The 57,054-nt window shown below is 63.0% G+C and carries 55 protein-coding genes and 1 pseudogene (1 of these 56 only partly in view); 39 read left to right on the top strand and 17 right to left on the bottom strand.

From position 1 onward, the window contains the following. The first annotated feature begins 420 nt into the window (after positions 1-420). Together fabI and NKJ94_RS18465 are read left to right on the top strand one after the other, a co-directional pair. On the top strand, positions 421-1,239 hold the full coding sequence (gene fabI, locus NKJ94_RS18460) for an enoyl-ACP reductase FabI (RefSeq protein ID WP_352526954.1): 819 nt from the start codon (positions 421-423) through the stop codon (positions 1,237-1,239). Between the two features lie 31 nt (positions 1,240-1,270). Continuing rightward, entirely contained in the window at positions 1,271-1,858 is a 588-nt protein-coding gene (locus NKJ94_RS18465; protein WP_254818433.1) for a histidine phosphatase family protein, read from the top strand. Between the two features lie 58 nt (positions 1,859-1,916). Here the strand turns inward: NKJ94_RS18465 and NKJ94_RS18470 are convergent, their stop codons facing one another. Further along, positions 1,917-2,180: a DUF1344 domain-containing protein gene (locus tag NKJ94_RS18470; RefSeq protein ID WP_023716902.1), complete on the bottom strand. Its 264-nt coding sequence runs from the start codon at positions 2,178-2,180 to the stop codon at positions 1,917-1,919. Positions 2,181-2,455: 275 nt separating this feature from the next. Here NKJ94_RS18470 and aroC point away from each other — a divergent pair, with 275 nt between their 5' ends. The 6 genes from aroC (at position 2,456) to NKJ94_RS18500 (ending at position 10,236) form a co-directional block, all read left to right on the top strand. Continuing rightward, positions 2,456-3,556, top strand: coding sequence for a chorismate synthase (gene aroC / locus NKJ94_RS18475; RefSeq protein WP_352526955.1), 1,101 nt, complete (start codon positions 2,456-2,458; stop codon positions 3,554-3,556). Between the two features lie 105 nt (positions 3,557-3,661). After that, the gene (ribB, locus tag NKJ94_RS18480) at positions 3,662-4,762 is read left to right on the top strand and encodes a 3,4-dihydroxy-2-butanone-4-phosphate synthase (protein ID WP_352526956.1); all 1,101 of its coding nucleotides are present in this window, start codon (positions 3,662-3,664) and stop codon (positions 4,760-4,762) included. 372 nt (positions 4,763-5,134) lie between these two features. After that, complete coding sequence (paoA, locus tag NKJ94_RS18485) at positions 5,135-5,791, top strand: aldehyde dehydrogenase iron-sulfur subunit PaoA (protein ID WP_502896142.1); 657 nt, start codon at positions 5,135-5,137, stop codon at positions 5,789-5,791. Next, positions 5,788-6,735, top strand: coding sequence for an FAD binding domain-containing protein (locus tag NKJ94_RS18490; RefSeq protein ID WP_352526958.1), 948 nt, complete (start codon positions 5,788-5,790; stop codon positions 6,733-6,735). The genes paoA and NKJ94_RS18490 overlap by 4 nt, the downstream gene beginning before the upstream one ends. Positions 6,736-6,738: 3 nt before the next feature. Beyond that, entirely contained in the window at positions 6,739-8,934 is a 2,196-nt protein-coding gene (gene paoC, locus NKJ94_RS18495) for an aldehyde oxidoreductase molybdenum-binding subunit PaoC (RefSeq protein WP_352526959.1), read from the top strand. A gap of 96 nt (positions 8,935-9,030) precedes the next feature. Then, on the top strand, positions 9,031-10,236 hold the full coding sequence (locus NKJ94_RS18500; RefSeq protein WP_352526960.1) for a (R)-mandelonitrile lyase: 1,206 nt from the start codon (positions 9,031-9,033) through the stop codon (positions 10,234-10,236). 184 nt (positions 10,237-10,420) lie between these two features. Here NKJ94_RS18500 and NKJ94_RS18505 read toward each other — a convergent pair whose 3' ends face one another. Then, positions 10,421-11,644 carry an MFS transporter gene (locus NKJ94_RS18505; protein WP_352526961.1) on the bottom strand — a complete coding sequence of 408 codons (1,224 nt, stop codon included), beginning with the start codon at positions 11,642-11,644 and terminating at the stop codon, positions 10,421-10,423. Positions 11,645-11,762: 118 nt separating this feature from the next. Here NKJ94_RS18505 and NKJ94_RS18510 point away from each other — a divergent pair, with 118 nt between their 5' ends. The 7 genes from NKJ94_RS18510 (at position 11,763) to NKJ94_RS18540 (ending at position 17,538) form a co-directional block, all read left to right on the top strand. Further along, positions 11,763-12,416, top strand: coding sequence for a TetR/AcrR family transcriptional regulator (locus NKJ94_RS18510; RefSeq protein WP_352526962.1), 654 nt, complete (start codon positions 11,763-11,765; stop codon positions 12,414-12,416). A 133-nt stretch (positions 12,417-12,549) separates the two neighbouring features. Beyond that, positions 12,550-13,476, top strand: coding sequence for a histone deacetylase family protein (locus NKJ94_RS18515; RefSeq protein WP_352526963.1), 927 nt, complete (start codon positions 12,550-12,552; stop codon positions 13,474-13,476). A 3-nt stretch (positions 13,477-13,479) separates the two neighbouring features. Beyond that, complete coding sequence (locus NKJ94_RS18520; protein WP_352526964.1) at positions 13,480-13,731, top strand: exodeoxyribonuclease VII small subunit; 252 nt, start codon at positions 13,480-13,482, stop codon at positions 13,729-13,731. Positions 13,732-13,841: 110 nt separating this feature from the next. Continuing rightward, on the top strand, positions 13,842-14,108 hold the full coding sequence (locus tag NKJ94_RS18525; protein WP_352526965.1) for a DUF2277 domain-containing protein: 267 nt from the start codon (positions 13,842-13,844) through the stop codon (positions 14,106-14,108). Positions 14,109-14,117: 9 nt separating this feature from the next. Beyond that, entirely contained in the window at positions 14,118-15,038 is a 921-nt protein-coding gene (locus NKJ94_RS18530) for a pirin family protein (protein ID WP_352526966.1), read from the top strand. 81 nt (positions 15,039-15,119) lie between these two features. Beyond that, positions 15,120-17,033 (top strand): 1-deoxy-D-xylulose-5-phosphate synthase, encoded by a 1,914-nt coding sequence (dxs, locus tag NKJ94_RS18535; protein ID WP_352526967.1) that lies wholly within the window; start codon positions 15,120-15,122, stop codon positions 17,031-17,033. Positions 17,034-17,244: 211 nt separating this feature from the next. Continuing rightward, positions 17,245-17,538: a hypothetical protein gene (locus NKJ94_RS18540; protein WP_352526968.1), complete on the top strand. Its 294-nt coding sequence runs from the start codon at positions 17,245-17,247 to the stop codon at positions 17,536-17,538. Between the two features lie 26 nt (positions 17,539-17,564). Here the strand turns inward: NKJ94_RS18540 and NKJ94_RS18545 are convergent, their stop codons facing one another. Continuing rightward, positions 17,565-17,966 (bottom strand): GFA family protein, encoded by a 402-nt coding sequence (locus NKJ94_RS18545; RefSeq protein WP_352526969.1) that lies wholly within the window; start codon positions 17,964-17,966, stop codon positions 17,565-17,567. Positions 17,967-18,142: 176 nt separating this feature from the next. Between NKJ94_RS18545 and NKJ94_RS18550 the strand changes: the two genes are divergently transcribed. Both NKJ94_RS18550 and NKJ94_RS18555 read left to right on the top strand, forming a co-directional pair. Further along, a complete protein-coding gene (locus NKJ94_RS18550) occupies positions 18,143-18,952 on the top strand; it encodes a TlyA family RNA methyltransferase (protein ID WP_352526970.1) in 810 nt (269 codons plus the stop codon). Continuing rightward, positions 18,949-20,190 carry a class I SAM-dependent RNA methyltransferase gene (locus NKJ94_RS18555; RefSeq protein ID WP_352526971.1) on the top strand — a complete coding sequence of 414 codons (1,242 nt, stop codon included), beginning with the start codon at positions 18,949-18,951 and terminating at the stop codon, positions 20,188-20,190. The genes NKJ94_RS18550 and NKJ94_RS18555 overlap by 4 nt, the downstream gene beginning before the upstream one ends. A gap of 262 nt (positions 20,191-20,452) precedes the next feature. Here NKJ94_RS18555 and NKJ94_RS18565 read toward each other — a convergent pair whose 3' ends face one another. From NKJ94_RS18565 to NKJ94_RS18580, 4 genes and pseudogenes are all read right to left on the bottom strand, one after another. After that, the gene (locus tag NKJ94_RS18565; protein ID WP_352526972.1) at positions 20,453-21,160 is read right to left on the bottom strand and encodes an NAD-dependent deacylase; all 708 of its coding nucleotides are present in this window, start codon (positions 21,158-21,160) and stop codon (positions 20,453-20,455) included. Positions 21,161-21,226: 66 nt separating this feature from the next. After that, complete coding sequence (gene tldD, locus NKJ94_RS18570) at positions 21,227-22,639, bottom strand: metalloprotease TldD (RefSeq protein ID WP_352526973.1); 1,413 nt, start codon at positions 22,637-22,639, stop codon at positions 21,227-21,229. Between the two features lie 80 nt (positions 22,640-22,719). Beyond that, a pseudogene (locus NKJ94_RS18575) lies at positions 22,720-23,205 on the bottom strand (GNAT family N-acetyltransferase). Positions 23,206-23,215: 10 nt separating this feature from the next. Next, positions 23,216-23,740, bottom strand: coding sequence for an invasion associated locus B family protein (locus NKJ94_RS18580; RefSeq protein ID WP_352526974.1), 525 nt, complete (start codon positions 23,738-23,740; stop codon positions 23,216-23,218). 371 nt (positions 23,741-24,111) lie between these two features. Here NKJ94_RS18580 and coxB point away from each other — a divergent pair, with 371 nt between their 5' ends. The 12 genes from coxB (at position 24,112) to NKJ94_RS18640 (ending at position 33,900) form a co-directional block, all read left to right on the top strand. After that, positions 24,112-24,987 carry a cytochrome c oxidase subunit II gene (gene coxB, locus NKJ94_RS18585; RefSeq protein WP_352527064.1) on the top strand — a complete coding sequence of 292 codons (876 nt, stop codon included), beginning with the start codon at positions 24,112-24,114 and terminating at the stop codon, positions 24,985-24,987. A 39-nt stretch (positions 24,988-25,026) separates the two neighbouring features. Beyond that, positions 25,027-26,679 carry a cytochrome c oxidase subunit I gene (ctaD, locus tag NKJ94_RS18590; RefSeq protein WP_023716920.1) on the top strand — a complete coding sequence of 551 codons (1,653 nt, stop codon included), beginning with the start codon at positions 25,027-25,029 and terminating at the stop codon, positions 26,677-26,679. A 76-nt stretch (positions 26,680-26,755) separates the two neighbouring features. Further along, entirely contained in the window at positions 26,756-27,700 is a 945-nt protein-coding gene (locus NKJ94_RS18595; protein WP_352526975.1) for a heme o synthase, read from the top strand. Continuing rightward, positions 27,697-27,864, top strand: a complete 168-nt coding sequence (locus NKJ94_RS18600; protein WP_502896141.1) for a cytochrome c oxidase system small membrane protein — start codon at positions 27,697-27,699, stop codon at positions 27,862-27,864. Before NKJ94_RS18595 ends, NKJ94_RS18600 begins: the two co-directional genes overlap by 4 nt. Positions 27,865-27,871: 7 nt before the next feature. Beyond that, entirely contained in the window at positions 27,872-28,504 is a 633-nt protein-coding gene (locus NKJ94_RS18605; RefSeq protein ID WP_352526976.1) for a cytochrome c oxidase assembly protein, read from the top strand. Between the two features lies 1 nt (position 28,505). Next, positions 28,506-29,387, top strand: a complete 882-nt coding sequence (locus tag NKJ94_RS18610) for a cytochrome c oxidase subunit 3 (protein WP_352526977.1) — start codon at positions 28,506-28,508, stop codon at positions 29,385-29,387. A gap of 160 nt (positions 29,388-29,547) precedes the next feature. Further along, positions 29,548-29,934: a DUF983 domain-containing protein gene (locus tag NKJ94_RS18615; RefSeq protein WP_352526978.1), complete on the top strand. Its 387-nt coding sequence runs from the start codon at positions 29,548-29,550 to the stop codon at positions 29,932-29,934. Further along, positions 29,931-30,686, top strand: a complete 756-nt coding sequence (locus tag NKJ94_RS18620; RefSeq protein WP_352526979.1) for an SURF1 family protein — start codon at positions 29,931-29,933, stop codon at positions 30,684-30,686. The genes NKJ94_RS18615 and NKJ94_RS18620 overlap by 4 nt, the downstream gene beginning before the upstream one ends. 88 nt (positions 30,687-30,774) lie before the next feature. After that, a complete protein-coding gene (gene ispH, locus NKJ94_RS18625) occupies positions 30,775-31,779 on the top strand; it encodes a 4-hydroxy-3-methylbut-2-enyl diphosphate reductase (protein ID WP_352526980.1) in 1,005 nt (334 codons plus the stop codon). A gap of 5 nt (positions 31,780-31,784) precedes the next feature. Then, positions 31,785-32,747 (top strand): homoserine kinase, encoded by a 963-nt coding sequence (locus NKJ94_RS18630; RefSeq protein ID WP_352526981.1) that lies wholly within the window; start codon positions 31,785-31,787, stop codon positions 32,745-32,747. Continuing rightward, positions 32,744-33,274: a ribonuclease HI gene (gene rnhA / locus NKJ94_RS18635; protein ID WP_352526982.1), complete on the top strand. Its 531-nt coding sequence runs from the start codon at positions 32,744-32,746 to the stop codon at positions 33,272-33,274. The genes NKJ94_RS18630 and rnhA overlap by 4 nt, the downstream gene beginning before the upstream one ends. A gap of 41 nt (positions 33,275-33,315) precedes the next feature. Beyond that, positions 33,316-33,900, top strand: a complete 585-nt coding sequence (locus NKJ94_RS18640; protein ID WP_502896140.1) for a histidine phosphatase family protein — start codon at positions 33,316-33,318, stop codon at positions 33,898-33,900. 4 nt (positions 33,901-33,904) lie between these two features. Here NKJ94_RS18640 and NKJ94_RS18645 read toward each other — a convergent pair whose 3' ends face one another. The 3 genes from NKJ94_RS18645 to NKJ94_RS18655 form a co-directional block, all read right to left on the bottom strand. Further along, entirely contained in the window at positions 33,905-34,384 is a 480-nt protein-coding gene (locus NKJ94_RS18645; protein ID WP_352526983.1) for a DUF2938 domain-containing protein, read from the bottom strand. 146 nt (positions 34,385-34,530) lie between these two features. After that, on the bottom strand, positions 34,531-35,031 hold the full coding sequence (locus NKJ94_RS18650; protein ID WP_352526984.1) for a peroxiredoxin: 501 nt from the start codon (positions 35,029-35,031) through the stop codon (positions 34,531-34,533). A gap of 83 nt (positions 35,032-35,114) precedes the next feature. Beyond that, positions 35,115-35,921 carry a protein-disulfide reductase DsbD domain-containing protein gene (locus tag NKJ94_RS18655; RefSeq protein ID WP_352526985.1) on the bottom strand — a complete coding sequence of 269 codons (807 nt, stop codon included), beginning with the start codon at positions 35,919-35,921 and terminating at the stop codon, positions 35,115-35,117. 147 nt (positions 35,922-36,068) lie between these two features. Between NKJ94_RS18655 and NKJ94_RS18660 the strand changes: the two genes are divergently transcribed. Then, positions 36,069-36,677: a YqgE/AlgH family protein gene (locus NKJ94_RS18660; RefSeq protein ID WP_352527066.1), complete on the top strand. Its 609-nt coding sequence runs from the start codon at positions 36,069-36,071 to the stop codon at positions 36,675-36,677. Positions 36,678-36,700: 23 nt separating this feature from the next. Here the strand turns inward: NKJ94_RS18660 and NKJ94_RS18665 are convergent, their stop codons facing one another. Genes NKJ94_RS18665 through thrC form a run of 4 tightly spaced genes read right to left on the bottom strand, consistent with a single transcriptional unit; the run spans position 36,701 to position 42,908 of the window. Continuing rightward, positions 36,701-39,589 (bottom strand): EAL domain-containing protein, encoded by a 2,889-nt coding sequence (locus tag NKJ94_RS18665; RefSeq protein ID WP_352526986.1) that lies wholly within the window; start codon positions 39,587-39,589, stop codon positions 36,701-36,703. Positions 39,590-39,591: 2 nt separating this feature from the next. Beyond that, positions 39,592-40,188, bottom strand: a complete 597-nt coding sequence (locus tag NKJ94_RS18670) for a GNAT family N-acetyltransferase (RefSeq protein ID WP_352526987.1) — start codon at positions 40,186-40,188, stop codon at positions 39,592-39,594. A 15-nt stretch (positions 40,189-40,203) separates the two neighbouring features. Then, on the bottom strand, positions 40,204-41,496 hold the full coding sequence (locus NKJ94_RS18675) for a M16 family metallopeptidase (protein WP_352526988.1): 1,293 nt from the start codon (positions 41,494-41,496) through the stop codon (positions 40,204-40,206). A 14-nt stretch (positions 41,497-41,510) separates the two neighbouring features. After that, entirely contained in the window at positions 41,511-42,908 is a 1,398-nt protein-coding gene (thrC, locus tag NKJ94_RS18680; RefSeq protein ID WP_352526989.1) for a threonine synthase, read from the bottom strand. A gap of 128 nt (positions 42,909-43,036) precedes the next feature. On the opposite strand from thrC, the gene NKJ94_RS18685 reads away from it, so the two are divergent. Next, positions 43,037-43,741, top strand: a complete 705-nt coding sequence (locus NKJ94_RS18685) for a hypothetical protein (protein ID WP_352526990.1) — start codon at positions 43,037-43,039, stop codon at positions 43,739-43,741. 38 nt (positions 43,742-43,779) lie between these two features. Here the strand turns inward: NKJ94_RS18685 and NKJ94_RS18690 are convergent, their stop codons facing one another. Continuing rightward, positions 43,780-44,469, bottom strand: coding sequence for an HAD family hydrolase (locus tag NKJ94_RS18690; RefSeq protein WP_352526991.1), 690 nt, complete (start codon positions 44,467-44,469; stop codon positions 43,780-43,782). A 180-nt stretch (positions 44,470-44,649) separates the two neighbouring features. On the opposite strand from NKJ94_RS18690, the gene NKJ94_RS18695 reads away from it, so the two are divergent. Further along, on the top strand, positions 44,650-45,783 hold the full coding sequence (locus NKJ94_RS18695; RefSeq protein WP_352526992.1) for a site-specific DNA-methyltransferase: 1,134 nt from the start codon (positions 44,650-44,652) through the stop codon (positions 45,781-45,783). A gap of 59 nt (positions 45,784-45,842) precedes the next feature. On the opposite strand, the gene NKJ94_RS18700 is transcribed toward NKJ94_RS18695, so the two are convergent. Both NKJ94_RS18700 and mutY read right to left on the bottom strand, forming a co-directional pair. Continuing rightward, the gene (locus NKJ94_RS18700) at positions 45,843-46,460 is read right to left on the bottom strand and encodes an HAD family hydrolase (RefSeq protein ID WP_352526993.1); all 618 of its coding nucleotides are present in this window, start codon (positions 46,458-46,460) and stop codon (positions 45,843-45,845) included. An 11-nt stretch (positions 46,461-46,471) separates the two neighbouring features. Further along, positions 46,472-47,584 carry an A/G-specific adenine glycosylase gene (mutY, locus tag NKJ94_RS18705; protein ID WP_352526994.1) on the bottom strand — a complete coding sequence of 371 codons (1,113 nt, stop codon included), beginning with the start codon at positions 47,582-47,584 and terminating at the stop codon, positions 46,472-46,474. 56 nt (positions 47,585-47,640) lie between these two features. Here mutY and NKJ94_RS18710 point away from each other — a divergent pair, with 56 nt between their 5' ends. From NKJ94_RS18710 to NKJ94_RS18740, 7 genes are all read left to right on the top strand, one after another. Further along, positions 47,641-48,141, top strand: coding sequence for a DUF721 domain-containing protein (locus tag NKJ94_RS18710; protein WP_352526995.1), 501 nt, complete (start codon positions 47,641-47,643; stop codon positions 48,139-48,141). 129 nt (positions 48,142-48,270) lie between these two features. Beyond that, positions 48,271-49,017, top strand: coding sequence for a DsbA family protein (locus NKJ94_RS18715; protein WP_352526996.1), 747 nt, complete (start codon positions 48,271-48,273; stop codon positions 49,015-49,017). 117 nt (positions 49,018-49,134) lie between these two features. Continuing rightward, positions 49,135-52,593: a chromosome segregation protein SMC gene (smc, locus tag NKJ94_RS18720; protein WP_352526997.1), complete on the top strand. Its 3,459-nt coding sequence runs from the start codon at positions 49,135-49,137 to the stop codon at positions 52,591-52,593. A 108-nt stretch (positions 52,594-52,701) separates the two neighbouring features. Further along, a complete protein-coding gene (locus NKJ94_RS18725) occupies positions 52,702-53,673 on the top strand; it encodes an NAD-dependent epimerase/dehydratase family protein (protein ID WP_352526998.1) in 972 nt (323 codons plus the stop codon). 293 nt (positions 53,674-53,966) lie between these two features. After that, entirely contained in the window at positions 53,967-55,904 is a 1,938-nt protein-coding gene (gene asnB / locus NKJ94_RS18730) for an asparagine synthase (glutamine-hydrolyzing) (RefSeq protein ID WP_352526999.1), read from the top strand. Positions 55,905-55,923: 19 nt separating this feature from the next. Then, on the top strand, positions 55,924-56,187 hold the full coding sequence (locus NKJ94_RS18735) for an acyl carrier protein (RefSeq protein WP_352527067.1): 264 nt from the start codon (positions 55,924-55,926) through the stop codon (positions 56,185-56,187). Between the two features lie 22 nt (positions 56,188-56,209). After that, a protein-coding gene (locus NKJ94_RS18740) for a class I adenylate-forming enzyme family protein (protein ID WP_352527000.1) crosses the window boundary here: on the top strand, positions 56,210-57,054 show its 5' portion. 703 nt of this gene lie beyond the right edge of the window; 845 of the gene's 1,548 nt are visible here — the first part of the coding sequence; the start codon lies at positions 56,210-56,212; its stop codon lies off the right edge, out of view.

Consider the following 57,054-nt stretch of genomic DNA (forward strand, 5'->3'; position numbering starts at 1 on the left):
AAGGGAACTCCATGGTCGGATCGCAGGCTTTACCTGCTCAAGGCCTATGAATACGCGTCATCTCAGAACCAGGCGACCCTCCCGCGAAGCGGGTTCGTGCATTAGGCGCAAAGCGGTCGCCCACGGCCCAAAGTATGGAAGTCGGCTTGGGGTCATGAGAGTGACTTCGGCCACTGGCCAAAGAACTTCCGCCAAAGGGTCATCTTCCCCCGTGCCACACCGATACCAGTGTCGGATTTTTCCACTGGCCACGACCGCAAGGTCAAAGCGCTACAGCGTCCTTTGCACGTCCAAAAGGACGCGCGGCTCTGTTGAGCAACCGCTTTGTCCCCCGAACTGTCCGCTTTGAACGCTTGAAGGGGCACTGTGGCTGTGCGATAGGCACTCCACAAAGCAGACAACCTTGCGGAGAGCGCTGACATGGCGGGTGGACGGGGCCTTATGGCCGGCAAGCGCGGCCTTATCCTTGGCATCGCCAACAATCGCTCGATTGCTTACGGCATCGCCAAGGCCTGTGTCGATCACGGCGCCGAGATCGCGCTGACCTATCAGGGCGAGGCGTTCAAGAAACGCGTCGAGCCGCTCGCGGCGGAACTGGGCGCGCATGTCGCGGGCCATTGCGACGTGACCGATCCGACCAGCCTCGATGCGGTGTTCGCCGACATCGCCAGCCATTGGGGCAAGCTCGATTTCCTGGTCCACGCCATCGCCTTTTCCGACAAGGACGAACTGACCGGCCGCTATGTAGAAACGACGCGCGACAATTTCCTGCGCACCATGGATATTTCGGTCTATTCCTTCACCACCATCGCCAAACGTGCCGAGGCGCTGATGACCGATGGTGGCTCGCTGCTGACGCTTACCTATTACGGCGCGGAAAAGGTGATGCCGCACTACAACGTCATGGGTGTCGCCAAGGCGGCACTCGAGGCCAGCGTGCGCTATCTGGCCGTCGATCTCGGCGCCAAGAAGATCCGCGTCAACGCCATCTCCGCCGGCCCGATCAAGACGCTTGCCGCATCCGGCATCGGCGATTTCCGCTATATCCTGAAGTGGAACGAATACAATTCGCCGTTGAAGCAGACGGTCACGCAGGAGGAGGTCGGCGATTCCGGCGTCTATTTCCTGTCCGACCTTTCGCGCGGCGTCACCGGCGAGATCCATCATGTCGATTCCGGCTATCATGTCGTCGGTATGAAGGCGGTCGACGCGCCGGATATTTCGACCGTCAAAGACTGACGCCACCGCCTGACCTCTTCCGGAAGACCTGATGTACCCGCTCGTCTATATCGTGCGCCACGGCCAGACGGCGTGGAACGCCGAGGCCCGGCTGCAGGGGCAGGCCGATACCGACCTCAACGAGCTTGGCCGCGAGCAGGCTAGCCGCAACGGGCGCAGGCTGGCCGAACTCATCGACAAGCCCGAAGATTTCGACTTTGTCGCCAGCCCGATGCGGCGCACGCGCGAGACGATGGAGCGCCTGCGCGCGGCGATGAAGCTCGATCCGCACGCCTATCGTACCGAGCCGCTGCTCGTGGAATTGAGCTTTGGCGACTGGCAGGGTTTCACCTTTGCCGAACTCGAGGCGAACAATCCCGGTTCGACCAGGCGCCGCCGGCTCGATAAATGGAATTTCCAGCCGCCCGGCGAGGGCGCCGAAAGCTATCAGATGCTGCTCGAACGGGTGAAGCCGTGGTTCGACGCGCTCGATCGCCAGACGGTCTGCGTGACCCATGGTGGCGTCATGCGCGTAATGTTCCGCTTGGTGCTGAGGATGTCCGAACAAGATGCGGTCAGCATGGACGTGCCGCAGGACCGCGTGCTCAGACTGGACGGCCGGCGCCTGGAGTGGCTTTGAGACCGGTGACGTATGTTGAGATCAGGTCAGGCCGGCATCAGCTGAATATCGACGCGCCCTATTCGGTCGATCCGGTGTCCGGCAGTTCCATGTCGGTGACGACGTTCTCGCCATTGGTCACGTCATAGGCGAGGACGATGTCCATGCCTGGCTTCAGCGCATCGAGGTCGGTTTCGGCGTTCAGCTTGTAGGACTTGCCGTCGTCCAGCGTCAGCGTCAGCGCATCCTTGTCGACCTTCTTGATCAGGCCTTCGGTCTGGCCGGCGAAGGCGGCGGTGGAAATCAACAGCGTGGCGGCAACAGCGCCAATCAGGATACGCATCATCGTCCTCTTTAATCATTGCCGGTACAGCGGCTCGGTCCAACGGAACGGAACTGAGCAGAAACCAATCGAATGTGTCAAAACTAAATCCGCCGGATCACAGTTTGACCACTGTGGAAAACGCCAATAGAAGGCAGGTTACAGCGCCGCGCGTCCTCCTGGACGCGCAAAGGACGCTGTAGCACTTTTGATTTTGTGCATGATCCTTTCCGAAAATCGCTCCGATTTTCGGGGTCATGCGCTGGGCCGGCTCCGACGCCGGCAGGGCTGGTTCCATGTCGCACAACACGTACGGCCATCTTTTCCGCGTCACCACCTGGGGGGAAAGCCACGGGCCGGCGCTGGGCTGCGTCGTCGACGGCTGTCCGCCCGGCATCCGCTTCAGCCGCGACGAGATCCAGGCCGAGCTCGACAAGCGCCGCCCCGGCCAGTCACGTTTTGTGACGCAACGTCGCGAACCGGATGAGGTCAAGGTCCTGTCCGGCTTCATCCTCGATGAGGACGGCGAGACGATGATCACCACCGGCACGCCGGTGTCGATGCTGATCGAGAATGTCGACCAGCGCTCGAAAGACTATGGCGACATCGCCCGCCAGTTCCGGCCGGGCCATGCCGACTACACTTACGAGGTCAAATACGGCCTGCGCGATTACCGCGGCGGCGGCCGCTCCTCGGCGCGTGAGACGGCGGCGCGGGTGGCCGCCGGGGCGCTTGCCCGCAAGGTCGTGCCAGGAATGGTGGTGCGCGGCGCGCTGGTCTCGATGGGCGAAAAATCGATCGATCGCGCCAATTGGAACTGGAATTTCGTCGGCGACGCCGAAAACCCGTTCTTCACTCCCGACCCGGCGTCGGTCGCCGTCTTCACCAAATATCTGGACGGCATCCGCAAGGCGGGCTCCTCGGTCGGTGCGGTCATCGAGATCGTCGCCGACGGCGTGCCGGCGGGGCTTGGTGCGCCGATCTATGCCAAGCTCGACCAGGACATCGCCTCGGGCCTGATGTCTATCAACGCCGTCAAGGGCGTCGAGATCGGCAACGGTTTCGAGGCCGCCCGCGTCACCGGCGAGGAGAATGCCGATGAGATGCGCATGGGCAATGACGGCAAGCCGGTCTTCCTGTCCAACAATGCCGGCGGCATCCTCGGCGGCATCTCGACCGGCCAGGCGATCGTCGCGCGTTTCGCGGTCAAGCCGACCTCGTCGATCCTGACGCCGCGAAAGTCGATCGACAAGGACGGCAACGACGTTGAGATCATGACCAAAGGCCGGCACGATCCATGCGTCGGCATCCGCGCCGTGCCGATCGGCGAGGCGATGGTTGCCTGCGCGATTGCCGATCATTATCTGCGTCATCGGGGACAGACAGGGAGGGAGTAGGGGAGTAGGGGAATATGTTACGCAGCTCTCGCGACAGCAATTTCGCTTTTCCCTACTCCCTTACTGCCTTACTGCCCTATTCCCCTACGAGTGAAACGAGCGCCTATGCCTTACGACCAGAAGAAGATCGTTGAAGCCCTGCGCGCCTTCGAGCGCGGCGAGATCGTCGTCGTCATGGACGATGACGGCCGCGAGAACGAGGGCGACCTGATCGTCGCCGCGGTCCATTGCACGCCGGAAAAAATGGCGTTCATCGTTCGCAACACGTCAGGTATCGTCTGCACGCCGATGCCGCGCGAGGAAGCAAAGCGGCTCAACCTGTCGCCGATGGTCGCCGACAATGATTCGGCCCACACCACCGCCTTCACCGTCAGTGTCGACTTCAAGCACGGCACCACGACCGGCATTTCGGCGGACGACCGCACGCTGACGGTGCGCAATCTCGCCAATGGCAATGTTGGCGCTTCCGATTTCGTCCGCCCCGGCCACATCTTTCCGCTGATCGCGCGTGAAGGCGGCGTGCTGATGCGTTCGGGCCATACCGAAGCCGCGGTCGACCTCTGCAAGCTCGCCGGCCTGCCGCCGGTCGGCGTCATTTCCGAGCTGGTCAATGATGACGGCACCGTCATGCGCGGCCCGCAGGTGCAAGCCTTCGCCGAAAGGAACGGCCTGAAGCAGATCTCGGTCGCCGACCTCATCGCCTACCGGCAACGCAAGGAAACGCTGGTCGAGCGCGTCGCCTGTTCCGATATCGAGACGCCCGGCGGCAAGGCACAGGTCTTCACCTACACGCTGCCCTGGGACTCCATGCATCATGTGGCGGTCGTCTTCGGCGATATCCGCGACGGCGTCGAGGTGCCGGTGCGCCTTCATTCCGAGGACGTGGTCAGTGACGTCTTCGGCACCAGCCACGGTCTGGACGCCATCATGAAGGCGATGGGCGAGCGCAAGCGCGGCGTTATCGTCTATCTGCGCGAAGGCTCGGTCGGCGTCGCCCATCAGGAGCGCAAGCGGCCGGCTGCCGGCGACCGCGAGGACCATGAAGAGGCGCGCCGCCGCGAAAACGAATGGCGCGAGATCGGCCTCGGCGCGCAAATCCTCAAGGATCTCGGCATTTCCTCGATCAATCTGATCGCCTCGCGCGAGCGCCATTATGTCGGCCTCGAAGGCTTTGGCATCCACATCGCCAAGACCGAGATTCTCTGAGACGGAGCTCCGGCACGCCGCGGTCTCTTGATGAACTGTGACCAGTCCTCAGCCCGATATCGCAGTCGCTCAACCAGTAAATTGAAGGCCGGCCAGTAAGGCGGCGTCAAAGCGCATGCCGAGACGCGCCTCGAGCCTGGCCGCAGCGCGCGTAACCGTGCTCCCCCGAATGGCCGCCCCGCGGCATTTATGAAATTTGTGCATAGGGGCATGCGGAATCAAACCCCTAATCGCGAGCGCTGCCCCACCTAGGTATTTCCGGGGACATCTTCGTCCCGATCGTGGCGACCAGCAAAAAAATGTTGCCGTCAAATCTCACGAGCAGGCCCTCCCGGGGCCTCTATCGATGTGCTCGCTCTGACAGAGAAGAGGATCGAAAGCGACATGACGACCTTCGGAGACTTCAATATCACCAGACGGAACCTGATGATCGCGGGAGCCGTGGCGGCGGCGAAGCCTGCGTTCGCTCAAGATGGGAAAACGCAATCGGCGGAGCCGTCGCCCGGCAATCTTCCGGTTGTTTCGCGAGTGTCGTTCACAGTGAACGGCGAGGCCCGCGAATTGGATCTCGATACGCGGACAACGCTGCTCGACGCATTGCGTGAACATCTGCACCTCACCGGAACCAAGAAAGGCTGCGATCACGGCCAGTGCGGCGCCTGCACGGTGATGGTCGACGGGCAACGGATCAACTCATGCCTGACGCTTGCCGTGATGCACGAAGGCGACAGCATCACCACCATCGAGGGGCTGGGCGCGCCCGGAAATTTACACGCCATGCAAGCCGCCTTCGTCAAGCATGACGGCTATCAGTGCGGCTATTGCACGCCCGGGCAGATCTGCTCGGCCGTGGCGGTATTGGCCGAGATCGAGGCCGGCATTCCGAGCCATGTGAGCGAGGATCTGACCGCGACACCGCAGACCACAGCCGTCGAGCTGCGCGAGCGGATGAGCGGCAACATCTGCCGTTGCGGTGCCTATTCCAACATCGTCGAGGCGATCACCGAAGTCGCGGGGAGGCCGGCATGAGATCCTTCACCTATGAGCGTGCGAGTTCTCCTGCGCAAGCAGCTGCCGCGGCGCGAGCCCAAGGCGCCAGGCTGATAGCCGGCGGCACCAACCTGCTCGATCTGATGAAGCTCGAAATCGAAACGCCGACGCACCTGATCGATGTCAACGGCCTGGCGCTCGACAACGTCGAGACGACGCCGGACGGCGGGCTGCGGATCGGTGCGCTGGTGCGCAACACCGATCTCGCCGCGAATGAGCGGGTGCGGCGCGACTATGGCCTGCTCTCTCGCGCGCTGCTCGCCGGCGCGTCGGGCCAGCTGCGCAACAAGGCGACAACCGCCGGCAACCTGCTGCAACGCACCCGCTGCCCTTATTTCTACGATACCAACCAGCCGTGCAACAAACGCCAGCCCGGCAGCGGCTGCGCCGCGATCGGCGGCTTCAGCCGCCAGCATGCGGTCGTCGGTACGAGCGACGCATGTATCGCCACTCATCCGAGCGACATGGCGGTGGCGATGCGGGCTCTCGATGCGGTGGTGAAAACAGTACAATCCGACGGCAAGGCGCGCAGCATCCCGATCGCCGAGTTCCACCGGCTGCCCGGTGACACACCGCAAATCGAGACGACGTTGCAGCCCGGCGAACTGATCACGTCGGTGACACTGCCCAAACCGGCCGGCGGCACGCACATCTATCGCAAGGTACGCGACCGCGCCTCCTATGCCTTCGCGCTGGTCTCCGTCGGCGCCATCGTGCAGCCCGACGGCACCGGACGTGTCGCTCTTGGCGGCGTGGCGCACAAGCCGTGGCGCGACGAGGCGGCGGAGGTCGAGATGCCACGCGGCGCCAAGGCCGTGACGGCGCAGCTGCTCGCCGATGCCAAGCCGACGCATGAGAATGCATTCAAGCTGCCGCTGGTCGAGCGCACGCTCGCCGCGGTGCTGGCGGAAGCAAGGAGCTGAGCCATGAGATTCGACACTCCCGCCACGACCAACCCGATCGACCAGCTCAAGGTCGTCGGCAAGTCTACCGACCGGATCGACGGTCCGCTCAAGACCACTGGCGCCGCGCCCTATGCTTATGAATGGCACGATACCGTACCCAACCAGGCCTATGGCTATGTGGTCGGCTCGGCCATCGCCAAGGGCCGTATCGCCTCGATCGATTTGACCAAAGCCAAGGCCGCGCCAGGTGTGCTGGCTATCGTCACGGCTGAAAATGCCGGCAAACTTGGCAAGGGTGACTGGAACACGGCCAAGCTGCTCGGCGGTCCCGATATCCAGCATTACCATCAGGCGATCGCGGTCGTCGTCGCCGAGACGTTCGAACAGGCGCGCGCCGCGGCGCAACTGGTCCGCGTCGACTATGTCCGAGCCCAGGGCGCCTTCGATCTCGCGAGCGCCAAGGGTTCCGCGGTCGTGCCGGATGAGGCCGCTCCTGATACCGCGGTCGGCGACTTCGCCGGCGCGTTCGCTGCGTCGCCAATCCGGCTTGATGCGACCTACACCACGCCTGATCAAGGGCACGCCATGATGGAGCCGCATGCCTCGATCGCCGTCTGGGACGCGGACAGGCTCACGCTGTGGACCTCGAACCAGATGATCGCCTGGAGCACGGGGGACATGGCGAAGACGCTGGGCATCCCCAAGGAGAATATCCGCCTTATCTCGCCGTTCATCGGCGGCGGCTTTGGCGGCAAGCTGTTCGTACGATCCGATGCGGTGCTTGCAGCCCTTGGTGCTCGTGCCGCTCGACGGCCGGTGAAGGTGGCGCTTGCGCGTCCCTTCATGTTCAACAACACCACGCACCGGCCGGCAACGATCCAGCGTATCCGCATCGGCGCGACCCGGGACGGCAAGATCACCGCGATCGGTCATGAAAGCTGGTCCGGCGACCTGCCCGGTGGTGGGCCCGAAAATGCAGTCCAGCAGACTCGCTTGCTCTATGCCGGGGCCAACCGCGTGACCGCCACGCGGCTCGCTGTGCTCGATCTGCCCGAAGGCAATGCGATGCGTGCGCCAGGTGAAGCGCCGGGCTTGATGGCGCTGGAGATCGCGATGGACGAGATGGCGGAAAGACTAGACCTGGATCCGGTCGAATTCCGCATCCTCAACGACACCCAGGTCGATCCTGAGAACCCGGATCGCCGGTTCTCGCAGCGCCAGTTGGTCGAGTGCCTGCGTATCGGCGCCGAACGCTTCGGCTGGAAGGTGCGCGACACCCAGACCGGCCCGGTCCGCGAGGGGCGCTGGCTGATTGGTGCGGGTGTCGCCGCGGGTTTCCGCAACAACCTCTTGACGACGTCTGCCGCACGCGTCCGGCTCGATCATCGTGGCGTCGTCACGGTCGAGACCGACATGACCGACATCGGGACCGGCAGCTATACGATTATCGCCCAGACCGCGGCGGAGATGATGGGCGTGCCGCTCAACAAAGTAGTGGTGCGGCTTGGCGACTCGAGCTTCCCGGTCTCGTCCGGCTCGGGTGGGCAATGGGGCGCCAACAACTCAACAGCCGGCGTTTATGCCGCGTGCGTCAAGCTGCGCGAGGCGGTGGCGCAAAAGCTTGGCTTCAACTCCGCCGACGCAGTCTTTGAGGACAGCAATGTCCGCTTGGGCAATCGCAGCGTCTCGCTCGCCGAAGCAGCGGGCGAAGCAGGCCTCGTCGCCGAGGACGCGATAGAATATGGCAACCTCGCCAAACAGTACCAGCAATCGACCTTCGCTGCTCACTTCGTTGAAGTCGGTGTCGACGTCGCCACCGGAGAGATCCGCGTGAGGCGGATGCTCGCGGTCTGCGCGGCCGGCCGTATCCTCAATCCCAAATCGGCGCGCAGCCAAGTCATCGGCGCAATGACCATGGGCGTTGGCGCGGCGTTGATGGAGGAGCTTGCAATCGACAAGCGCCTTGGCTTTTTCGTCAACCACGATCTCGCCGGCTATGAGGTGCCGGTCCATGCCGACATCCCGCACCAGGAGGTGATCTTTCTTGACGAGACCGATTCGATCTCGTCGCCGATGAAGGCCAAGGGCGTCGGCGAACTCGGCCTCTGCGGGGTCGGCGCCGCCGTCGCCAATGCGATCTACAACGCCACCGGCGTGCGTGTGCGCGACTATCCCATCACACTCGACAAGCTGCTTATGGGCCTGCCTGCGATATGAGCGTTGCCGCCGGTTTCGCCCTGGCGATCCGAGCGGTCGCCCAGGAGCGCTCGTCTGCGAAATGACGAATCGGGATCAGGAATGGAGAATTTCCTCATGAAGAAACTCGCGGCTTCCATGGTAATCTCGTCGCTCGCCGCCTCGGCCGGCGATGCGCAGGAGCGTCCGGCGGGCCGGATCGCCCCGCCGGACGTCTATGTCGTGGCGCCCGGCCTCGGAGACTATACCGATGACCTGCTGTTCGGCGATGTCTGGCGGCGCGTCGAGCTCAAGCCTCGCGATCGCAGCATCGTCACCGTCTCGGCCCTGATTGCGTCGGGGCGCATCGCGCAGGTTGGCGGGCATGTCGGCCGCGCGCTCGACAATGGCGTGACCCCAGGCGAGATCGGCGAGATCATCACCCATCTCGCCTTCTACTCCGGCTGGCCGAATGCCATTTCGGCCGTCAGCGCGACAAAGCAGGTCTTTGATGCACGCGGTATCGAGCCGGTCGCGGCGGACACGGGCGGGCCGCTGGAACTGGATCAAGCTTCCGAGGCCGCAAGGGCGGCAAGCGTCGACACGTCGACCGGTCCGGTCGTTCCCGCGCTCGCGGAATATACCAATCGGGTACTGTTCGGAGACCTCTGGCGGCGGCCGCAGCTCTCCGCCCGCGACCGCAGCCTTGTCACCGTTGCCGGGCTGATCGCGACGGGCAAAGCCGAGCAGCTGCCCTTCCACCTAAATCGCGGCATGGACAACGGCCTGGCGCGAACCGAGGTCGCCGAAGTTGCGACGCATCTCGCCTATTACGCCGGCTGGCCCAACGCGATGTCGGCGGTGCCGGTCATGCGTACCGTCTTCGAGGCTCGCGAGGCCGCGGCGACCGGGGGAACCCGCGCCGGCGGGCTTTCTGTGCAGAACCACGAGCCGGGCGCCGCGGCTGCGGGATCGCCCGAAAACTTCACCGGCCTGGTGCGGATAGAGTCGCGGTTTCAGGCCGAGGTGCCGGCACGGATCGGCGGAGCTACTGTGAGCTTCGAGCCGGGTGCCCGCACCGCCTGGCACACGCATCCGCTTGGCCAGACGCTGATCGTCACCTCGGGCTTGGGGTGGGTGCAAAGCGAAGGCGGCCCCATCGAGGCGGTGGGGCCCGGCGACGTAGTGTGGATCCCGCCAAATGTCCGCCACTGGCATGGCGCCTCGAAGGGGGCTCCCATGACCCATGTGGCCGTAGCGGAGTCCGTTAACGGCAGTGCAGTCACCTGGATGGAGCAGGTGACGGACGAACAATATGCAAGCGGCCCCGAAGCGGCCGACTAATGCATGTTGCGCAAAAGTGTGCAGCGGTTTTGCGATAACGACATGCATAAAAACAACAGCCTAAAGCGCGTCGTATGAGGCCGGTCAAACGCGACGCGCTTTAGTGGCGCGGCTGATTTGCGGTTCCGCGTTCGAAAGAGGGACGTCCGGCCCTTCAAACCGGAGCCGGACGACGCAATCGAGGTTATTCCGCAGCCACCGCGGCTGCGTCGCATGCGGCCATGTCGCAGTCCGGCGCGGCAAGGCTGCGCTGGCCGGCGAGCACGATGACCAATGCGATTGTGCCCGACGCCACCGATACCCAGAACCCGTTCTGCGCGCCGAAAGCGTCCACCACCCAGCCGGCGGCGAAGGAGCCGAGCGCCATGCCGATGCCGATGCCGGTCATCACCCAAGTGACGCCCTCGGTCAGCATCGCCTCGGGCACGCGCCGCTCGATCAGGCCGAATGCGGTGATGAAGGTCGGCGAGATCGCCACGCCGCTGACGAAGACGGCCAGTGCCAGCAGCGGCACGGTGTCGGCAACGAGCAGCGGCAGTGTGGTGAGGGCGATGATGGCGATTGCGATGGCAAGCTGATTTTGCAGCGGCACCTTCAGATTCAAGCCGCCTATGATGATGCCGACGACGAACGATCCGAGCGCGTAGACGCCGATGACGAAGCTGGCGGCTCCCGGCTGGCCAAGCTCCTTGGTGATCGCCACCGTGCTCACCTCCGTGGTTGCGAAGGTCGCGCCGATGAAGATCAGGGCGAAGGTGAGGATCTGGACCGGCCGCAGGCGGATTGCCGAGCCGCCCGAACCATGTTCCACCGGTCGGGCTCGCGGCTCGGTCGAGCGCTGCAGGATGAACGCCGTCGAACCGAAGGCGAGGAACAATGTGCTGGCGAGCACTCCCGCTTCCGGGAACAGCGTGACACTCAGGCCGACCGACAGCGATGCTCCGGCGATGTAGACCAGCTCGTCCGCCGCCGACTCGAAGGCGAACGCAGTGTTCAGCTCGGGGCGGTTGCGGAAGATCTCCGTCCAGCGCGCGCGCACCATTGCCGGGATGCTGGGCATAACGGCAGCCAGCAGCGATGACACGAATAGTGTCCATATCGGCCAGTGCTGATTGGCCGCCACAATCAGGATCGCGAAAGCGAGCGTGGAAATCACGGTGGTCGGCACCACAATCCGCGTCTGGCCGAGGCGGTCCACCAGTCGCGATACCTGCGGCGCGACGAAAGCGTTGGCCAGTGCATATGTCGCGGAGACGGCGCCGGCCAGCCAGTACTCGCCATCGGTCTGCGACAGCATCGCGACGATCCCGATCGGAGCCATGGCCATCGGCAGCCGGGCAACGAAGCCGGCTGCGGCGAAGCCTTTGGCGCCGGGCGCGCGAAAGATCTGGGAATAGGGATTTTGCATGGTCTGGCTCCTCGACAACGGGCGGTTCGGCGATTACATACGTAACGTATGAGTCTGAATAGATCATACGCCGCGTATGTCAATGGGCATACGAAGCGTATGTTAATAGGGCCAAAGCATGCACAGACCACGCAAGGAGATGATTGCCGAAACCCGCGCAAAGCTGATCGGCGCGGCGCGCCAGGCCTTCGGCACGCTCGGCTATGCCGAAGCCTCGATGGATGATTTCACGGCATCGGCCGGGCTGACGCGCGGTGCGCTCTATCATCACTTCGGCGACAAGAAGGGCCTTCTCCAGGCGGTCATCGCCGAGATCGACGCGGAAATGTCGGCCCGGCTGAAGGTCGTTTCGGCCAAGGCGGACAACCTCTGGCAGGGCTTTGTCGACGAATGCACCGCCTATATCGAGATGGCGCTGGAGCCGGAGATCCAGCGTATTGTGCTTCGCGACGGGCCGGCGGTGCTCGGCGATCCATCGCAGTGGCCAAGCCAGAGCGCATGCATCCGCTCGATGACAGAGAGCCTGCAAAGACTGAGCGACGAGGGGACCATTCTTGCCGTCGATCCCGAAACCGCGGCAAGGCTGGTCAGCGGCGCCTCGCTGCATGCCGCGCAATGGATCGCAAATTCGGACGATCCCGAAGCGACGTCGAAGAAGGCAGTGAAGGCGTTCAAGGTTCTTCTGGAAGGGTTGCTCAATCGGACCGGCAGGCTGCATCAGCCCGATCAACAGTCGTCGATGCAGCCCGAGATTGACCAATTACCGGCCTGAGCTCATTCTTTTCGCCGATCTCTGGCGGCTCGCGCTAGGCCCAGCCGACCCCGGCTGCCTAAACCCTGTTGAACATCGCGTCACCAATGCGCGAAAACATGGCCAAATCGGCGAGGCGCGCCTATATCGGGGCATGGTCACCAGACTTTACACCCACCCGATTTTCCTCGAGCACATAACTCCGCCCGGTCACCCGGAGCGGCCGGACCGTCTGCGCGCCATAGAGCGTGTGCTTGACGATGAGGCTTTCTCGGCACTCGATCGCGTCCAAGCGCCGGAAGGCGACGAGGCAACCATCCTTTACGCACATCCGCCCGAATTCGTCGAACGTGTCCGCGCAGCGATACCGGACACCGGCATCGCCCGTATCGATGCCGACACCACCGCCAGCCCGAAGAGCTGGCAGGCGGCAGTGACCGCGATCGGCGCCGCCAACGCCGCTGTCGACGACGTCTTCACGGGCCGGGCAGACAATGTCTTCGTCGCCGCGCGACCGCCTGGTCATCATGCCGAAAAGACGACCTCCATGGGTTTTTGCCTGTTCAACACCGCGGCGATCGCGGCACGCTACGCGCAGAAGAACCATGGCGTCGATCGCGTTGCCGTCGTCGACTGGGATGTGCATCACGGCAACGGCACGCAGGACATTTTCTGGGACGATCCGTCGGTGCTCTATTGCTCGACGCACCAGATGCCGCTTTACCCCGGCACCGGAGCCGTGAGCGAAACCGGCGCCGGCAACATCGTCAACGCGCCGCTGGCGCCGCAGACCGGCAGCGACGGTTTCCGCGACGCCTTTCTGTCGCGCATCCTGCCGGCGCTCGATGATTTCGCACCCGACCTCATCATCATCTCCGCCGGTTTCGACGCCCACCACCGCGATCCGCTGGCCGAGATCAACCTGACCGAGGATGATTTCGACTGGGCGACCGGCCAGTTGCTCGAACGCGCCGGGCGCCATAGCGGCAACCGGCTCGTCAGCCTGCTCGAGGGCGGCTACGATCTGCAGGGATTGGCATTTTCAGTCGCCGCCCATGTCGGGCGGCTGATGAAGGGATAAGCTATGGCTGGTGAGACCAACGAAGACGTCAAGGCGATGAGCTTCGAGCAGGCACTCGACGCGCTGGAGAGGATCGTCGATGATCTGGAGCGCGGCGACGTGCCGCTCGACCAGTCGATCCGCATCTACGAGCGCGGCGAGGCGCTGAAGGCGCATTGCGACCGGCTGCTGAAGGCCGCCGAGGACAAGGTCGAAAAGATCAGGCTGTCGCGCGACGGCAAGCCGGTGGGGACAGAGCCGCTGGATGCGGATTGAGGCACGGCCTCGAACGACAATTTTGTTTACCGGCTTTTGGATATGACCATGATTGAGGATAAAACTCATCCCGTTTGAAACGGCTCCAGGACGAGAGGAGATTGCGAACGATGTGCAGAAACATCAAGACCCTGTTCAATTTCGATCCGCCGGCAACCAATGACGAGGTCCGCGATGCCGCACTTCAGTTTGTCCGCAAGCTGAGCGGAACGACGCGACCGTCGAAACAGAACCAGCATGCGTTCGACCATGCCGTCGAGGCCATTGCCGCATCGGCGCGCGAATTGCTCGACAGCCTCGAGACGACGCAGCATCGGCGCAATCGCGAAGAGGTGGCGGCCAAGGCGAAGGCCAAATCTGCACTTCGCTTCGCCTGAGGGGACCGTGTGAGCTTTTTTCCCGGAAACGATCCGCAGATGGGCGATGCCTTCGCCAGCGATCAGATCGAGCTGATGGTCATTCCGAACGCCAAGGACATTGGCGGTTTTCAGGTTCGCCGTGCCTTGCCGACCGCCAGGCGCCGGCTGGTCGGCCCCTTCATCTTCTTCGATCGCATGGGTCCGGCCGTTTTGCGGGCCGGCCAGGCGCTCGATGTCCGTCCGCATCCGCATATCGGCCTGTCGACGGTGACTTACCTGTTCGACGGCAAGATCAGGCACCGCGATTCGCTCGGCACCGAGGTGGTGATCCAGCCCGGCGACGTGAATTTGATGACCGCCGGCAGTGGCATCGTCCATTCGGAGCGGACACCGGAAGAATTGCGCGGCGCGCCAATGTCGGTCTCCGGCCTGCAAACCTGGCTGGCGCTGCCGGACGGCAAGGAGGAGGTCGCGCCGGTCTTCGAGAACACGGCGGCCTTGCGCCTGCCCGAAATCGATGCCGAGGGCGTCAGTGGGCGCGTCGTCATCGGTGCGTTTTCCGGGCTGCGCTCCCCGGTCGCCACCGCTTCGGACACGCTATATGCCGATCTCAGGCTGGCGCCGGGTGCCAGCGTGAAAATCCCGGCCGATGCCGAGGAGCGCGCCATCTACACGCTAGAAGGCGAGGTTTCGATCACCGGTGACCGCTTCCCGGCCGAGCGGCTGCTGGTCTTGCGGCCCGGTGACGAAATCGTTGTTTCATCGGAGGGCGGCGCCCATTTCATGCTGTTTGGCGGCGCCTCGCTCGGCTCGAAACGTTACATCTGGTGGAATTTCGTGTCGTCGTCAAAGGAACGCATCGAGCAGGCGAAAGAAGAATGGAAGACAGGCCGCTTCGATATCGTTCCTGGAGACGAGCAAGAGTTCATCCCGCTGCCCGAAAGCTGATGCGCGTTACCGCCACATTTACATTCGCCGACCAGCGGCATATTTCACGATGAACAGAAAATCTGACCAGGCCCGCAAACAGTGAACGCAAAGCCAGATACGCCGCTTCTCGACAAGGTCCGCGTCCCGGCCGATTTGCGCACGCTTGCCGAAGGCGACCTGCCGCAGCTGGCTTCCGAGCTTCGCGCCGAACTGATCGACGCCGTTTCCCACACCGGCGGGCATCTCGGCGCCGGCCTTGGCGTGGTCGAGTTGACGGTCGCGCTGCACTACGTCTTCAACACGCCGGACGACCGGCTGATCTGGGACGTCGGCCACCAGGCCTATCCGCACAAGATCCTGACCGGCCGCCGCGACCGCATCCGCACGCTGCGGCAGGAGGGCGGGCTGTCCGGCTTCACCCGCAGCGCCGAGAGCGAATACGATCCGTTCGGCGCCGCCCACTCCTCGACCTCGATTTCCGCCGGCCTCGGCATGGCAATGGCGCGTGACCTCACCGGCGGCCGCAACAACGTCATTGCCGTCATCGGCGACGGCGCCATGTCGGCCGGCATGGCTTATGAGGCGATGAACAATGCCGGCGCGCTCGATGCCCGGCTGATCGTCATCTTGAACGACAACGACATGTCGATCGCTCCGCCGACCGGCGCGATGAGCGCTTATCTGGCCCGTCTGGCGTCGGGCAAGACCTATCTGGGCTTGCGCGATTTCGGCAAGAAGCTGACTTCCTATCTCGGCGAGCGCGCCGATCGCGCCATCAAGCGAGCGGTCGAGCACGCGCGCGGCTACGTCACCGGCGGCACGTTGTTCGAGGAAATGGGTTTCTACCACATAGGCCCGATCGACGGTCACAACCTCGAGCACCTGATCCCGGTGCTGAAGAACGTCCGCGACAATGCCGACGGCCCGGTGCTGATCCACGTCGTGACCCAGAAGGGCAAGGGCTACGCCCCGGCCGAAGCGGCCGCCGACAAATATCACGGCGTCAACAAATTCGACGTCATTACCGGCGCCCAGGCCAAGGCGCCCGCCAATGCGCCGAGCTATACCAAGGTGTTTGCCGAAAGCCTGATCCAGGAGGCCCGAGAGGACGACCGCATCGTCGCCATCACCGCCGCCATGCCGAACGGCACCGGGCTGGATCTGTTTGGCGAAGTGTTCCCGACGAGGACCTTCGATGTCGGCATCGCCGAGCAGCATGCGGTGACCTTCGCCGCCGGCCTGGCCACCGAGGGCTTCAAACCTTTCGCCGCGATCTATTCGACCTTCCTGCAACGCGCCTACGACCAGGTCGTCCACGACGTGGCGATCCAGAAATTGCCGGTGCGTTTTCCGATCGACCGCGCCGGCTTCGTCGGCGCCGATGGCGCCACCCATTGCGGCGCCTTCGACACGACCTTCCTGGCGACGCTGCCCGGTTTCGTCGTTATGGCGGCGGCCGACGAGGCCGAACTGCGCCACATGGTGCGCACCGCTGCAAGCTACGATGACGGCCCGATAGCCTTCCGTTATCCGCGCGGCAACGGCGTTGGTGTCGAGATGCCGCAACGCGGCTCGGTACTGGAGATCGGCAGGGGCCGGATCGTCAGGGAAGGCACCAAGGTTGCGCTGCTTTCCTTCGGCACCAGGCTGCAGGATTGCCTGACCGCGGCCGAGGAGCTTGGCGCGGCCGGGCTTTCGACCACGGTCGCCGATGCCCGCTTCGCCAAGCCGCTTGACGAGGATCTGATCCGACGGCTGGCCCGTTCGCATGAGGTGCTGGTGACGGTGGAAGAGGGCGCTGTCGGTGGTTTCGCCAGCCACGTGCTGCAGTTCCTCGCTCATGAAGGGCTGCTGGAGAGCGGCCTCAAGGTGCGCCCGCTCGTGTTGCCCGACGCTTTCGTCGACCATGCCAAGCCGGAAAAGATGTATGCCGATGCCGGGCTCGACAGCGCTGGCATCGTGCGCACGGTGTTCGTGGCGCTGGGGCATATCGCGCAGGCCCAGCGCGCCTAGTTTTTTAGCCGCGTTTCAGCAACGCCAAGAGATTCCGCTTGGCTGCAAAATGGTAGCCTGAATCAAAATCTCAACTGCTTGAATCAAATTGCCGGCGAACAGTCGTAAGATGCTGTTTACGCTGCCGTTTGGCGATTTGCTTACCGTGTCTTTTGGCCGTTTTTCAACGCTGCCCTGCTAGGAAGGCAACCAGGCAGGGGAAACAAGACCAATGAGATCGCTTTTGGGTGGCATTGCGCTTACGGCCATCTTCGCCGCGTCGGCTACGGCCGAAACGCGCTACGACCGCAAACTCGAACAGGCGGTGATGGGCATCGTTGCCGGCAAGATCGGCGAAATCCGCGGCGGCTTCTCCTACAAGCAGGCGCCGCAATTCGTCGTCGTGCCCGACATTGTGCCCACGGCATCCGTTTCCGCCGAGCAACCAGGCACACAAGCGTCCAGCGACGGTAACGACGGTTTGGCGCCGGCCGTCGAGCGGCGGGTTTCGCGGACGATCTTCTAGAGCATGGTCCCGAAAGGCTCTAGAAGCTAGAACCACATATCCCGTACATAGCGGCCATCCCTCGGCAAATCATCGAATGTATCGAGACCGTCGAAATGGTCGATTGGGAGGTCGGCGACAGCCTCGGGCGGCGCAAGCCTCACATTGACGGCGATGCGGTAGCGACCGGCGGCATCGGGATGCAAACCGCGCCAGGCCAGGACGCAAGCGCACGTTGGACAGAAGAGAATCTCAAGCGAAGGATGAGCCCTTCCAACGCGCGTATAGGCGCTTACGGACCCCGCAAGGCGGATGCGTTCGTCAACATAGTCGTACGCCCAGAGCGTGCCATAGCGACGGCAAAGTGTACAATTGCAGGCTGTGATCGAACCGGGATCGCCCTCCAAGGTCCAGTGGGCTTCGCCGCAGTGGCAGGTTCCCGTCAGCATTTTTCCTCCTCGCGTTTCGACGGCAAAACGGCATCTCTTCCTTAGCATTGCGTCGGGCTTGGTGCGAGGTTCGACAAACAGCGGAGCGGCTTGATGCGTTCACCCGCTTTTCCAACTATGCCTTGTCTCATCGCCAATATCCTTGCCATCATCGTTGGCTTTCGCCATGAAGGCCGATGACTTCCCTTCCGCCAGCCAGCATACGCCAGCGGCTCGACGAATTGCTCGTCCAGCGCGGCCTGTTTGCCAGCCGCTCGCGTGCCCGCGACGCGGTCGAGCGCGGCACCGTCACGGTCGATGGCGTCGTCGCCCACAAGCCTGGCCAGACCGTTCTGCCTGAGTGCAACATCGTCGTTGACGATCCGGCACAAGGTTACGTGTCGCGCGCCGCACTGAAGCTGAAGGCTGGTCTCGACCATTTCGGCCTCGACCCCACCGGTAGCGAAGCGCTCGATGTCGGCGCCTCGACCGGCGGCTTCACGCAGATACTGCTCGAACGCGGCGCGGCGCATATCACGGCGATCGATGTCGGGCACGGCCAGATGCACCCCGACATTGCCGGCGATCCGCGCGTGACGGTAATTGAGGGCCTGAATGCGCGCGAACTGACCACTGCCGATCTCGGCGGCCGTGTGCCGGATTTCATCGTCTCGGATGTCAGCTTCATCTCGCTGAAACTGGCGCTGCCGCCGGCGCTTGCCTTGGCCAGGAATGGCGCAAAAGCAGTGTTTCTGGTCAAGCCGCAATTCGAGGCCGGCCGCGAGGCGATCGGCAAGGGCGGCCTGCTGAAGGACCCCTATGATGCGGCGCGCGTTGCCGGCCTGATGCAGGACTGGCTCGACACCATTCCCGGCTGGCGCTCGCTGGGACTTCATCTGTCGCCGATAGAGGGCGGCGATGGCAACCGCGAGTTCCTGCTCGGCGGCATCAAGGACGTCGCGACCAAGTACGCCAAGATAGGGCACGCCGGGATCCAGAAGCGATGAGCACTCGTTTCACGATCGCAAAATTGGGCTCTCAGGGCGACGGCATCGCCGAGACGGAAACCGGCGAGGTTTTCATTCCGTTCGCGCTGCCAGGAGAGACTGTCACCGCCGCGCGGGAAAAAGACCGTGCCACATTGATGTCGGTGCTGGAAGCTTCGCCGCTGCGGGTCGATCCACCCTGCCGCCATTTCGGCGAATGCGGCGGCTGCGCCGTCCAGCATCTCGAGACTGAAGCCTATCACCAATGGAAGCGCGAAAAGGTTGTGCACGCGCTGAAGAGCAAGGGCATCGCTTGCGATGTCGGCGCGCTGGTGGCGTGCGCGCCGCAGACGCGCCGCCGCGTCGTCTTCACCGCCCGGCGGAGCGCGGCGGGAATGCAGTTCGGCTTCGTTCGCGCGCTGTCGTCCGAAATCATCTCCATCGAGGAATGCCCGATCTCGCTGCCGCAGATCGTCGCTGCGCTCGAGCGTTTGAAGGCGCTTGCGGGACTGGTCTGCGCGACGACCAAATCGTTCCGCATGGCGGTCACGGTCACCGGTTCCGGCCTCGATGTGGCGGTTCACGAATCCGGCAAGCTCGGCGAGAACCAGCGCCGCGTCGCCTCGAACTTCGTCATCGCCGAGGGGTTGGCCAGGCTTTCGGTCGATGGCGAGATCATCATCGAGCCGAGAAAACCGGTGATGGTGTTTGGCGGCGTCGCTGTCGCAGTGCCGCCGGGCGCCTTCCTGCAGGCGACCGAGGCTGCCGAACAAACGATGGCCGACATTGTCGGCCAGCATCTCGCGCGCGCCAAAAAGGTCGCCGATCTCTTCGCCGGCTGCGGCAGCTTCGCGCTGCGCCTGGCTGCAAGATCGGAAGTCCAGGCGGTGGAAGGGGACGCGGCAGCACTTTCGGCGCTCGACCGGGCCTTCCGTTTCGCCGGCGGCCTAAAGCGGGTGACCAGCGAACGTCGCGACCTGTTCCGGCGACCACTGACATTCAAGGAATTGAACGCGTTCGACGGCATTGTCTTCGACCCGCCTCGCGCCGGCGCCGAGGACCAGTCGAAGCAGATCGCTCGTTCCGACGTGCCGCTCGTTGCCGCGGTCTCCTGCAATCCGGTAACACTGGCGCGGGATCTTCGCGTCCTCCTCGATGGCGGCTACGTCGTGAAGAGCGTGACGCCGATCGACCAGTTCCTGTGGTCGCCGCATGTCGAGGCGGTGGCATTGCTGGAGAAGCCGAGGCGAAGGCGCTAGATCGCTCGCGCGTGTGACGACGCCGTGCTTCGACGAGCACGCCCTTTTCCATTTCCTTCAAGGTCTTCGGCTTGCCTCTGTTGGGCAGAGACCGAACACATCCTCTGGTCGCGTTAAGGGCAAGACTGGAACAGGCAGTGTGACTTGATCGTCGGTCGAACTGGTGACTTCTAGCTTGTCTCCGGCACCCATCACAGTTTCCTCTCCCGACATAACAAAGATGCTGATCGCGCCGAATTCAAGGCTGCATAGCCAGACGGCGCTAGCCTGCGCCTGAAAGGACGCGCTCGACGAAGGCGGGCACCACTTGTGTCGCCGGCCCTTCCATCCGCTCGTCGAAACGGGAGGCCCAGCCGGCGCATTTCAGATTGAGTTCGACTGTTACGGCTCCGGCCGCGCGTGCCTCCTCCACGAAACCTGCTGCCGGGTAGACACTCCCGCTGGTGCCGATGGCCACGAACAGGTCGCAGCGCGGCAGCGCCTCGCCGATCTCCTCCATGCGGTAAGGCATTTCGCCGAACCAGACCACGTCAGGCCTCAATTGACCTTTTGCGCCACACGCTGGACAGGCCGAATGGACAGCGATGTCGTCGGCCCAGGCGCTGCTTTGCCCGCAGCTCAGGCAAAGGGCATGGCCCAGTTCTCCATGCATATGGATCAGCTTGCGCGAAGCGGCGCGCTCATGCAGGTCGTCGATGTTCTGCGTGACGACGAGGACGTCGCCTGGGAGTTTCTGCTCGAGCTTGGCCAGCGCGGCGTGCGCCGCATTCGGCTCGACGCTGCCCATCTGCCGCCGGCGCATATTGTAGAAATCCTGCACCTTTACGGGGTCGCGCGCAAAACCTCGCGGCGTGGCCACGTCCTGCAGGTCGTATTTCGCCCAGACCCCGTCGGGATCCCGGAACGTGGCGACGCCCGATTCCGCCGAAATGCCGGCGCCTGTTAGGATCACGATTTTGGCTTTGGACATGGTCGAAGACACCGGCATCCGGAAACATCGTTTGGAAGGCGATGTTACCGGAACGCGCCAGCCACATCAAACCCTGGTGCCGCCGACCGTCATCTGGTTCATCCTGAGATGCGGCTGGCCGACACCGACCGGCACGCCTTGGCCGGCCTTGCCACACATGCCGATGCCGGTGTCGAGCTTCATGTCGGTGCCGACCATCGCCACGCGATGCATGGCATCCGGCCCATTGCCGATCAGCATGGCGCCCTTGATCGGTTGCGTCACCTTGCCGTTCTCGATCATGTAGGCCTCGGTGCAGCCGAACACGAACTTGCCCGAAGTGATGTCGACCTGGCCGCCGCCGAACGACACGGCATAGATGCCGTTCTTGACCGAGGCAATGATTTCCTCCGGCTCCATGTCGCCTGCTGTCATGTAGGTGTTGGTCATGCGCGGCATCGGCTCGTGCGCGTAACCTTGGCGCCGCCCGTTGCCGGTGGCTTTCATGCCCATCAGCCGCGCGTTCTGGCGATCCTGCATGTAGCCGACGAGCTTGCCATCGTCGATCAGCACGTTATGGGCCGAAGGCGTGCCCTCATCGTCGACGGTAAGCGAACCACGCCGCTCGGGCATGGTGCCGTCATCAACGACGGTGACGCCTTTCGCCGCCACCTGCTGGCCAAGCAGGCCGGCAAAGGCCGACGTCTTCTTGCGGTTGAAATCGCCTTCCAGCCCGTGGCCGACGGCCTCGTGCAGCATGACGCCCGGCCAGCCGCTCGACAGCACGATGTCGAAAGTGCCGGCAGGTGCGGGAACCGCTTCGAGATTGACCAGCGCTTGCCGCAGTGCCTCCTTGGCCGCGTGCTTCCAGCTGTCCTCGACCAGGAATTCGCCAAAATCCTTGCGGCCGCCCATGCCGTAGGAGCCGCTCTCCTGGCGGTCACCGTTGCCGACCACCACCGACACGTTGATCCTGACCAGCGGGCGGATGTCGCGCACCATCTGGCCGTCGGCGCGCACGATCTCGACATGCTGCCACGAGGCGGCGAGCGATGCCGTCACCTGCCGGACGCGCGGATCCTCGGACCGCAGCCACGCGTCGATTTCCTGGAGCAGCTTGGCCTTGGTCTCGAAGGAAGGCGAGGGGATCGGATTTTCCTCGCCGTAGAGATGGCGGTTGGTGCGGGCGGGCGCCGCGGCAAGCATGCCGGAATAGCCGCTCTTCACCGTCGAAACGGCATCGGCGGCGCGCAGCAGCGAGGCCTCGGAGAGATCGCTGGAATGGGCGTAGCCGCTGGCTTCGCCGGCGACGGCGCGCAGGCCGAAACCCTGGTCGGTGTTGAAATTCGCGGTCTTCAGCTTGCCATTGTCGAACATCAGCGCTTCGCTTTCGCTGTATTCGAGGAACAGTTCGCCGTCGTCGGCACCATTGATGGTCTCGGCGACGATCTGCTTGATGCGATCGTCGGAAATGTCGAATTGGCCGATCAGGCTGTTCATGGCGCAGGCCCTTCAATAATTGATTTTACGGCATGTAGGCGCCGGGGCGCCGTTCGGCAACTTCACGGTGGAGCACGATCCTAAATCAAGCGGCGTGCCATCATGATTTCGTCGATCTCCCGGCCTCCATGAAGAAAGCCGGCGGGTATGCAGCCTATTTCGTGAAAACCTTCTCGTTGATAGAATCGTATGGCCGCTGGATTTTCAGCTTACAGCCAACTCGACCTGCCTTATGCCCGATGCTCGGGCGTGATCGAGCAGCAGATTGAGCATCCCGACGGCGTATCCGCCGCCACGCTCGCTGTCGCGCAAATAGACCATGACGACGGTCGCGCGGTGCGCCATCTTGCTGGCCTGCTGGCGCATCAGGCCCATTATGCCGACAGGTCCCCGCCCCGAAAGCTGACGACGACCGGGTTGTTCATCAGCCGCCGCCATTCTTCGTCGGGAAGATTCTCCCATTCCGCTGCGCTGCTGGCGAAGGCTTCGGGCGCAGCGCGCAAAGCCTCCAGGCGAATTCGCTTGAATATCTCGAAGTCGTCCAGATCGAGCAGTTTCAACGTCAAACGTGCAGTCTCAAGGCAGGGCGGCGAAGCCGTCGGCGAAACCCTTGAGGTCGACGGGAATGCCGATGCCCTCTTCCGGCGTCTGGAAGACGATGAAGGTGGCGGACGTCCCGGTCTTCAGCGTATCGAGCAGCGGCTTTTCCAGGATGACCTCGGCATAGCAGCCGTCCTGGAAACAGCGCACGAAATAGGCGCGGCCGATATCCTTGCCGTCGACATTGAGGCCAAGGCCGTTGGGTAACAGCACGCCGAGCGGCGCCAGCACGCGCAGGATCTCGGCCTTGTTGTCGGCTGTACGCAGCACGACGACGGAAAGACCCATTTCCGGGCGGTCCTCGGCGACGACATTCTGCATCATCACGCATTGTTCGGACGTAGCGCCGGCCGGCGTATCGCAGATGATCGACCACGCTCCATGCGTCGACTTCACCGTGCCGCTTGGCTGCGCGGCATTGGCCAGGCCGACGCCGGACAAGGCTATTGCGGCGGCAACAAGGATGACCTTCGCCAAGGTTCTCGAAAGCCAAACGTTCATGACGGCTCCATTGCGAATCACGGCACTTTAAGCCGCGCTAAACCCAAGTAAAGGACGAGACCCCGGCGATCTGCCCCGACAAAGGCGACAAGGCGCTTTTCCGTGCCAATTTCGCCCTAATTGCGACGGCTCCGCGCGCCGCGCGGCTCATTCTGCACGGATGCCGCTTCGGTGATTCGCGACGAGCGGCCACCGCACGAAGCCACCGCCGCGCTTGCGCGCAAAAATGCCGCACGAGTTCCGGCGCTCCTTTCTTGCGGAGGGAAATAGAGTATGGTTTGAACCAGCCTTGAATTGTCCGGGATTCCCGTCCCGGCATTGTTCGACATTCTTGCGGTCCGATCGCGAGGAACTGGGAGATGACGAGGGCGATGAGAAAATTCCTGGCAACCGCCAAAATCATAGCTAGTGCCGCCACGTTGTTTGCCGCTGCATCCGCTCATGCAGCCCAGCCCCAACCTTGGGAGACCAGTTTTCAGCCTCCGGCGACCGACATTATGAGGCAGATCGAGTGGTTCGGGAACTATTCGTTCGCGTTCATCATTGTGATCACCGCCTTGGTGCTTTTTCTGATCGCCTACTGCATTTTGAGGTTCCGGGCGAGCGTCAACCCGACCCCGTCGCGCACCAGCCACAACACGCTGATCGAGGTCATCTGGACTGTCGGTCCCGTCGTTATCCTGCTCTGTCTCGCCATTCCCTCGTTTCAGCTGCTGACCGCGCAATACACGCCGCCGGAAGAAGCCAAGCTGACCGTCAAGGCGACGGGCAATCAGTGGAATTGGGATTACGAATACCAGATCGACAACACGCTTTCCTTCAATTCCGCGATTCTTCAGGATGCCGATAGGACTGCTGCCGGCAAGGAAGATCGCGCCGTCTATCCACGCTTGCTTGCCGTCGACAATGAGATGGTGGTGCCGGTCAACACCATGACCCGCGTGCTGGTGACGGCGACCGACGTCATTCACGCCTTTGCCATGCCGTCCTTCGGCATCAAGACCGACGCGGTTCCGGGCCGCATCAACGAGGTCTGGTTCAAGGCCGACAAGGAAGGCCTCTATTACGGCCAGTGCTCGGAACTCTGCGGCAAGGATCACGCCTTCATGCCGATCGCCATTCGCGTCGTCTCCGATGCGCAATACAAGACCTGGCTGGCGGCAGCCAAGACCGACCTTCCTGGCGCCAACAAGGCGCTGATGGCCGCGGTCGATGCCACGAACAAGGTAGCGGCCGCCGGCAACTAATGCCGCGACCAGATAAAGATTCAGGGAACGGAGCCGACCATGGCAGACGCTGCAGCTCACGACGACCACGACCACAAGCCGTATCATGGCTGGGTCCGGTGGGTGTATTCGACCAACCACAAGGACATCGGTACGCTTTATCTGATCTTCGCGATCATGGCGGGCTGCATCGGTGGCGCCTTGTCGGTCGTCATGCGCATGGAATTGCAGGAGCCGGGCATCCAGATCTTCACCGGCCTCGCACAGATGGTCTACGGCATGAACGGTGACGCCGCCATCGACGGCGGCAAGAGCATGTACAATGCCTTCACCACGGCGCATGCCCTGATCATGATCTTCTTCATGGTGATGCCGGCGCTGATCGGCGGCTTTGCCAACTGGATGGTGCCGATCATGATCGGCGCACCGGACATGGCGTTCCCCCGCATGAACAACGTCTCGTTCTGGCTGCTGCCGCCGGCTTTCATCCTGCTGATTATCTCGGCCTTCGTCCCGAGTGCGCCTGGCGCCTATGGCGTCGGCGGCGGCTGGACGCTTTATCCGCCGCTGTCGACATCGGGCCAGCCCGGACCGGCCATGGACCTGGCGATCCTTTCAATCCACATCGCCGGCGCCTCCTCGATTCTTGGCGCCATCAACTTCATCACCACCATCTTCAACATGCGCGCGCCCGGCATGACCATGCACAAGATGCCGCTGTTCGCCTGGTCGGTGTTGATCACCGCCTTCCTGCTGCTGCTGTCGTTGCCGGTGTTGGCCGGCGGCATCACCATGCTTTTGACCGACCGCAATTTCGGCACTACCTTCTTCGCCCCGGACGGCGGCGGCGATCCGATCCTGTTCCAGCACCTGTTCTGGTTCTTCGGCCATCCGGAGGTCTATATCCTGATCCTGCCGGGTTTCGGCATCATCAGCCATATCATCTCGACCTTTTCCAGGAAGCCGGTGTTCGGCTATCTCGGCATGGCCTATGCGATGGTCGCCATCGGCGCGGTGGGCTTCATCGTCTGGGCCCACCACATGTACACGACGGGCCTGTCGCTCGACACCCAGCGCTATTTCGTCTTTGCCACCATGGTCATCGCGGTGCCGACGGGTGTGAAGATCTTCTCGTGGATCGCCACTATGTGGGGCGGGTCGATTTCGCTCAAGACCCCGATGCTGTGGGCGATCGGCTTCATCTTCCTGTTCACCGTTGGCGGCGTCACCGGCGTGCAACTGGCCAATGCCGGTCTCGACCGCCCGCTGCACGACACCTATTTCGTGGTCGCGCACTTCCACTACGTGCTGTCACTGGGCGCGGTCTTCGCCATCTTCGCTGGCTGGTACTACTGGTTCCCGAAGATGACCGGCTACATGTATTCGCCAGTGATCGCCAACACCCACTTCTGGGTCACTTTCGTCGGCGTCAACCTGGTCTTTTTCCCGCAGCACTTCCTCGGTCTCTCCGGTATGCCGCGTCGCTATATCGACTATCCGGATGCCTTCGCCGGCTGGAATATGGTGTCGTCCTACGGCTCGTACATCTCGGCTGTCGGCGTCGTCATCTTCCTCTTCGGCGTCTTCGAGGCGTTCCAGAAGAAGCGGGTCGCCGGAGCCAATCCTTGGGGCGAGGGTGCGACCACGCTGGAATGGCAGCTGCCTTCGCCGCCGCCGTTCCACCAGTGGGAACAGTTGCCGAAGATCAAGTAGGCGGTTGCCTCCTTAATACGGAACCGCCGGCCCGCCCGGTGGTTTTGGCCAACGGAATGATGGACTTTAAGTACGCATGGCCCTTGCCGAAGACAGACTGATTGACGAGCCGGGCTTCCGCATGTCGGAAGCGACGGCGGGCGATTTCTTCGCCCTGCTGAAGCCGCGCGTCATGTCGCTGGTGGTGTTCACTGCGTTTGTCGGCATGGTCGCCGCCCCGGTGACCATCAATCCGCTGCTGGCGGTGATCGCAATCCTGGCTATTGCCATCGGCGCCGGCGCCTCCGGTGCGCTCAACATGTGGTATGACGCAGATATCGATGCGGTGATGACGCGCACCGCCGGCCGTCCCGTGCCGGCCGGCCGCATCCGGCCAGGCGAGGCATTGAGTTTCGGGCTGGTGCTGTCGGTTCTGTCGGTGATGACGCTGGGCGTGCTGGTCAACTGGTTGGCAGCATCGCTTCTGGCCTTCACCATCTTTTTCTATGCCGTTATCTATACGATGTGGCTGAAGCGCTGGACGCCGCAGAACATCGTCATCGGCGGGGCTGCCGGTGCCATTCCGCCGGTCATAGGCTGGGCGGCGGCAACCGGATCGGTCAGCCTCGAAAGCTTGGTGCTGTTCCTGATCATCTTCCTGTGGACGCCACCGCACTTCTGGGCGCTCGCGCTCTTCAAGTCGGAGGACTATGCGAAGGCAGGCATTCCGATGATGCCGAATGTTGCCGGCCAGGCCTCGACCAGACGCCAGATCTTTGCCTATGCGCTGGTCCTCGCGCCGGTTGGCGTGCTGCCCTGGGTTCTCGGGTTCACCACGCCGGTCTATGGCATCGTTGCATTGCTGCTCGGCGCCGGCTTCGTCTGGTATGCGTGGAAGGTGCTGCAAATGGCCGATGACGATCGGGCGATGAAGCCGGCCAAGGCCTTGTTCGGCTATTCGCTGCTCTATCTCTTCGCCATCTTCGCCGCCTACCTTGGCGATTGCGTCGTCGCGCGCGCGCTGACCATCGGTGGAGCATGAGCATGGTCGAAAAGAAGCTTGAACTGGTCACGCTGACCGAACGTCAGCAGAAGGCCCGCCGCAATCGCTCGGCCGCAATCGGTTTCGCGCTGGCGGCGCTGGTCGTCATATTCTACGTCGCGACCATCGTGAAATTTGGTCACAGTCTCACCGGCTCGATGTGAGCTGAATATGACCAGGCAAACAGTCACCGATCCTGCGAAGAAGAATACGAACCGCGTTGTCGCCGGCGTCTGCATCGCCTTCTTCGGCGGCATGATCGGCATGGCCTACGCCGCGGTGCCGCTCTATGCGATGTTCTGCCAGGCGACAGGCTACGGCGGCACCGTCAAACGGGCGACCCAGCAATATGCCGATCGGGTGCTCGACCGCGACATCACCATCCGCTTCGATGCCAACACCGTCGGCGTTCCCTGGCAATTCCAGCCGGTCGCCCGCTCGATCACCATCAAGATCGGCGAAACCGCCGAGGCGCATTACAGCGCGACGAACAAATTCAGCCGGCCCATCACCGGACGCGCCACCTTCAACGTGCAGCCGGAACTGGCCGGGCCTTACTTCAACAAGGTCGAGTGTTTCTGCTTCACCGACACAACGCTGAAGCCGGGCGAGACGCTGGACATGCCGGTCGTGTTCTATGTCGATCCCGACATCGTCAACGCGCCGGAATTGAAGGATTTGAGGACGATTACCCTGTCCTACACGATGTTCCCGGTCGACAAGACCAAGCCGGTCGCATCATCGGTGCCGGCCGACGGCCGCCGCAACAAGATTTCAGATACCGAAGCAAGCCTCGGGGGTTGATATGGCAGACGCACACGCAAAACCACAGCATGACTATCATCTCGTCGACCCGAGCCCGTGGCCTTTTCTGGGCTCCGTCGGAGCGCTGGTGACCGCGATCGGCGGCGTCTGTTATATGCAGTATCTCAAGGGCGGCGATTTCCCGATTTTCGGCTTCAACATCGCCAATCCGTGGCTGTTCTTCATTGGCCTTTTGATCGTCATCTACACAATGTTCGCCTGGTGGTCTGACACCATCAAGGAGGCGCATGAGGGTCGCCACACCCGCGTCGTGTCGCTGCATCTGCGCTACGGCATGATCATGTTCATTGCCTCCGAGGTGATGTTCTTCGTCGCCTGGTTCTGGGCCTTCTTCGACGCCAGCCTGTTTCCGGGCGAGGTCCATCAATACGCCCGCACCGCCTTCACCGGCGGCGTCTGGCCGCCCAAGGGCATCGAAGTTCTCGACCCGTTCCACCTGCCGCTTTACAACACCGTCATCCTGCTTCTGTCGGGCACCACGGTGACCTGGGCGCATCACTCGCTCATCCACGGCGACCGCAAGGGGCTGATCAACGGCCTGGTGCTGACCGTCGGCCTCGGCATGCTGTTCACCATGGTGCAGGCCTACGAATACATGCACGCGCCGTTCGGCTTCAGGGATTCGATCTACGGCGCCACCTTCTTCATGGCGACCGGCTTCCATGGTTTCCACGTCATCATCGGCACTATCTTCTTGGCTGTCTGCCTGATCCGCGCCGTGAAGGGCGACTTCACGCCCAAGCAGCATTTCGGCTTCGAGGCGGCCGCCTGGTACTGGCACTTCGTCGACGTGGTGTGGCTGTTCCTGTTCGCCTCGATCTATGTCTGGGCCTCGAACGGCGCGATGATCGAACCGCACTGACAACTGCTTGAGGGTAATCGACAAGGCGGCTGCGGCGACGTGGCCGCCTTATCTTTTGCGGCTAACCGCAGTAAGATTGCATAAGCGTGATCCCGAACCGAAGGTCAGCGTAGCAAAAAGCGGACCGGTTTTCGGACGAGGTCATGCTTCAAGGAATTGCATGAGCGACGACAAGGCAATCTGGCCACCAATCGATCCGATCTCGGCCGGCCTGCATGGCCGCTGCCCCCGCTGTGGCGAGGGCAAGCTGTTCTCCGGGTTCCTCACGGTCGGCAATCGCTGCACCAATTGCGGCCTCGATTATTCCTTCGCCGATGCCGGTGACGGGCCGGCGGTGTTCGTTATCCTGATCATCGGCTTCATCGTCGTCGGCCTGGCGCTGTGGATGGAGGTGACGCTCAATCCGCCGCTCTGGCTGCACCTGTTGCTATGGATTCCGTTGACGCTGGTGCTTTGCCTGGCGGCGCTCAGGCTGATCAAGGGCGTGCTGCTGACGCTGCAATACCGCAACCAGGCGGCCGAGGGCCGGCTGGACCGCGGCGAATGAGCGAGGCCTTCGATTCGGTGGTCGGCCATTCGCGGCCGAAGCGCGCATTGGCGCTCGGCTTGGGTATCGTCCTGTTTTTGATCCTGCTGGCGCTCGGCACCTGGCAGGTTCAGCGCCTGCACTGGAAAGAGGGTCTTTTGCAGACGATCGACCAGCGCACGCATTCGGCGCCTGTGCCGCTGGCCGAAGTCGAAAAGCGGTTTGGCGCCACCGGCGACGTGGACTACACGCCGGTGACGGTGACCGGCGCTTTCCTGCATCGAGGCGAACGGCATTTCCTCGCTACCTGGGAAGGCCAGTCCGGCTTCGATGTCTTCACGCCGCTGCAGCTCGATGATGGCCGTTTCGTGCTGATCAACCGCGGCTTCGTGCCTTACGATTTTAAAGCCCCCGCCAAGCGGCCGCGGGGACAGGTGACGGGCAAAGTGACGGTGACTGGGCTCGCCCGCAACCCACTGCCGGCCAAGCCCTCGATGATGCTTCCCGACAATGATCCTGGGAAGAACATCTTCTACTGGAAGGATCGTGACGCGATGGCCTCGAGCGCCGGCCTGCCGGCCGGCGCCGGGTTGGTGCCGATCTTCATCGATGCGAACGCCACGTCCAACCCCGGCGGGCTGCCGGTCGGCGGCGTCACCGTCATCGACCTGCCGAACAGCCATCTGCAATATGCGATAACCTGGTACGGCCTTGCCGCGGCGCTTGCTGGCGTCCTCATCTCCTGGTTCCGCCGTCCGGCGAAAGACCAATGATCGCCGCCACTACCCTTGACAGGGCAGGGCAGCACACTTCATTTCGCGCCTTGAGTTCAGTCACGATCCGATCAACCGGCCCGCAATCATGCTTCAGACAAAGCCACCGCTGACCATCCGGCTCTGCCAGCCGCGCGGCTTTTGTGCCGGCGTCGACCGTGCCATTCAGATCGTCGTGCTGGCGCTGAAGAAATACGGCGCGCCGGTTTATGTCCGCCACGAGATCGTGCACAACCGCTACGTCGTCGAAGGGCTGCAAAGCCTCGGTGCGGTGTTCATCGAGGAGCTCTCCGAGATTCCGCCCGAGCATCGCCAGAGCCCAGTCGTCTTTTCGGCGCATGGCGTGCCGAAATCGGTGCCGGCCGACGCCCAGGCCCGCAACCTGTTCTATCTCGACGCGACTTGCCCACTGGTCTCAAAAGTTCACAAGCAGGCGATGCGCCATCAGCGGCTTGGCCGCCACGTGCTTTTGATCGGCCACGCAGGGCATCCGGAGGTGATCGGCACGATGGGCCAGTTGCCGGATGGTGCGGTCACGCTGATCGAGACGGAAGCCGACGCCGCAAGCTTCGTGCCCGCCGACCCGCAAGCGCTCGGCTTCGTTACCCAGACGACGCTGTCGGTCGAGGACACCGCCGGCATCATCCGCGCCCTGCAGCAACGTTTTCCCGAGTTGCATGCAGCGGCGGCGGAATCGATCTGCTACGCCACCACCAACCGCCAGGAGGCGGTCAAGGAGACCGCGGCCGGCGCCGATCTCTTCCTGGTCGTCGGCGCCCCCAACTCGTCCAATTCGCGGCGTCTTGTCGAAGTGGCCGAGCGCGCCGGCGCCTCGATGTCGCTTCTCGTGCAGCGCGCCTCGGAAATCCCGTGGACGGACATTGCCGGCATTTCGACGCTCGGACTGTCGGCCGGTGCGTCAGCTCCGGAGATCATCGTCGACGAGATCGTCGATGCCTTCCGGCAGCGCTTCGACGTAACCATCGAGCTGGCGGTGACGGCGACGGAAACGGAGGATTTTCCAGTGATGCGGGTGCTGCGCGATGTCGAACTGACGGCGGCCGACATGGCCTTCGTCAATGGGGCCGCGTAGGGACCATGGCCGTCTATACCGACGTCAATGAGGGCGAGCTCGGCGCCTTCCTCAAGAACTATCCGGTCGGCGATCTCTTGTCCTACAAGGGCATCGCCGAAGGCACCGAAAACTCGAATTTTTTACTGCACACCAGCAGCGGCTCCTACATCCTGACGCTTTACGAGAAGCGCGTCGACAAGGCTGACCTGCCGTTCTTTCTCGGCCTCATGGCCCACCTCGCAAGAAAGGGCATTTCGTGCCCGCTCCCGGTCACCGCGCATGATGGCGGTGTGATTGGAACGCTTGCCGGCCGGCCGGCGGTCATCATCACCTTTCTCGAAGGCCTGTCGCTGCGGCGGCCGACGGCCGCGCATTGCGCAGAGGTCGGCAAGGCGCTGGCGGCACTACATCTTGCCGGGGCGGACTTCCCGATGACCCGTCCGAACGCCCTTGCCATCGATGGCTGGCGCAAGCTATGGAACGCCGCCCGCGCGCGCGCCGACGAGGTCGAGCCGGGACTGGCCGCCGAGGTCGATGCCGATTTCGCCGACTTCGAGCGGAACTGGCCGAAGGGTCTGCCGCAAGGCATCATCCATGCCGATCTTTTCCCGGACAATGTCTTTTTCCTCGGCGAAAAATTGTCCGGGCTGATCGACTTCTATTTCGCCTGCAACGATCTCTACGCCTATGACGTCGCCACCTGCCTCAACGCCTGGTGTTTCGAGAAGGATTTTTCCTTCAATCTGACCAAGGGCACGGCGCTGCTTGCCGGCTACCAAAGCGTGCGGCCGTTGAGCAGCGACGAGAAGGCTGCGCTGCCGATGCTGGCGCGCGGCTCGGCGCTGCGCTTCATGCTGACCCGGCTCTATGACTGGCTGACGGTTCCGGACGGCGGGCTGGTGATGAAACGCGACCCGACCGAGTATATCCGCAGGATGCGATTCCATCGGGCGATCAGGTCTCCCTCGGAATATGGATTGGCATGAGCAAACACGTTGAGATTTTCACCGACGGTGCCTGTTCGGGCAATCCCGGCCCTGGCGGCTGGGGCGCGATCCTGCGCTTCAACGGCACCACCAAGGAGCTTTCCGGCGGCGAGGCGGAGACGACCAACAACCGCATGGAGCTGCTCGCTGCCATCTCGGCGCTGAATGCGTTGAAGGAACCCTGCACGGTCGACCTTCATACCGACAGCAAATACGTCATGGACGGCATTTCCAAGTGGATCCACGGTTGGAAGAAGAACGGCTGGAAGACCGCCGACAAGAAGCCGGTCAAGAACGGTGAACTCTGGCAGGCGCTGGACGAGGCCAACAAGCGTCACAAGGTGACCTGGAACTGGGTCAAGGGCCATGACGGCCATGTCGAGAACGAGCGCGCCGACCAACTCGCGCGTGAAGGCATGGCGCCGTTCAAGAAAGGTCCGGTCAAGCCTGCCGCGCCGCCAAAGCCAGCCGAGCAGGCAAAACAGCCGGCAGTCGCGAAGGCGCGGCGCTCGACCCAGAGCTATTGAGTTCCAGGATCTGGCTCGCTCTCAGGCAGGGAACCTCGATCGTGCCGGTTCTGTATTATGTCACCCATCCCCAAGTTCAGGTCGATGCCACCATTCCCGTGCCCGAATGGGGGCTGTCCGATATCGGACGAGCGAGAACGGTTGCAATGCTCGATCAGCCCTGGGTTGGGTCGATCCGGCGGATCGTGTCGTCGGCTGAACGCAAGGCGATGGAAACCGCCGAGATCGTCGCAAGGCATCTCCGCCTTGTGGTCGAGGTGAGGGAACGGATGCACGAGAACGACCGATCGGCAACGGGATTTTTACCGCCGCCGGAGTTCGAAGCGGTCGCGGACCAGTTCTTCGCCAATCCACACAAGAGCATTTGCGGATGGGAGCGGGCCATCGATGCCCAGCATCGCATCGTGAGCGAGATCGACGCCGTGCTCGGCACCGCCGACGCGGACGACATTGCTTTCGTGGGCCATGGCGGCGTCGGAACGCTCCTGCTGCTCTGCCTCAGCGGCCGGGAAATCAGCCGCCAGGCGGATCAGCCAGCGGGCGGCGGCAACTACTTCGCGTACGATATCGATGCACGCCGCGTTATCCACGGATGGCAGCCGATCGACGGGCCGGTACAGCCGTAGACGCTTAGCGGATCAGCAGCGCAGTGCCGAACAGTCCGAGCGCGAACACCGTGTGCGACACAAGATTGAGGGCGCGGATCTGCATCGGGTTGGGCCGCTTCGAAGCGGCCCAGCCGGCACCCATGCCGGGCGCCAGCAGAAACCAGCCGGCGCCGACGGTGACGATGCCGAGGACAAAGGCCGGCAGGAAGGTCGGCGCGGCGAGCCAGGCCGTTCCGGCCAGCACGACCAATATGATGCCGTAGACGATGCCGACAGCATAATGAAAGGCCCAGCCAAGCGCTGATTCATGCGCATAGGGCGAGGCCTCGCCAATGTCGTCATGGAAGACCTTGCCTTCCCTGAGATGCCAGACCCAGCGGCCGACCAGCCCCCAGTTCGGCCGCGGCTGAGCAAACGCCCTGTTCAGGAAAATCGCCCAGACATCCATAAGCGCGGTTGCGCCGATACCGATCGCGACAGCGCGCCAAAAGATGTCAGACATAATCCAGGTCCCCAGAAGCAAGCAGTCCCGAAGGGCCGACGCATGGCCCTGAAAACCGGGTCGGCTTTCGGAAGGATCATGCGCCGATGCAAAGGCAGCATCCTTTCGACGCGCAGCGCTCGAAGGCGACCGCCGCCGTCCCTGGCCTATGCTGTCGCCAAGACGGAAAGCTGTCCGAGAATGTGAGCAGCGCCGGATTCGTCGACGCCGGGCTTTGTCTCGACATTGAGCGAGGTGACCTTGCCGTCATCGACGATCATCGAAAAACGCCTCGAGCGCAGCCCCATGCCGCCGCCGGAGAGGTCGGCGTCGAGACCGACCGATTTGGCGAAATCGCCATTGCCATCGGCAAGATAAAGGATTTTGCCTTCACCGCCGCTGAAGCGGGCCCAGGCCCCCATGACGTGAACATCGTTGACCGAGACGACGGCGATAGTATCGACGCCGCGCGCCAGGATAGCGTCGTAATTATCCAGGTAGCCCGGCAGATGATTGTTGCTGCAGGTCGGCGTGAAGGCGCCTGGAACGCCAAACAGCACGACCTTCTTTCCTAAGAATATCTCGCCCGTCGTGATCGGCTTTGCACCGTCGGCGGTCATTGTCTTGAACGTCGCATTGGGCAGTTTGTCGCCAACGGAGATCGTCATGATGGTCCTCGCTTGAGAATGGAAAGGGAGTGTCCTTGCGATAGCGAACTAAGGCGCGCCCGGCAACCGTCCAGACGTTGGCATCACGGAAAAGGCAGCAGGCCTTCGACCGCGCCAGCGGCACTTGTCAGTGTGTAGTGAAGGCCGCCATCGGTTGGCGTTGTCGACGGCCTGTCGAGGATCGGCACCGTAAAGATCAGCTTGCCATCCTTTTCGCTGCGCGCCGGGGCACCGAACATGTAGTCGCGTTCGCCGGCAACGAAGAAGTCGGCGGCCTCGGGAGTGCCCGGAAAGCTCGCTTCGACAATCAGCGTTTCGTGGTCGCCCGGCAGTACGTTTATGCCGAAATCGGGCGTTGCCGTGGCGGGCAGGGTTGCAAAGCCTGCCTTGACCAGTGCCGCATCCTCGGCGTTGTCGGGATCGGCGCCGGGATCGACGGTCAGCCTTGTCTGCACCGGGATGCAGATGGTTTCGCAAATGCCGAGGAAGATGTCCGCATCGATGACGGCCGGCTGGCCGGGCGCGGCAAGCGTGAACGTCACCGGCAACGAAACCGGGTGGTCGTAGCCGGCCCATTTGCCATAGCCGTCATCATGGCGCTGCGGCGGCGGAAACGAAAGCGTCGCGTCGGCAATGTTGGTGCTGGCCGAGACGTCTATCTGTGGTGGCACGCCCGCATCGCCCGGGTCGCGCCAATAGGTCTTCCAGCCGGGCTTCAGCGCAATGTCGAGGACGCCCTGGAGACGCCCGGCCTCGTCGGCTTTGCCGCTCGTCACCAGCCGCACCCTGCCGCCTTCGCTGTTGTACCAGGCCGACGAGGAGGCTGAGGCGGGGAGGCCGGTCGCCGATCCAATGGCCACGCTAAGCAGCAGGATTTTCAAGCTTTGCATGGCGATGATTTGATCGTCTGTTGATGGCCGCACAATGATTTCATGACGCCGCCGGCATCATATTTGCGTGACCTTCGGCTTATGAGCCTGATCAAATCGGGCGCCGCCCATCTTTTCGGCGCCCTGGAAACGCGTTACGCTGTGGTCATGGATTTGTTACGCCATAAAAAGACGGCCGCAGGACCCGGCTTTCTCGACGACCAGTTCCTGATTGCCATGCCCGGCATGAAGGACGACCGCTTCACGCGCTCCGTCATCTACATTTGCGCGCACAGCGACGAAGGCGCGATGGGGCTGATCATCAACCAGACGCAGCAAATGCTGTTTCCGGACCTGCTCGTGCAACTCGGCATCATGAACGAGCTGGAGGCAATTCGCCTGCCGGCGCCGGCGCGCGACTTCGTCGTGCGCAATGGCGGACCGGTGGATCGCAGCCGCGGCTTCGTCCTGCATTCGGGCGACTACCGGGTGGAATCCTCGCTCGCCGTGTCCGACGACGTCTGCCTGACCGCGACCGTCGACATATTGCGCGCCATCTCCTCCGGCCGCGGACCCCGGCGGGCTCTGATGGCGCTCGGCTATGCCGGCTGGGGTGCGGGCCAGCTTGAAAACGAGATCGTCGAGAATGGTTGGCTGACTTGCCCGGCAAGTGCCGAGCTTCTGTTCGACGCCGACATCGACCGCAAATACGACCGGATACTTGCCTCGATCGGCATCGATCTCGCGCATCTCAGCCTGGCTGCCGGTCACGCCTGAACCTCATCACGTCCCGAAACTTGTCACGCCTGAGTCAGCGGGTACTGTTCCTTCAGCGTCTTCAGCACCTGGTCGCCCGGCATCGGCGCGCCGAACATGAAGCTCTGCACGTATTCGCAGCCCATCTGCCGCAGCTCCAGCGCATCGCTCTCGTCCGAAATGCCTTCGGCGACAACCGAAAGGCCGAGCTCATGCGCCATGTTGACCATGGATTTGAGCAGCACCGCGCGTTTCGGCGTCGCGTCGTCGACGAAGCTCTTGTCGATCTTGATGGTGTCGAAGGGGAAGCGCGTCAGATAGGCCAGCGATGAATAGCCGGTGCCGAAATCGTCCAGCGACAGGCCGATGCCAAGCTGCTTCAGCTTGGTCAGCACATGAGCGGTCTGCTCGGGATTGTCCATCACCAGCGATTCGGTGAGTTCGAGCCGGAAGCAGCGCGGCTTCAGATTGGCCCGCGCGATCACCGAGCGGACGTCGCTGACCAGGTCGCGGCGGATGAGTTGACGGCTGGACAGATTGACCGAAACCGACAGCGGCGCATCGCCGATCTGCTTTTGCCACCCCGCCAGGTCTTCGGCAGCCTGTTGCATGGCAAACAGGCCAAGCTGCACGATCAGCCCGCAGTTTTCGGCGACCGGGATGAAATCCGCTGGCGGGATCATGCCGCGGCGCGGATGGTCCCAGCGCAGCAGCGCTTCGAATCCGGCAACGCTGCCGTCTTCCAGCCGCACGATGGGCTGGTAGGCGAGCGTGAATTCACGCCGTTCGATGGCGCGACGCAGATCGGACTCGAACTGCAGCCGGTCGGTGCCGACGGTGCGGAAGGCGGGCCGGAACGGCTCGATCCTGTCGCCACCGAAACGCTTGGCCTGATGCATGGCGAGCTCGGCGTCCTTGACCATGTCCTCGGCAGAAGTCTGCGCCGAGGTCCAGGTGATCAGCCCGATCGAGGCGGTCAGCACGATCTCGCGCTTGGCGAAGGTGATCGGGTTGTTGATCGCATGTTTGATGGCGTCGGCGACGGCCGCGATGCGGGCCGGGTCCTGGTCGGAAAGCAGCATCAGCGCGAACTGGTCGCCGGCAAAGCGCGACAATGAATCCTTCGGTTTGAGCAGCCGGTGCAGCCGGCGCGCAATGGTGAGCAGGATGGTATCGCCGGCCGAGATGCCGAGCCCGTCATTGACCTGCTTGAAGCGGTCGATGTCGATGACGAAGACGGTCGGACGGACCTTCTCTTCCGTCCGCGCGATCGAGATGATCGCCTCCAGCCGGTTCATGAACAGCTCGCGGTTCGGCAGGCCGGTCAGATTGTCGTGCACGGCGTCGTGCAGCAGCCGTTCCTCAGACTTTTTCTGCTCCGTCACGTCGACCATGGTGCCGACGCAGCGGATCACCTCGCCGTCCGATCCGATCACCGGCCGGGCGCGCAACGAAAACCAGTGATAGTGCCCGTCGGCGCCGCGCAGGCGGAAATTCTGCGACACCCGGCCGCGCCGGTGTTCGAGCACCACGTCGAGCGTCGTGCGAAACGTGTCGCGGTCGTCGGCATGCAGCACCGGCAGCCAGTTGCGGGCAGGGCCGCCGAGGCTGTTGGGCGCCAGCCCGAGCTGGATGCTGACGTCGGGACGAGTGACGACGCGGTCGCGCAGCACGTCCCAGTCCCACACAGTATCGCCCGATCCGGCAACCGCCAGCGCCTGCCGCTCGAGGTCGGAGAACAGGCCCTGATGCAGGGCGCCGCCGGCAAAAGCGTGTTGCATCACGGTGAAGCCGATCAGCAGAATGATGAGAATCAGCCCGCCGCCCAGCGCCGGCTGGGCGATATCGTTGTCGAGCATACCGGTGATCGCCATCCACGATCCACATAGCCACAGCAGCACCATCACCCAACTGGGCACCAGCATGATGGCGCGGTCGTAACCGCGTATACCGAGGAAGATGATCAGGCCGAGCCCGGTCAGCGCGGTGGCGGCGAAGGACAGCCTGGCAATGCCGGCGGCAACCGCCGGATCGACGATGGCGACGCCGGCGATCAGCACCAGCCCGAGAATCCAGACCAGTGCGCCGTAGCTGAAATGGCCGTGCCACCGGTTGAGGTTGAGATAGGCAAACAGGAACACCACGAAGGTCGCCGCAAGCGCTACCTCCGTTCCGGCGCGCCACATCTGCTCATTGCCCGGTGAGATTTCTATGATCTTGTTGAGAAAGCCGAAATCGACGCAGATATAGGCAAGCACCGCCCAGGCAAGGGCCGCCGTTGCCGGGAACATCGAGGTCCCCTTGACGACGAAAAGAATGGTCAGGAACAGCGCCAGCAGGCCGGCGATGCCGATGACGATGCCACGAAACAGCGTGTAGGAATTGACCGAGTCCTTGTAGGATTCAGGGTCCCACAGATAGACCTGCGGCAGCTTGGGCGAGGCCAGCTCGGCGATGAAGGTGATCACCGTTCCAGGGTTCAGCGTTACCCGGAACACGTCGGCGTCGGGGCTGGTCTGGCGGTCGAGCGCAAAGCCCTCGCTGGGCGTGATCGCGGCAATGCGGGTCGAGCCGAGATCCGGCCAGAACAGGCCGGAATTCACCAAGCGGAAATGTGGTGCGACAATCAGCCTGTCGAGCTGCTGGTCGGTGGTGTTGGCGAGCGCGAACACCGCCCAGTCGCCGGTCGAGCGCGCGTCATTGGCTTCGACCTCGATGCGCCGCACGATGCCGTCCGGCCCGGGTGCCGTCGAGACCTGGAAATTCTCGCCCTGATTGCGGTAGATTTCGACCGCGCCCGAAAGGTCGAGCGCCACGTCGTCGCGGGCAATCTTGATCGGTTCGACCGCAAAGGCCGAGGATGCCGCACAGAGCGTGACGATTGCCGCCAGCATAAAGGCAAGCAGCGACCCGTTGCGCAGAAAATTCGTCAAAATCAGCCCTTTGTTCCAACGCCCGGCGAATCGTCCGCGATCCGGGCGTATAGGTAATGGTCCTGCCAGATGCCGTTGATCCTGAGATAGGATCGTAGCAGTCCTTCGCGCCGGAATCCGGCTTTTTCAAGCACGCGGATCGACCGGGCGTTGTCGGGGATACAGGCAGCTTCGATCCGGTGCAACCGCAGCGTTTCGAAGGCGAAACGCGTTACCACCTTGACGGCGTCGGTCATCAGGCCGCGGCCGCTGAAGCGCTCGCCGATCCAGTAGCCGATATGGCCGCTTTGGGCGACGCCATGGCGGATATTGCCGAGGGTGATACCGCCGGCAAGCTTGCCGCTGCTTTTCTCGAAGATGAAGAACGCGATGGCCGTCCCCTGCGCGTAGTCCTCCCGGTAGCGGCCGATACGATGCCGCCACGCGGTGCGGTCGAGCTCGTCCGGCGTCCATCGCGGCTCCCACGGCTCAAGAAAAGCGCGGCTTTCGCCGCGCAGCACCGACCACTCGCGATAGTCGTTGGTCAGCGGCACGCGCAGCGTGACAAGGTCGCCCTTCAGTGCCGGCAGGTCGCGGCGAAAGAAGGGGAGTGCGAACACGAGGCTCGGGTAGGCTTAGACGGCGAGCTTGCGGGCAGTGGTCTGCGTGCCCGAAAGCGAATCGAGGATCGCCTCATAGGGCGCGAGCGTACCCACCGGCCCGACAGCTGTAAGCGTCGGCTTGGTCGAAAACAGCCGCGACGACAGGTCCGTCAGCCGCTCGACCGTCAACGCCGACAGCCGCTCCATCAGCTCTTCCTTGGCGATCGGCCTGCCGAACAGAAGCAACTGCCTGGCGATCTGCGAGGCGCGGCTTGCCGGGCTTTCGGCCGACATGATCAGCCCGGCGCGATATTGGGCACGCGCCCGGTCAAGCTCCTCCTGCAGGATGTTCTCACCGGCCTTCTGCAACTCGTCGATGATCACCGGCACCAGCTCGGCAATATCGCTTTGTCCGGTCGCCGCATGGACGCCGAAGATGCCGGTATCGGAGAACCCCCAGTGGAAGGCATAAACCGAATAGCACAGGCCGCGTTTTTCGCGGATTTCCTGAAAGAGCCGCGACGACATGCCGCCGCCGAGGATCATCGACAGGACCTGCGAGGCGTAGAAGTCGCGGACGTGATAGGCACGACCCTCGAAACCCAGCACGATCTGAGCGTCCATCAAGTCGCGGTCTTCGCGAAAATCGCCGCCGACATACTGCGCATATTGCGGGATGGTGCCGTCGGCCTTGCCGCGGAAGCCGCCGAGACGCTTTTCGACCTCGCGCACGAAATCGTCGTGCTTGATGTCGCCGGCCGCCACCATCACCATGTTCTCGGCGCCGTACTGCCGTTCGATGAAGTCGTGCAGCTGCTTCGAGGTGAAGGATTTGACGGTTTCCGGCGTGCCGAGAATCGAGCGGCCAATAGTCTGGTGGCGGAAGGCGGTCTCGGTAAAGTGATCGAAGACGACATCGTCGGGCGTATCGTGAGCGGCGCCGATTTCCTGCAGAATCACATGTTGCTCGCGCTCCAGCTCCTGCGGATCGAATTCGGATTCCTGCAGGATGTCGGAAAGGATATCGACCGCCAGCGGCACGTTGTCGCTCAGCACCCTCGCGTAATAGGAGGTCGTCTCGACACTGGTAGCGGCGTTGATCTCGCCGCCGACATCCTCGATCTCCGAGGCGATCTCGAAGGCGCTTCGCCGTTTGGTACCCTTGAAAGCCATGTGCTCGAGCAAGTGCGCCATTCCGTGCTCTTCGTCACGCTCGTTGCGTGCGCCCGACTTGACCCAGGCGCCAAGGGCAACGGATTCGAGGCTTGGAAGGGTTTCGGTGGCGACTGTCAGGCCGTTCGACAGACGGCTTACCTCAACACCCATATGGCAATTACTCCCTAACGCGCCGCCCGCGTGTGGCGGCCGACATAACCTTCCACCATTTTCAGGTCGGATGGAAGTACCGTGTATTTTTCCTCGGCCGTCATCAACCCGTCTAGCCATGCGGGCAGGGCAGGCGACACGCCGCTGGCTGCCTCGACGGCCGCCGGAAACTTTGCCGGGTGCGCAGTGCCCAGCACCACCATCGGCACCTCGCCGGCGGCCTTGCCGGCGGCCACATGCACGGCTGCGGCCGTATGCGGGTCGAGCAGATAGCCGCTCGCCGCAAGTGTGGCGCGGATTGTAGCAGCAACCTCGTCCATGGTGGCGCGGCCGGCGTCGAACTCGGAGCGGATCTTGCCGATTTCGCCGGCCTCGATAGTGAAGGCGCCGGACTGCTTGAGCCCGTCCATGTAGCGCCGCACGGTCGAGGCATCGCGGCCGGCCGCCTCGAACAGCAAGCGTTCAAAGTTCGAAGAGATCTGGATGTCCATCGATGGCGAGGTGGTCGAAAAGACCCCCTTCATGCGGTATTCGCCGGTCGCCAAGGTGCGTGCCAGAATGTCGTTGTCGTTGGTGGCTATGATCAGCCGCTCGATCGGCAGCCCCATCTTCTTGGCGGCGTAGCCGGCGAAGATGTCGCCGAAATTGCCGGTCGGCACGGTGAAGGAAACCGGCCTGTCGGGCGCGCCGAGCGACAGCGCGGACGAAAAATAATAGACGATCTGGGCCATGATGCGGGCCCAGTTGATCGAATTGACGCCGGACAGCGACACCCGGTCGCGAAAACCGTGGTCGTTGAACATGTCCTTCACCAGGCCCTGGCAGTCGTCGAAATTGCCTTCGATCGCCAATGCATGGACGTTTGCGGCGGTCGAGGTCGTCATCTGCCGCTGCTGCACCGGCGAGACGCGGCCGTGCGGGAAAAGTACGAAGATGTCGGTACGGTTGCGCCCGGCAAAGGCATCGATGGCGGCCCCACCGGTGTCGCCGGAGGTGGCGCCGACAATGGTGGCGTGCTGGTCGCGCTCGGCCAGCACATGGTCCATCAGCCGCGCGAGAAGCTGCATCGCCACGTCCTTGAAAGCGAGCGTCGGGCCGTGGAAGAGCTCGAGCACGAACCGGTTCGGCCCGGTCTGCACCAGCGGGCAGACGGCCTCATGGCGGAAGGTCGCATAGGCTTCGCGCACCAGCCGTTCGAACACCGGCGCCGCGATCTCGCCGCCGAGGAACGGCGACAGCACACGGATGGCCAGATCGGGATAGGCAAGGCCGCGCATGGCGCGGATCTCGGCTACGGAAAAATGCGGCCAGGCGCTCGGCAGATAAAGCCCGCCGTCGCGCGCCAGTCCGGCCAGAACCGCGCCGGAAAATCCAAGCGCGGGCGCTTCCCCGCGGGTACTCACATATTGCATCGTCACGTTTCCATTGCTGCCGGGAATCTTCGCCCGCCGCAGGGTGGTGGATTTCTGCGCTGGCTAAGTCGCATTTTTGCCGCGCGGTTGATATACGTCACCGGCTTTGCGAGAGGGAAGTGCAGTTCATGGCGTTTCATTCATTCAACGGTCGTTTTGTCGCGGGTCTGGCGCTCACCGGCTTTATGCTTGCCGCCGCGGGCTGCCAATCAGGCGACACTGGCATTCTCGGCTTCGGCAAGAAGGATACGACGCCACCACCGCCACCGGACCCCAAGGTGCTTTCCAGCCAATTGCAGGCCTATTGTCCGAAAGTGACGTTGCGTGACGGCACTGCCTTCTTCAACACCTATGCCAAAAGCGGTCCGAAGCCGAAGAAGAAAACCGACGTCGCCGCCCAGGATGCTCAAGCAACCCAGACGGCCCCGGACGCGGTAGGCGCCGACCAGCCGGACGATTCCGCCAAGATCATTTATCAGGCTTCGATCACCGATGTGACCCGCGACTGCAGCCGCGCCAACGGCTCCTTGTCGATGAAGATAGCCGTCGCCGGCAAGGTCGTGCCTGGCCCGATGTTCACCCCCGGCACCATCACCATGCCGATCCGTATCGCGGTGATGCACGGCACCGAAGTTCTCTATTCGCAGCTTCACTCCCATCAGGTTCAGGTCACCGATCCTTCGAGTGCCACGCAGTTCGTCTTCACCGATTCCAACGTCGTCGTTCCGGAGCCGACGGCGCAGGACTACCAGGCATATGCCGGTTATGACGAGGGCGCTCCGAAAGTAGCGACAAACAAGCCGAAGAAGAAGAAAACCGCCGCGACCAACTGAGCCGCTGCATTCGCGCCACGGCGGTTGGAGACGGCCTCTCAGGCGTCCGCCGACCATTCCGACAGCGCGGCGATCACGCTTTTCAGTTCCGCCCAGCGGCGGATGACCGTTTCGGCGCCGGCCTCGGTCAGCGCGTCGGCATGGCCGGGATAGCTGTGCGCCGCGCCGGTGAAGCCGATGACGCGCATTCCTGCCATTTTGGCGCCGGTGACGCCATGCACCGAATCCTCGATGACGAAGGTGTTGGCAGGATCGGCCTTGAGCTTTTCCGCGGCGAACCGAAACACGTCCGGCGCCGGCTTGGTTTTCCCGGTCGGGGTTTCCAGCGAGGAAAAAATCCGGCCGGCAAAGAACGGCAAAAGATGCACCTTCTCCAGCATGAATTCGATCCGCTCGGAACGCGAATTCGAGCAGACGCAGCGCGGCACTGTTACCGCGGCGACCGCCTCATGCGCCCCGTCGATGGCACGCACGTCGCTGCGCAGCCTGCGATCGACCAGCTGTTCCTCCTTGTCGATCAGCGAAGCCTGGAACGGGATACGGGACTTTTCCTCGACCCGCATCATGATGTCCTTGAAGGTCAGCCCGGCATAGACCTCGGAAATCTCCTCGGCCGATATCTCGTAGCCGGCCGAGGTCAAAAGCTCGGCATCGATGCGCGCGGCGATGATTTCGGAATCGACGAGCACGCCGTCGCAATCGAAGATGACAAGGTCTGGCTGAGGCATGGTGATCCGGGAAGCGGGATGAAGGGAATGCCGAGAGGCCTTTGGTCCAAACGGCTCAGGCGGCGCGGCATACACCAACAGGCCGGGCTTCGCAAATTCGGCGGCCTGCTTCACTGAATATTTACGCTGATCGGTAACCATAACGCGGAGTAAACAGTAACGCGTGCCTTGGGTGTCACAATGTCTGCCGTGCGTCTTCTCGACGAGCTTTCCGATGCTCCCCAGCAATCCGAGTGGCTGGATACGATCCTGAAGGGCGACTGCGTCGCCGCGCTCGAACGGCTGCCGGAAAAGTCGATCGACGTGATCTTTGCTGATCCGCCTTACAATCTGCAGCTCGATGGCGATCTGCATCGGCCCGACCAATCCAAGGTCGATGCCGTCGACGACCATTGGGACCAGTTCGACAGTTTTGAGGCCTACGACGCCTTCACTCGCGCCTGGCTGCTGGCGGCGCGCCGCGTGTTGAAGCCCAACGGCACGATCTGGGTCATCGGCTCCTACCACAATATTTTCAGGGTCGGCGCCAAAATGCAGGACCTGGGCTTCTGGATCCTCAACGACGTCGTCTGGCGCAAGACCAATCCAATGCCCAATTTCCGTGGCCGCCGTTTCCAGAACGCGCATGAGACGATGATCTGGGCATCGCGCGACCAGAAGGGCAAGGGTTACACATTCAACTACGAGGCGCTGAAGGCGTCGAACGACGACATTCAGATGCGCTCCGACTGGCTGTTTCCGATCTGCACCGGCGGCGAGCGCCTGAAGAACGACAATGGCGACAAATTGCATCCGACGCAGAAGCCGGAAGCGTTGCTTGCCCGTGTCATGACGGCCTCGACCAGGCCCGGCGACATTGTGCTCGACCCCTTCTTCGGTTCAGGCACTACCGGCGCGGTGGCCAAGCGGCTTGGCCGCCACTTCGTCGGCATCGAGCGTGAGCAGGCTTATATCGATGCCGCCATGGACAGGATCGATGCGGTCCGGCCGCTCGACGGCGCCAATCTGACGGTGCTGACCGGCAAGCGCGCCGAGCCGCGCGTCGCCTTCGTCACTCTTCTCGACAATGGCCTGGTGGCACCCGGCGCCACGCTCTACGACGCCAAGAAGCGCTGGGCGGCAAAGGTGCGCGCCGACGGCACTCTGGCGATCGGCGACAGTGCCGGGTCGATCCACAAGATCGGTGCGGAAGTCCAGGGGCTCGACGCCTGCAATGGCTGGACCTTCTGGCATTATGAGCGCAGCGGCGGCCTGACACCGATCGACGAGCTTCGCCGCATTGCGCGGCTGGGCATGGAGCGGGCAGGGGCCTGACGGCTTCTGAGTTGCGACAGATTCGTTAATGCGAAGTCTCAGCCAGTTACTGGAAGTGATTAAAATAACACTATGATCCCAAGACGCTCAAGGTCCGCCTTGAGCGTCTGGGCGTCGGTGAACAGCACAGCCTGCCAACCGGCCGCCTTGGCGCCGTCGACATTCTTCTGGCTGTCGTCGATGAACAGCGTGGCTGCCGGATCGAGGCCGAACGCGGCGACGTGGTGATCATAGATGGCGCGATCCGGCTTGATCTGGCGGATGTCGCCGGAAACGGTCACGCCGCGCGGCCGATTGAGGAAATCGAAACGCTCGCGGGCCTCGGCAAGCGTGTCCGCGGCGAAATTGGTCAGCATCGTCACGTCATGGCCGCTCTCGATCAGGCCGATCATGATGGCGACGCTGTCCTCATAGGCATGAGGCACCATCTCGTGCCAGTGCCGGCGGAAATTGCGGACGTTTTCGGCGTGCTCGGGATACTCCGCGATTGCCAGCGCTTCGGCCTCCTCCCAGCTGCGGCCGCGGTCCTGCTCGATATTCCAGTCATGCGTGCAGACATTGTCGAAGAACCATTTCCGTTCGTCGGGATCGGGGATCAAGCGGCTGAAAGGCAGGTTCGGATCGTAGTGGATCAGCACTTTGCCGATGTCGAAAACGATGTGGCGGATTTCAGTCATTCTTCTCTCTTTCAATGCGGCCGCTGCTTCTTCGTCGCGCCCGGTATCGCCGCTTCGATTACCTTTTTCATGACGGTCGGCAGCGCTTCCCCGGAAATTTCATGCGCCAGCGACCAGAAATGCCCTGCCGGGGCGGCGCTGTCGGTCTCCGCCTTGAACACGTCGAGTTCGAGCGCGAAGTGGGTGAAGACATGGCCAATGCGCCCGGCCCGCCGCCAGTCGCCGGGGAATGGGGCTGCCGCATCGGTGGTGGCGCCGTCGATCCGCGCGGTCCAGCTGGTCGTGGGCACTTCGGTCATGCCGCCGAGCAGGCCTTTATCCACGCGCTTGCGCAAAAGGATGGCGCCGTCGCCCCTGAAGGCAACGAAGGCGGCGCCGCGGCGCAAGGGTTTTTCGGCCTTGGGCAGGCGGACCGGAAAGCGTTCGGGGTCGCCTGAGGTGGTCGCGCTGCAATCCTGCCGTACCGGGCAAAGCATGCAGCGGGGCCGGCGCGGCGTGCAGATCGTCGCGCCCAGGTCCATCATCGCCTGGGCGAAGTCACCCGGCCTTGTCCGGGGAACCATGCGCTCGACATGGCCGCGTATCTCGCCCTTGGCCTCGCCCAGCGGCGTGGCGATAGAAAACAGCCGTGAGACGACCCGCTCGACATTGCCGTCGACGACGGCGGCGGGCCGGTCGAAAGCGATCGCCGCGACTGCCGCCGCCGTGTAGGCGCCGATCCCGGGCAGTTCCTTCAAGCCGGTCTCGCTGTCCGGAAAGCGACCGCCTTGCCGCGCGACGAGATCGGCACAGGCTTTAAGGTTGCGGGCGCGAGAATAATAGCCGAGCCCGGCCCAGGCCTTCATGATGTCTTCGGTCGGTGCCGCCGCCAGTGCTTCGACCGTCGGCCATTTCTGCACGAAAGCCCGGAAATAGGATTTTACCGCCTCGACCGTGGTTTGCTGAAGCATCACCTCGGAAAGCCAGACCAGATAGGGATCGGGCCGCGCGCCGCCTGCCAGCGCGCGCGGCGGAACGCGCCAGGGCAGGTCGCGGTGATGCGCGTCGTACCAGCCAAGCAGCCGGAACGCGATCTCGCCATCGCCTGCGGATACGGCCTTGCGGGTCTGGTCGTGCAGTGCCATTGATCGACGGTCGGCCCTAATCCACTGGTGCTGAAGCTGGTGACTGGAGAACGCACATGGCAGGGAAAAGGCCCTTCGGCAATCCCGTTCCGGTGAGCGATCTCGCAACCGAGATACTCGACCCGGTGCTGCGCAAGCGGGCCGGCATGTCGATCGGGCTGGTCCAGTCGTGGGAAGAGATTGCCGGGCCGCGGCTTGCCGGCCGCTCGCGCCCGGAAAAGATCCAGTGGCCGCGCCGCATGCATGAGGACGATCCGTTCGAGCCGGCGGTGCTGGTCATTGCCTGCGAGGGTGTGGCGGCACTGCATCTGCAGCACGAGACCGGCGAGATCATCAACCGGGTCAATGCGTTTCTCGGTTTCAATGCGATCGGCCGGATCAGGATCGTGCAGAAGCCGGTAATGACGGGCAAGGAAAAGCCGAAACCCAGTTTGCGGCCGCTGACCGTGGCCGAGAAGGCGAAGCTGTCAGGCACGGTCGGTTTGATCGAGGACGACGGGCTGCGCGCCTCGCTGGAGCGGCTTGGCGCCACCATTCTCGGCCAAAAGAAGCCGTGATCTCGCGCTATCGTGATGGCATGCTGGAATTTGGCGATTGGAATAGGGACGGCAATGCCTTAATTCGCGCCAACTCTCGCTTTTTGTAGCCTTTGCATTGCAAAATCTAACTATTGCCAGGTGATTCGTATGATCCGTTCCTTGTCCCGCAGAAACCTCTTGTCTTCGCTGGCCGCCATACCAGCGGTGGCTCTGCTTGCCGCATGCAGCGACTCGGGCGAGAAAGCCGAGGCGCAGGATGTGACGCCTGCGGCCCCCGCCGATTCGACGAAACCCGCCGACGCTGCGAAGCCGGCCGCTCCAGCCGCCGCCAAGGCGCCGGAAGCTCAGGGTACGGTGGACATGGCGGCCTTGTTGAAGCCGGGCGCGCTGCCCGACATGCAGCTCGGCAAGGACGATGCAAAGGTCACCATCGTCGAATATGCCTCGATGACCTGCCCGCACTGCGCGCATTTCGCCGAAACCACTTTTCCGGAGCTGAAGACGAAGTATATCGACACCGGCAAGGCCCGCTACATCCTGCGCGAATTTCCGTTCGATCCCAGCGCCGAAGCCGGTTTCATGCTGGCGCGCTGCTCCAAGGACAATTATTTCCCGATGGTCGACGTGCTGTTCAGGCAGCAGGCGAACTGGGTTGGTGTGAACAATACCAAGGACGCACTGCTGCAAATCGCCAAGCTTGCCGGTTTTACACAGGAGTCCTTCGAGGCCTGCTTGACGGACCAGAAACTTCTGGACGATGTGAGATCCGTCCAGAAGCGCGGCGCCGACGAATTCAAGGTCGATTCCACACCGACCTTTTTCATCAACGGAAAGACCTACAAAGGGGCGATGTCGATTGCGGAAATGTCGGCCATCATCGACCCTCTGCTCTGACGTTTCGGCGACGCCGAAGCAGCTGCGCTTCGGCGTGCGCGGCTTTTTGTTGTGCCGCGGGTTCTTGTCGCAAAGCCGCGGAAGACTTTTGCGGAACTTGGCTATGGGCCGGCGCGAATGAAGTTCTCGCGCCTTCGCCTCCTCGGCTTCAAATCCTTCGTCGAACCCGGCGAGTTCGTCATCGAACGCGGCCTGACCGGCATCGTTGGGCCGAACGGCTGCGGCAAGTCGAACCTGGTCGAGGCGCTGCGCTGGGTTATGGGCGAAAGCTCCTACAAGAACATGCGTGCGTCCGGTATGGACGACGTGATCTTTTCCGGTTCGGGAACGCGTGCGGCCCGCAACACCGCCGAAGTCACGCTGTTCCTCGACAATAGCGACCGCACCGCGCCGTCCGCTTTCAATGACGCCGATGAATTGCAGGTCTCGCGCCGCATCGAGCGCGAGGCCGGCTCGCTCTACCGCATCAACGGCAAAGAAGCCCGCGCCAAGGACGTGCAGCTGCTGTTCGCAGATCAGTCGACCGGTGCCCGCTCGCCCTCTATGGTCGGCCAGGGCCGCATCGGCGAGCTGATCCAGGCAAAGCCGCAGGCGCGCCGCGCGCTGCTGGAAGAGGCGGCTGGGATTTCCGGCCTGCATACGCGCCGCCACGAAGCCGAGCTGCGGCTGAAGGCGGCCGAACAGAACCTCGAACGGCTGGACGACGTCGTCGGCGAACTGGAAAGCCAGATCGAAAGCCTGAAACGCCAGGCCCGCCAGGCCTCGCGCTTCAAGAACCTGTCGGCCGATATCCGCAAGGCCGAAGCGACGCTGCTGCATCTGCGCTGGACGCTGGCCAAGACGCAGGAAGGCGAAGCGCGTTCGGCGCTGGCGATTGCCACCGCGCTGGTCGGCGACCGTGCCGCCGCCCAGATGGCTGCCGCCAGGGAACAAGGCATCAACGCCCACCGGCTGCCGGACCTGCGCGATGCGGAAGCCGCCGCCGCCGCCGCCTTCCAGCGTCTGTCGATCGCCAAGGCGCAGATCGAGGAAGAGGCAGGCCGCATCCGCGCCCGCCAGGCTGAGCTCGACCGCCGACTGCAACAGCTCGACGGCGACCTTGCCCGCGAGGAGCGCATGGTCCGCGACAATGCGGATATCCTCGAACGCCTCGCTGCCGAAGAAGCCGCGCTCAACGCCGAAAACGCCGGCGCTGCCGAGCGCGAGGCCAGCACCCGCGCGGCTTTCGAGCAGGCGGCATCGACGCTTGCCGTGAGCGAGGCCAGGCTCGCCGCGCTGACCGCCGAACGGGCGGAGGCTGCCGCCTCGCGCAACCAGATCGAACGGACGCTGCGCGACACCGCTGAGCGCCGCGACCGCTTTGCCCGCCAGCTTGCCGATGTCGACCGCGAACTGTCCGAGATCGTCTCCAGGGTCGCCGGCCTGCCCGATCCCGCCGAGAAGCGGCTTCTGGTCGAACAGGCGCTGGCGCTGCTCGAAGAGGCCGAGGCAGCCGCGATTGCCGCCGAACAGGCTGTCGCCGAGGCACGCGCGGGCGAAAGTGCGGCCCGCCCACCAGTTCAGGACGCAAAGGCCGAGCTGGCTCGGATCGAAACCGAGGCCCGCACGCTTGCCAAGATCCTGAACGCTGCGAGCGGCGACTTGTTTCCCTCGGTGCTGGAGCAGATCAGCGTCGAGCGTGGCTACGAGACGGCGCTGGGTGCCGCGCTTGGCGAAGATCTCGACGTGCCGCTCGACCGCAGCGCGCCGGTGCATTGGGGCCAGAGCGAAATCCAGCCCGGCGACGCCGCTTTGCCCGAAGGCATAAAGAGCCTCGCCAGCGTGGTGCGCGCGCCGGCGCAGCTGGCCCGCCGGCTGGCCCAGATCGGCATTGTCGAAGCCGCCGACGGAAGAAGGCTGCAGACGCTGCTTGCTCCCGGCCAACGATTGGTCAGCCGCGAAGGTGCGCTCTGGCGCTGGGATGGTTTCACCGCCAGCGCCGATGCGCCGACCGCCGCCGCGCAGCGGCTGGCGCAGAAAAACCGGCTGGCCGAACTCGACGCCGAAGCAGTCCATGCCACGCGCATCCTGCGCGAAGCCGAACAGGCTCTTGCCCAGGCCGAGCAGGCGCTTGCCCACGCGAGCGAGGCCGAACGCAACGCCCGACAGGCCGGGCGCGACGCCCAGCACGGGCTGGACGCTGCCCGCAATGTGCTGGCCGAGGCCGAAAAGGCCGGCGGCGAGCTGTCGAGCCGCCGTGCAGCACTTGACGAGGCGCGCGCCCGTATCGTCGACAGCCATGAGGAAACGGCGGCGGCGTTGGTCGACGCGGAAATGCTGCTGCAAGACGCTCCCGATCTCGGCGATCTGCAATTGCAGCTTGAGCAGTCGGCCGCTAACGTTGCCCGCGACCGCGCCGCCCTTGCCGATGCGCGCGCCGTCCATGAAGGCCTGAAGCGAGAGGCCGAGGCACGTGCGCGCCGCCTCGATGCCATCGGAGCGGAACGGCGCAACTGGGTGGAGCGCGCCGAAAACGCGTCGACACAGATCGCAGCGCTCGGCGAACGCAAGGCCGAGGCCGAGGCCGAGCGCGAAAGGCTGGCCGACGCACCCGACGAGATCGACGCCAAGCGGCGCGCCTTGCTGTCGCAGCTCGCCGAGGCCGAAAGCTTGCGCAAGGCGGCGGGCGACCGTTTGCAGGAAGCCGAGAACCGGCAGTCCGTGCTGGACAAGGCTGCGACATCAGCCATCCAGTCGCTGGCCGAGGCGCGGGAATCCCGCGTTCGCGCCGAAGAGCGGCTGACCGCCGCCGACGAGCGGCGGCTGGAGGTCGAGGCGCGCATCCAGGAAACGCTGAACACGCCGCCGCACCTGGTGATCCGCCACACCGGCCTCGAGGCCGACAGCCCGATGCCCGAAATGGCCGAGATCGAGCGTCAGCTCGACCGGCTGAAGATCGAGCGCGAACGGCTCGGCGCCGTCAATCTGCGCGCCGAGGAAGAGCAGAAGGAACTGTCGGATCGGCTGGAGACCATCGTTTCCGAGCGCGACGATATCATCGAGGCGATCCGCAAGCTGCGGCAGGCGATCCACAGCCTGAACCGTGAAGGCCGCGAGCGGCTGCTCGCCGCCTTCGAGGTGGTCAACGGCCATTTTCAACGGCTGTTTTCGCATTTGTTCGGCGGCGGCACCGCCGAGCTGCAACTGATCGAGTCCGACGATCCGCTCGAAGCAGGGCTCGAGATCCTGGCGCGTCCGCCCGGCAAGAAGCCGCAGACGATGACGCTGCTGTCCGGCGGTGAGCAGGCGTTGACGGCGATGTCGCTGATTTTCGCCGTGTTCCTGACCAACCCGGCGCCGATCTGCGTGCTTGACGAAGTCGACGCGCCGCTCGACGACCATAATGTCGAACGTTTCTGCAATTTGATGGACGAAATGGCCGCAACCACCGAAACGCGCTTCGTCATCATCACACACAACCCGATCACCATGGCGCGCATGGACCGGCTGTTCGGGGTGACCATGGCCGAGCAAGGCGTCAGCCAACTGGTCTCGGTCGACTTGCAGGCTGCTGAGGCCATGCGCGAGGCAAGCTGACGCTTCAGCTTAGTGGTGGTCTCCACCTCGGCTTTCGACTATAGCACGACGAAATGGGCTGGATCTGCCTCTCCAGACACCGGCCGGCTATGCGCGTGGAGAAGCCTGTTGCCTATACTTGTCACCGGAGCCGCGGGGTTCATCGGCAGTCACGTTTGCCACCATCTGCTGGACCGGGGAGAAGCGGTCGTCGGCGTCGACAACATGAACGACTATTACGACCTGGCGCTCAAAAAGGGGCGGCTTGCCCGTCTTCTGCCTCACAAGGATTTCTCGTTTCACCAGATCGACATTGCCGAACAGGGCGCGCTTGCGGCCGCTTTGGCCGGGCAAGGCATAGTCAGGATCATCCATCTCGCCGCGCAGGCGGGCGTGCGTCACTCACTCAACAATCCGCGGCTCTATATCCGCTCCAACGTCATGGGCCACCTCGAAGTGCTCGAATTCTGTCGCGCCGAACCGGCATTCGAGCATCTGGTCTATGCCTCGTCGAGTTCCGTCTACGGCGGCAACCGCAGCGTGCCGTTCAGCGAAGCCGATCAGGTCGACAAGCCCGTTTCGCTTTACGCCGCCACCAAGAAAACCGATGAACTGATGAGCCACACCTACGCCCATCTGTTCGGCATACCGCAGACCGGCTTGCGGTTTTTCACGGTCTACGGTCCTTGGGGCCGGCCCGATATGGCCTATTGGATGTTCACCCAGGCGATGCTCGAGGGCAAGCCGATCCGGGTCTTCAACAATGGCGAAATGTGGCGCGATTTCACCTACATAGACGATGTCGTGAAGGCAGTTGTCGCCGTGCTCGACAAGCCGCCGGCGGCTGACGTTCCGCCGAACAGGCTTTACAATGTCGGCAACAACCGGCCGGTGCGGCTGGGCGACTTCATCGACATTCTGGAAAGGCTGCTCGAGGTCAAGGCAATCCGGCAAAACGAGCCGATGCAGGCGAGCGACGTCGAGCAGACCTTTGCCGACATGACCGCGCTGGAGCGGGATTTCGGCTTCAGGCCGAGCGTTTCGATAGAGGACGGGCTGAAGAAGTTTGTCGATTGGTACCGACCGTACTCGAAGCAGTAATTTGCACTGCTTGCGGTGACGTCTCTATCTCGACGTGAACCGATGTCACTGGCTTCGGCCCAATCCGCAACTGATCCGGCGCGAAGCTATAAAGAACGTCGCCCATAGCGATCGTGCGACCGCAGCTCACCATCAAGCGTGACACCTAGAGTGGGGCACAAGTCGGTCCGCAAAAGCATCATATCGTCCTAACTTCCTGTTAACCACATGCTCGCTGAAAAATATCCGATTAACCTTTGAGGCGTTTATGAACGCTATGTTCCGTGGCTTGCTGTTCAGTATGAGCTGTGTGGATGTGTGGATTCGGGGGCTATTTCGGTTCGGTCCGGGATGCGGAAGCTTTGCTTGCGCGCATGACGTCCGCGATCGCCCATCGCGGACCGGATGAGCAAGGGAAATTCGTAGCGCGCGAGGCTGGGCTTGCGCATGCGCGGTTGTCGGTGATTGGGATTGGTGATGGCCAGCAGCCGATGTCCGACGAGACCGGCGATTTGACGATTGCGTTCAACGGCGAGATTTTCAACTACGTCGAACTGCGCCAAGGGCTGCTGGCCAAGGGCCGACGCTTCCGCACGTCGAGCGACACAGAGGTTCTCCTGCACCTGTATGACGAGATGGGCGAAGACTGCCTGTCGCTCCTGAACGGTGATTTCGCCTTCGCGATTTGGGATAATCGGCGTCGGCGGATGGTGCTTGCAAGAGACCGGATGGGTGTTCGGCCGCTGTTCTACACCAGCAAGGACGGGGTGCTCTATTTTGCGTCGGAGATAAAAGCCCTGCTGAAGGTACCCGGCGTCTCGGCCGAAATCGATCCGATCGCACTCGACCAGATCTTTACACTGTGGGCGCCGATCGCTCCACGCACGGCTTTCCGCAATATCCACGAGCTGGAGCCGGCAAGCGTGATGATCGCCACGCAAGGGCAAGTCACGGTCAAACCATACTGGCATCTGGACTATCCGCATCGGGATGCGCCATCGAAGATCACCAATGAGGATGACGCAGCCGAAGAACTGCAGGCCCTTTTGACCGACGCGGTGAGGCTTCGCATGCGCGCCGACGTGCCGGTCGGTTCTTACCTTTCGGGCGGGCTCGATTCATCTCTCGTTTCGGCACTCGCGGCCGGCATGACTCCTCTTAAGCTGCAGACATTTTCCGTGACGTTCGACAGCGCCGAGCATGACGAAAGCGCCTTCCAGACCGAAATGGCGTCGGCACTTGGCACGCAGCATCGAACCATCGCCTGCCGTGCCGGCGATATCGCCGGTGTGTTTCCCGAAGTCATCCGTTTTACCGAGCGGCCGATCATCCGCACCGCCCCGGCCCCCCTCTATCAATTGTCCGGCCTCGTTCGCCAGGCCGGTTTGAAAGTGGTGCTGACAGGCGAAGGCGCCGACGAGGTCTTTGCCGGCTATGATGTCTTCAAGGAAGCGCGGGTTCGCCGTTTCTGCGGGCGACAGCCGGCATCGCGCATCAGGCCACAGCTGTTCCGCAAGCTTTATCCCTATCTGCCGGGTCTGCAACAGCAGTCCGTGGAGTACCTGGCTGCGTTCTTCGGCACCGGTAACGCTGCCCTGGACGATCCGCTGTTCTCGCATCGGCCGCGCTTCAAGACCACCTCAGCGGCGAAGATGTTCTTTTCGGGTGACCTGCGTGCGACGTTGAAGGGCTATGACGCAGCCGAGGAACTGGCCAGCCGGTTGCCTGAGGCATTTTCCCGGTGGCACCCGCTGCATCAGGCACAATATCTCGAGTCCCGCTTTCTCCTGCCGGGCTACATCCTCTCTAGCCAGGGCGATCGGATGGCCATGGCGCACGGTATTGAAGGGCGTTTCCCCTTCCTCGATCATCGTTTGGTGGAGTTCGCCGGAAGACTTCCGCCGGAAATGAAGCTGAAGGGATTGGTGGAAAAACACATACTGCGCAAAGTTGCCAAGCACCTGCTTCCGACGGCCATCCGGGAGCGCACCAAACAGCCTTACCGGGCTCCGGAAGCCCGCTCCTTTGTTGGAGCCGGAGAACTGGACTACGTACGCCACTCGCTCAGCGAAGCGAGCATCGCCGCCGGCGGACTATTCAACGCCAAGGCGGTGGCGAACCTTCACGAGAAATGCCGCTTGCAGCCAGCGTCCGGATTCCGCGACAATGCGGCCTTCGTCGGCATTTTGTCGACGCAACTGTGGCAGAAGATTTTCACCGGCCAAAAGGTCGGTGCAGCACGAGCGGCCTGAGAAATCGAGGGAAGAAAACATCATGGTAACAATCAAGGACAAGGTCAAAACCTTTATCGTCGACAACTTCCTGTTCGGCGACACGTCCTACGAGCTTGCAGACACGGCATCACTGATCGAGAACGACATCATCGACTCGACGGCCGTGCTGGAACTCGTGGCTTTCATAGAGGACAATTTCGGCATAGCGATGGTCGATACCGACATCGTACCGGCCAATCTGGATTCGATTGACCGTATCTCCGCCTTCATCAAGGCGAAAGCAGAAGCGCTGGCAGCGTAGGCGCCATCGGCGAGGAGCGTCCGTGCGGATCGAACATCTTCTGGCTGCGAAGGCCGCTGCCCATCCAGCCAAAACGGCATTGGTCACCGAGCACAAAAGGCTGTGCTACGAAGAGCTAGACGATCTTTCGAGCCGCCTGGCCGCGGCCCTTTTCATGAATGGCGTCAGGCGCGACGACCGGGTCCTGATCTTCATGGACAATTGCTGGGAGGCTGCGGTTTCGATTTTCGCAGTTCTTAAAGCAGGCGCGACTTTCAGTCCGATCAACGCATCCACCAAGGCCGAAAAGCTGGCCTACATCATCGCCGATTGCGACGCAGCTGCGATCCTCACGCAAGCAAAACTGATGCCCGTGGTCGCCGAGGCGTGCGGATCGTCCGGCAAGACCGGCATCTTCGTGGCTTCCACCGTTGGTGCCGATAACCAATGCCCGGCAGGGGCCACATCCCTGGCGGATTGCTTGACGCTCCAAGCCAGGGAGATTGACCACCGCGGCATTGACGTCGATCTTGCGATGTTGATCTACACCTCGGGTTCGACCGGCCGGCCCAAGGGCGTGATGATGACGCACCGCAATTGCGATGCGGCGGCGGGCTCCATCGCCACCTATCTGCGCAACTCGCCAGACGACATCATCTTGAATGTTCTGCCCCTCGCTTTCGACTACGGTCTCTATCAGTTGCTGATGGCTGTCAGGCTCGGCGCCACGCTCGTGCTCGAGAAGTCCTTCGCTTTTCCCCAGGCGGTCTTTGAACGTATCCGCCAGGAAGGCGTCACCGGGCTTCCGCTCGTGCCCACGATGGCAGCGATGATCCTGCAGATGCGTGACCTGGCGCCGGGCTTCCTGCCCAGCCTTCGCTATATTTC

Origin of the sequence: Mesorhizobium sp. M0060 (genome assembly GCF_040323155.1) — a bacterium.
Classification (GTDB): Bacteria; Pseudomonadota; Alphaproteobacteria; order Rhizobiales; family Rhizobiaceae; genus Mesorhizobium.

Coding starts and splice junctions, on each gene's coding strand:
- fabI (WP_352526954.1), top strand. CDS start 421: ATGGCGGGTGGACGGGGCCTTATGGCCGGCAAGCGCGGCCTTATCCTT.
- NKJ94_RS18465 (WP_254818433.1), top strand. CDS start 1,271: ATGTACCCGCTCGTCTATATCGTGCGCCACGGCCAGACGGCGTGGAAC.
- NKJ94_RS18470 (WP_023716902.1), bottom strand. CDS start 2,180: ATGCGTATCCTGATTGGCGCTGTTGCCGCCACGCTGTTGATTTCCACC.
- aroC (WP_352526955.1), top strand. CDS start 2,456: ATGTCGCACAACACGTACGGCCATCTTTTCCGCGTCACCACCTGGGGG.
- ribB (WP_352526956.1), top strand. CDS start 3,662: ATGCCTTACGACCAGAAGAAGATCGTTGAAGCCCTGCGCGCCTTCGAG.
- NKJ94_RS18490 (WP_352526958.1), top strand. CDS start 5,788: ATGAGATCCTTCACCTATGAGCGTGCGAGTTCTCCTGCGCAAGCAGCT.
- paoC (WP_352526959.1), top strand. CDS start 6,739: ATGAGATTCGACACTCCCGCCACGACCAACCCGATCGACCAGCTCAAG.
- NKJ94_RS18500 (WP_352526960.1), top strand. CDS start 9,031: ATGAAGAAACTCGCGGCTTCCATGGTAATCTCGTCGCTCGCCGCCTCG.
- NKJ94_RS18505 (WP_352526961.1), bottom strand. CDS start 11,644: ATGCAAAATCCCTATTCCCAGATCTTTCGCGCGCCCGGCGCCAAAGGC.
- NKJ94_RS18510 (WP_352526962.1), top strand. CDS start 11,763: ATGCACAGACCACGCAAGGAGATGATTGCCGAAACCCGCGCAAAGCTG.
- NKJ94_RS18515 (WP_352526963.1), top strand. CDS start 12,550: ATGGTCACCAGACTTTACACCCACCCGATTTTCCTCGAGCACATAACT.
- NKJ94_RS18520 (WP_352526964.1), top strand. CDS start 13,480: ATGGCTGGTGAGACCAACGAAGACGTCAAGGCGATGAGCTTCGAGCAG.
- NKJ94_RS18525 (WP_352526965.1), top strand. CDS start 13,842: ATGTGCAGAAACATCAAGACCCTGTTCAATTTCGATCCGCCGGCAACC.
- NKJ94_RS18540 (WP_352526968.1), top strand. CDS start 17,245: ATGAGATCGCTTTTGGGTGGCATTGCGCTTACGGCCATCTTCGCCGCG.
- NKJ94_RS18545 (WP_352526969.1), bottom strand. CDS start 17,966: ATGCTGACGGGAACCTGCCACTGCGGCGAAGCCCACTGGACCTTGGAG.
- NKJ94_RS18550 (WP_352526970.1), top strand. CDS start 18,143: ATGACTTCCCTTCCGCCAGCCAGCATACGCCAGCGGCTCGACGAATTG.
- NKJ94_RS18555 (WP_352526971.1), top strand. CDS start 18,949: ATGAGCACTCGTTTCACGATCGCAAAATTGGGCTCTCAGGGCGACGGC.
- NKJ94_RS18565 (WP_352526972.1), bottom strand. CDS start 21,160: ATGTCCAAAGCCAAAATCGTGATCCTAACAGGCGCCGGCATTTCGGCG.
- tldD (WP_352526973.1), bottom strand. CDS start 22,639: ATGAACAGCCTGATCGGCCAATTCGACATTTCCGACGATCGCATCAAG.
- NKJ94_RS18580 (WP_352526974.1), bottom strand. CDS start 23,740: ATGAACGTTTGGCTTTCGAGAACCTTGGCGAAGGTCATCCTTGTTGCC.
- coxB (WP_352527064.1), top strand. CDS start 24,112: ATGAGAAAATTCCTGGCAACCGCCAAAATCATAGCTAGTGCCGCCACG.
- ctaD (WP_023716920.1), top strand. CDS start 25,027: ATGGCAGACGCTGCAGCTCACGACGACCACGACCACAAGCCGTATCAT.
- NKJ94_RS18595 (WP_352526975.1), top strand. CDS start 26,756: ATGGCCCTTGCCGAAGACAGACTGATTGACGAGCCGGGCTTCCGCATG.
- NKJ94_RS18600 (WP_502896141.1), top strand. CDS start 27,697: ATGAGCATGGTCGAAAAGAAGCTTGAACTGGTCACGCTGACCGAACGT.
- NKJ94_RS18605 (WP_352526976.1), top strand. CDS start 27,872: ATGACCAGGCAAACAGTCACCGATCCTGCGAAGAAGAATACGAACCGC.
- NKJ94_RS18610 (WP_352526977.1), top strand. CDS start 28,506: ATGGCAGACGCACACGCAAAACCACAGCATGACTATCATCTCGTCGAC.
- NKJ94_RS18615 (WP_352526978.1), top strand. CDS start 29,548: ATGAGCGACGACAAGGCAATCTGGCCACCAATCGATCCGATCTCGGCC.
- NKJ94_RS18620 (WP_352526979.1), top strand. CDS start 29,931: ATGAGCGAGGCCTTCGATTCGGTGGTCGGCCATTCGCGGCCGAAGCGC.
- ispH (WP_352526980.1), top strand. CDS start 30,775: ATGCTTCAGACAAAGCCACCGCTGACCATCCGGCTCTGCCAGCCGCGC.
- NKJ94_RS18630 (WP_352526981.1), top strand. CDS start 31,785: ATGGCCGTCTATACCGACGTCAATGAGGGCGAGCTCGGCGCCTTCCTC.
- rnhA (WP_352526982.1), top strand. CDS start 32,744: ATGAGCAAACACGTTGAGATTTTCACCGACGGTGCCTGTTCGGGCAAT.
- NKJ94_RS18645 (WP_352526983.1), bottom strand. CDS start 34,384: ATGTCTGACATCTTTTGGCGCGCTGTCGCGATCGGTATCGGCGCAACC.
- NKJ94_RS18650 (WP_352526984.1), bottom strand. CDS start 35,031: ATGACGATCTCCGTTGGCGACAAACTGCCCAATGCGACGTTCAAGACA.
- NKJ94_RS18655 (WP_352526985.1), bottom strand. CDS start 35,921: ATGCAAAGCTTGAAAATCCTGCTGCTTAGCGTGGCCATTGGATCGGCG.
- NKJ94_RS18660 (WP_352527066.1), top strand. CDS start 36,069: ATGGATTTGTTACGCCATAAAAAGACGGCCGCAGGACCCGGCTTTCTC.
- NKJ94_RS18675 (WP_352526988.1), bottom strand. CDS start 41,496: ATGGGTGTTGAGGTAAGCCGTCTGTCGAACGGCCTGACAGTCGCCACC.
- thrC (WP_352526989.1), bottom strand. CDS start 42,908: ATGCAATATGTGAGTACCCGCGGGGAAGCGCCCGCGCTTGGATTTTCC.
- NKJ94_RS18685 (WP_352526990.1), top strand. CDS start 43,037: ATGGCGTTTCATTCATTCAACGGTCGTTTTGTCGCGGGTCTGGCGCTC.
- NKJ94_RS18690 (WP_352526991.1), bottom strand. CDS start 44,469: ATGCCTCAGCCAGACCTTGTCATCTTCGATTGCGACGGCGTGCTCGTC.
- NKJ94_RS18695 (WP_352526992.1), top strand. CDS start 44,650: ATGTCTGCCGTGCGTCTTCTCGACGAGCTTTCCGATGCTCCCCAGCAA.
- NKJ94_RS18700 (WP_352526993.1), bottom strand. CDS start 46,460: ATGACTGAAATCCGCCACATCGTTTTCGACATCGGCAAAGTGCTGATC.
- mutY (WP_352526994.1), bottom strand. CDS start 47,584: ATGGCACTGCACGACCAGACCCGCAAGGCCGTATCCGCAGGCGATGGC.
- NKJ94_RS18710 (WP_352526995.1), top strand. CDS start 47,641: ATGGCAGGGAAAAGGCCCTTCGGCAATCCCGTTCCGGTGAGCGATCTC.
- NKJ94_RS18715 (WP_352526996.1), top strand. CDS start 48,271: ATGATCCGTTCCTTGTCCCGCAGAAACCTCTTGTCTTCGCTGGCCGCC.
- smc (WP_352526997.1), top strand. CDS start 49,135: ATGAAGTTCTCGCGCCTTCGCCTCCTCGGCTTCAAATCCTTCGTCGAA.
- asnB (WP_352526999.1), top strand. CDS start 53,967: ATGTGTGGATTCGGGGGCTATTTCGGTTCGGTCCGGGATGCGGAAGCT.